This is a genomic window from Poseidonocella sp. HB161398 (genome assembly GCF_005870025.1).
Lineage (GTDB): Bacteria > Pseudomonadota > Alphaproteobacteria > Rhodobacterales > Rhodobacteraceae > Mangrovicoccus.
In genome coordinates this window covers 51,080-104,835 of record NZ_VATA01000020.1, presented here as the reverse complement: position 1 = coordinate 104,835, position 53,756 = coordinate 51,080, and the positions used below count along the sequence as shown (strand labels likewise).

Sequence of the window (53,756 nt, the reverse complement as noted above, 5' to 3'; positions counted from 1 at the left end):
TCATGCCGCGCCAGGTCGCGGGCTGCATCTTCTCGGTATTGCCGACGACGAAATCGACCTCGTCCATCGCCGAGAAGCTGTCCGGGTCGGTCTGCACGGCGCAGCCGGTGACCACGACCTTGGCGGTCGGGTTCTCGCGGCGCAGGCGGCGGATCTCCTGGCGGGACTTGCGCACCGCCTCGGCCGTCACGGCGCAGGTGTTGACCACGACGGTCTCGCCCAGCCCGGCCGCCTGGGCGAGCTCCTTCATCGCCTCGGTCTCGTAGGCGTTGAGGCGGCAGCCCAGCGTCGTGAATTTCGGCACGGAGCGGTCCATCACACGGTCTCCAGGAAGGCGGCGTCGAACTGCGCCGAGAAGACATGGGCGACCGGGCCGGTCAGCCAGACGCCATCCTCGCGCCAGTCGACCGCAAGCCGCCCGCCATCGAGATCGAGCGTCACGGTCTTTCCGGTCAGGCCGCGCAGATGGGCGGCGACCGCGGTGGCGCAGGCGCCCGAGCCGCAGGCCAGCGTGACGCCGGTGCCGCGTTCCCAGACCCGCATGCGCAGATGGTCCGGGCCGGTCAGGCTGGCGTATTCGACATTGGTGCGCTCGGGGAAGAGCGGGTCATGCTCGACGCCGGGCCCCTGCCCCTCGAGATCGACCGCCTCGGCATCCTCGACGAAATGCACCGCATGGGGATTGCCCATGCCGACCGCCACCGGATCGCCCGCCAGGGGCAGCGCGGTGACGTCGGTCTCGCGCGCCAGCGGCACGTCCCGCCAGTCGAGCTGCGGCGGCCCCATATTGACCCAGACCGCGCCGTCGCGCCGCTCGGCCAGCAGGAGCCCGCGCATCGTGCGGATGCTGACCCGGTCGCGGCCGAGCCCGGCCATCACCAGATCGGCGACGCAGCGGGTCGCATTCCCGCAGGCGCCGGCGCGGCTGCCGTCGGAATTCCAGAAATCGAGGCAGATGTCGCTGTCCTCGCCGTCGCGGATCTCGGCCAGCTGGTCGAATCCGACGCCGCGATGGCGGTCGCCGACCGCGCGGGCCAGCGCCTCGGTCACGCGCGCGGACCGGCCCCGACTGTCGATGATGACAAAGTCGTTCCCGGCCCCGTGCATTTTCAGGAAGGGCAATGTGCTATCGGTCGTGTCGCGCATGCGGCGGCATATACGCCTGCTGCGGCAGAATATCCACAGGCCGCGGATGCCGCGCCGCAAAAAACTCGCGGAAAACTGCGATCGGCCACTTGACCCCCCCCGGCGCAATCCGTAGAGAGCCCGGACACACAGTGGGCCGTTAGCTCAGTTGGTAGAGCAACTGACTTTTAATCAGTGGGTCACAGGTTCGAATCCTGTACGGCTCACCACTGACATCCGCCGAAGGGCGGCGCCGCCGAGGCGCCCGGGCAGATGCACATCCTTCCGCAATGAACCAGCGCGAACCCTGCCTCCGGGCGGAGTCCGTTCCGGTCCCGTGCCGCACTGCGGAATGGTTCCGTGCCGCATTGCAAAATGGCTCTAAGGGAAGCTCCCGCCCGCGTTCTAAGGCTTGGCCGGAACCCGGAAACGATTGGAGACCGCCCGTGTCAGACACCCCCCAAGCCCCGACGGACAAGACCCGGCTGCGCCGCTACAACTGGCTGGCAAAATACGACCGCGACACGATCAACGCGATCATCGACGCCGGCATCGTCTGCCAGATCGGCTATGTCATCGACGGCGCCCCCTATGTGACCCCGACCTGCCACTGGCGGATCGGCGACCATGTCTACTGGCACGGCTCCTCGGCCAGCCGCATGCTGAAGGCCCAGCAGAAGGGCATCAAGGTCTGCTTCACCGTCACCCATCTGGACGGGGTGGTGTTCTCGCGCGCCTCCTTCAACCACAATATCCAGTACCGCTCGGTCATCGCCTTCGGCGAAGCGGAGCTGGTCGACGAGGACACCAAGCGCGAGGTGCTCTCGACCTTCACCGACCGCCTGGCGCCGGGGCTGTGGGACTATGCCCGCGTGCCCGCCGACCAGGAGTGGAAGGCCTCGAAGGTGATCCGCATGCGGCTCGACGAGGTCTCCGCCAAGGTGGCCGACGGGCTGCCCGAGGAAGACGACGCGGATCTGGCCACGGACCGCTGGGCCGGGCATGTGCCGCTGCGGCTGGTCCAGGGCGCGCCGGTCGCCGATCCGAAGCTGCGCGCGGGCATCGAGATGCCCGATTTCGTCAAGAACTTCCGCTACTGACCATGGCCGCCTTCCATCGCGAAGAGGTCCTGTCGGTCCGCCACTGGACCGACAGGCTGTTCAGCTTCACCACCACGCGGGCGGCGGGGCTGCGCTTCTCCAACGGCCATTTCACCATGATCGGGCTGATGGCCGAGGGGCGGCCGCTGCTGCGGGCCTATTCCATCGCCTCGGCCAACCATGCCGACCATCTGGAGTTCCTGTCGATCAAGGTGCCCGGCGGGCCCCTGACCTCGCGGCTCCGGCATATCGGCGCGGGCGACGCGATCCTGGTCGGGCGCAAGCCCACCGGGACGCTGGTGACCGACTACCTGCTGCCGGGGCGCAGGCTCTACCTGCTGGCGACGGGGACCGGGCTCGCGCCGTTCCTGTCGGTGATCCGCGATCCCGGGACCTACGAGCGTTTCGAGACGGTCGTGCTGGTCCATGGCGTGCGGCAGATCGCCGAGCTGGCCTATCGCGACGCGCTCTCGGGCGGGCTGGCCCGCGATCCGCTGCTGGGCGAGATGATCGCGCAGGGGCTGGTCTACCTGCCCGCGGTCACGCGCGAGCCCTTCGAGCGCCAGGGCCGGATCCCGGCGCTTCTGGCCTCGGGGCAGATCGCGCGGGATGCCGGGATGCCGCCGCTCTCGGCGGAGACCGACCGGATCATGATCTGCGGCAGTCCCGGGCTGAACCGCGATCTCGCCCGCCTGCTGGAGCCGATGGGCTTCGCCGAGGGCAATACCAGCGTTCCGGGCAGCTATGTCGTCGAACGGGCCTTCGTCGACGGCTGACCCGGAAGAAGGGGGCCCCGGAGCGATCCGGGGCCCCCGCCCTTCTTCAGAGCGCGATGGCCGGGCGGCGCAGATGCAGCGGGCGCGCGATCTCGATCGCCCGGGCGGCCTCGAGCATCACCGCCTCCTGCCCCATGGCGGCGATGATCTGCACCCCGACGGGCAGGCCCTGCCGGGTGAAGCCCACCGGCACCGACAGCGCGGGCTGGCCGGTCATGTTCCAGGGATAGGTATAGGGGCACCAGCTCCAGTCGGTATCGGCGAAGCCCTCGGGCACGTCGCGCCCGGCGGCATAGGCCGGGACCGGCATCACCGGCCCGATCAGCAGGTCATGGCGGGCGAAGAAGGCCTTCGCATCCGCCGCCACCGCCAGCCGCCCGGCAATCGCCTGCTGGTAGGCGGCCAGATCTACATCCCCGGCCAGCGCCGCCACGTCGCGGATCAGCGGATCGAGCAGCCCGCGCTCCGCCGGCGGGGTATTGCGCCAGGTCTCGGCGCAGGCGGCATTCCAGAAGACCTCGAAGGGGGCGAAGGGATCGACCTGCCAGCCGGGATCGTCCTGCACCACCTCTGCCCCCGCGGCGGACACCAGGCCGGCCGCCTCCGCGACCAGGCGGTCGACCTCCGGATCGGCCAGGGGCGCGCGGCAGCCGAGACGGGGCGAGACCGCGATCCGCAGCCCCGAGAGATCGCCGTCGAGCCGCGGCGGCGCGAAGGGCACCGGCCAGGCATGGGGATCGCGCGGCTCGGGGCGGGACATGACCTCCAGCATTGCCGCGGCATCGGCGACGGTGCGGGCCATCGGCCCGACCACCGAATGCGGCATGTCGGTATCGGGCGGGAAGGCCGGCACCCGGCCGAAACCCGGCTTGACGCCGACGACATTGCAGTGGCTCGCCGGGATGCGCAGCGAGCCCGCCCCGTCCGACCCCAGCGCCAGCGGCCCGAAGCCCATCGCCAGCGCCGCCGCCGCCCCGCCGGAGGAGCCCCCGGCGGTGCGCGACAGGTCATGCGGGTTCAGCGTCTCGCCATAGCGCAGCGAGCGCGTCACCACTTTCGATCCGGCCTCGGGCGTGGCGGTGCGGCCGAGAAAGACCGCCCCCGCCTCGCGCAGCCTTGCCACCGCGGGCGTGTCGAAGCCCATCGGCGCGTCATCCGCGATCCGCCCGCCGCGCCAGCGCGGCCAGCCCTGCACGGCGGAGAGATCCTTGATTGTCGCCGGCACCCCGTCGAGCGGCGAGAGCGGCCGCCCCGCGCGCCAGCGCCCGGCCGAGGCCCGCGCCATGGCGAGGGTCAGCTCCGGACGCAGGTCGATCACCGCATTCACCGCCCCGTTCAGCCGCGCGATCCGCGCCAGCAGGCTTTCGGCCACCTCGACCGGGGTGACGTCCCCCGCGGCATAGCCCCCGGCCAGCTCCGCCGCCGAGGCGAAGGCGAAGCGCGCGTCCCCCGCCGCGGCGCCGGGCTCAGTACTGCTCGAAATATGCATCGGTCTCGGCCGCCGGGATCTCGTCGCGCAGGCGCATCGTCTCCTGCCATTTCATCGCCTGGTAGACCTTGACGAACTCCTCGCCGAGCAGCTCGCACAGCGCGGTATCCGCCTCCAGCGCCTCCAGCGCGTCGAGGATCTCGGTGGGCAGCTTGGCATAGGAGGCGTCATCCTCCTTCGGCCCCTGCCCCGCGGGCATCAGCTCGCGCTTCTGCAGCACGCCGAGCAGCCCCGCCGCGATCGTCGAGGCGGCGATCAGGTAGGGATTGCCCATCGCCGAGGGCACGCGCACCTCCATATGGGTCGCCCTGTCCTTCGAGGCCTTCACCCGCACCGAGGCCGAGCGGTCCTGGATCCCCCAGGAGATGTTCGAGGGCGCATAGGTGCGCGGCCGGATCCGGCGGTAGCAGTTCGGCGTCGGCGACCAGATCGCCATCGCGCCGCGGGCATGGTCCAGCACGCCCTGGATGAAGCTCTTGAAGACCGCCGACATGCCGTCGGGATCGGCGAGGTCGAGAAAGGCGTTGGCGCCGGTCTCCTTGTCGAGCAGCGAGATGTGGAAATGCGAGCAGCTGCCCGAGAGCCCCTTGTAGGGCTTGGTCATGAAGGTCGCCAGCAGCCCGTGCTGCGCCAGGTACTCTTTGACCGTGTTCTTGAAGACGAAGCCGGTATCCGAGGCGGCGACCCCGATCTCGGCGGCGTAGTTGATCTCCACCTGGCCGGGCCCGTGCTCGACATTGTAAGTGATGATGTCGATCCCCTGCGCCTTGCAGATGCGGATCAGGTCGTCGATCGCCGGATGCTGGTGGGTGCGCGCGGTGGCGAAGATCGGCTGGCCGGGGAACAGCGGCTCGCGCGTGGCGGCATCGACGACGTAGAATTCGTATTCGTGCCCCATCATCGCCTTGAACCCCAACTGGTCGGCGATCATCAGCATCTTCTTCAGCAGCATCCGCGGCGAGGCGAGCTGCACCTTGCCGTCATACCACATCATGTCGCAGAGAACCCGGCCGGTGCGCTCCAGCCAGGGCACCGGGGTCAGCGTGGAGACATCCGGGATCATGATCCCGTCCTGGTAGTTGACCTCCTCGTTATAGCCCGAGCCGCGCACCGGCACCGAGCCGCAATCGAGCGCGACCGTGCCGCCATAGAGGTTCAGCCCCTTGCGCATGTAGCCCGCGACATGCTCCACCGGGACGGTCTTGCCGCGGCTCATCCCCGCCATGTCGGCCAGCTCGAAGCGCAGGTAGTCGAACCCCGCCTCGCGCAGCCGCGCGGTGAAGGCCTCGGCCTCTTCCGCCGTCGCGGTGCGCAGGGGCGGGACGGCATCGAATTTCGACGGGTCGCTCATCAGTCCCATGTCGGTCTTCCTCTTCTCTTTCGTTGGCGCAGGGGCTCAGGCCGTCTCGGCCGCCATGAGCGCGCAGAAATTGCGGTAGATGGTCTCGCAGGCCGCGCGGAATTCCGGCAGGCGCGGCGCGACCTCGGCGGCTAGCCCCCGGGCACGCGCGGCGCCGAGCGCGGTCTCCAGGCTGGCGGCATAGGCCGGGACCTGCTGCCAGTCCGCCACCGTCGAGGGCGTGATCTCGACATGGAACTGGAAGCCGTAGGCGGCGCGGCCATAGCGGATCGCCTGGGCCGGACAGGCCGGGTTCGCGGCCAGCACCACCGCCTCGCCGGGCAGGGTCTGCGCCTCCGCCCCGTGCCACTGGAAGGTCAGCATTTCCTCCGGCAGCCCCGCGAAGATCGGATCCGCCGCCCCGGCCGCGGTCTTGGCGACCTGCGCCAGCCCGACCTCGGGCGCGTCCATCGGCGCCACCGTGCCGCCGATCGCCTCGGCCAGCAGCTGGTGGCCGAGGCAGATGCCCAGATAGGGCCGCTTCCACTCCACCACCCATTTGCGGATCGCCGCGATCTCGGGGCGCATCCAGGGCAGCTCGTCCTTCTGCCACAGGTCCTGCGGCCCGCCCATGGCGACGAGAAGGTCGAAGCCCTCCATCTCGGGGATCGGCGCCCCCTCCTCCAGTTCGGCCACCTCCCAGACATGGCCGTCGCGGGTCCAGAACTCCCGCAATGTGCCGGGATGTTCGACCGGGAGGTGCTGGAAAACGAGAATTCGCATGAAGATAGCCTCTTTCAGGGTCTTGCGGTCAGAAGTCGTTCGGTGGCGGTATCGAAGGCCAGGAGCGCGGGGCCGTCGAAGACGAGCCCGATCGCGTCGCCCTCGGCATGGGCGGCAAAGCGCTCTGCCGGGCCGGTCAGACGCATCTCGCCGGCCGCGGTCGCGGCGCTGAGCGCGATCAGATGGCCGAGCGGTTCCAGGTCGGTCACGGTGGCGTCGATCATGCCCGTTCCCGCGGGCACGGCCGAGATCGCCTCGGGGCGGATGCCCAGGGTGAACGCCGCCGCGCGCGGCGCGCGGAAGCCCGGACAGGCAAAGCGCTGCCCGGCCAGCTCCAGCCCCTCCGCGGCGAAGCGCGCAGGCACGAGGTTGATCTGCGGCGCGCCGACGAAGCGCGCGGCCTCCATGTCGGCGGGATAGTCGTAGAGCCGCTGCGGCGCGTCGACCTGCACCACGCGCCCGGCGCGCAGCAGCACGACCGTGTCGGCCACCGCCAGCGCCTCGGAGAAATCCGGGGTCGCCAGGAAGAAGCTGTGCCCGGCCTCGCGCTGCAGCCGCCGCAGCTCGGCGCGCAGCTCGATCCGCAGCATCGCGTCGAGGCTGGAGAGCGGCTCGTCGAGCAGGAAGAGCGCCGGGTCCCGCACCAGCGCCCGGCCCAATGCCACGCGCTGGCGTTCGCCGCCGCTCATGGTCTTCGGCAGCCGCTCCAGCACATGGCCGATCTTCAGCACCTGCGCCAGCTGGCGGACCTTGCGGTCGACCACCTCCGGCGCCTGCCGCGCGACCCGCAGCGGATAGGCGATGTTGCCGTAGCCCGTCAGGTTCGGGTAGAGCGCCAGATTGTCGAAGATCATCGCGACATTGCGGTCCTTCGGCTCGGCCTCCGTCAGGTCGAGCCCGGCGATCTCGATCCGCCCGGCATCGGGGGGCTCGAGCCCGGCGATCATCTTCAGGGTCGTCGTCTTGCCCGCCCCGGCCGCGCCGAGCAGCACGGTCATCGAGCCCGCGGGCAGTTCCAGCGACAGGTCCGAGACCGCCTCGGCCGCGCCAAAGCGCTTCTCCAGCCCGTCGAGCCTCAGCACGGCCGGGATCGTCGTCTGCAGGTCCTTCATGCCGGCACTCCCAGGGTGATCCGCGACCCGTGGAGCCGCAGGTTGGTGTCGCCGTCGAAGGCCGTGACCGCGCCGGGCGGCACCGCGAGGCCGATCACCTGCCCCGGCGCGGGCGCGGCGCCGGGCGGCACCACGGCCTTGACCTTGCGGCCGCCGCAATTGACGGTCAGCACCGCCTCGGGCCCGCGCGGCTCGACATGCAGAACGGTCCCCGCCAGCGCCGAGTCCGCCGCGCCGCAGGGCACGAGCCCCTGAGGCCGCAGCCCGAGCGTCAGACGCCCGTCCGGCAGGTCGCTGCGCACCGGCAGGCAGAGCCCGCCGGTCTCGAAGACCCCGCCCGAGAGCCTGCCCGCGAGCAGCGTCATCGGCGGCTCGCCAAGGAAGGAGGCGACGAATGTGTGGGCCGGGCGCGACAGGATCCGCGTCGCCGCCTCCACCTGGCGCAGCCGCCCCGCCTGCATCACCGCGATCCGGTCGGCCAGCGACAGAGCCTCGATCTGGTCATGGGTGACATAGACGATGGTCAGGCCGATCTCCTTCTGCAGGCGGCGCAATTCCCGCCGCATCGCCAGCCGCGCGGCGCTTTCGAGATTCGAGAGCGGCTCGTCGAGCAGCAGGATCGCCGGGCGCGTGACCAGCGTGCGGCCGATCGCGACGCGCTGCATCTGCGAACCGCCCAGATCGCCCGCGCGGGCCTCCAGCCGGTCCGACATGCCCAGCAGTTCGGCCACCTCGCCCACGGCGCGGGCAATCTCGGCCCGGGCCACGCGGCGCACCGAGAGCCCGAAGGCCAGGTTCTGCCGCACGGTCATCGAGGTGAAGACCGCGTAGTCCTGGAAGACCAGCCCGACATTGCGCTTCCCCGCCGGGATGTTGGTGACGTCGCGGCCGTCGATCTCGATCCGGCCGCCGCTGGGATGCTCCAGCCCGACGATCATGTTCAGCGTCGTCGACTTGCCGCAGCCCGAGGGGCCGAGCAGGGCCAGGGTCTCGCCCGCCCCGACCTCCAGGTCGAGCCCCTCCACCGCGGCGACATCCGCGCCGGGATAGCGTTTCGAGACGGATTTCAGCGCCAGTTTCGGGGTCATCGTTTTACCGCTCCGAAGGTCATGCCGCGCGCCAGATGGCCCTGGATGGCGTAGCCCGCGAGGATCAGCGGCAGCATCGCCAGCACGGCCAGCGCCGCCTGCACGCCATAGAGCGTGCCGGCCGTGGCGGTGACGTATTTGGCAAGCTGCACCGGGATGGTCGTCACGCTGGTATAGGACAGGACCAGCGCGAACATGAATTCCGACCAGTTCAGGATGAAGATGAACATGGTCGTGGCAAAGACCCCGCCCTTGATCAGCGGGATGGTCACGAGGAGATGCGCCATGAGCCGCGAGCGGCCGTCGAGCATCGCCGCCTGCTCGATCTCGCGCGGCAGGTCGTCGACGAAGCTCTTGAGCATCCAGGTCGAGAAGGGCAGCGTCACCGCGACATAGATCGCGATCAGCCCGGCATAGCTGTCGATCAGGTTCACCGCCGAGAACATGATGACGAAGGGCACGGCGATCGCCGCGGGCGGGAACATCCGCCCCGAGAGGATGACGAGCGGCGTCCATTTCGACAGTTTCGCGTAGCGCGAGAGGCCGATCGCCGAGGCCAGCCCGATCGCGATCGACAAGAGCGTCGCCAGCACCGCCGCCAGGAGCGAGCCGAGGATCGCGGGCGTGGCGGGCTGGCTGACCCCGCTCAGCCCGTAGGCCTCGAGCGCGGACGGGTCGAAGAGCGTGCGGAAATTGGCCAGGGTCGGCTCGGAGGGCACCCAGATCGCGGGGGCGGCATTCCAGTCGGTCGGCGGCTTCAGCGAGGTCATCACCACCCAGAAGACCGGGAAGAGCGTGACGGCGAGCGCGGCCGCCAGGACCAGCGCGAGAAGCGGCGTGAGGGGGCGGTTCTGCATCATCCCTGCCCTTTCAGGAGCTGGTCGCGCACAGGCAGCAGCATGAGGTTGATGATCGCCAGCGTGCCGACCAGCACGAGGAAGGCCGCGGCCGCGCCATAGGCCAGCTGGAAATCGTTGAAGGCGAGCTTGTAGATGTAGAGGCTGACCGTCTCGGTGGACGAGCCCGGCCCTCCGCGGGTCAGCATGAAGACCTCGTCGAAGAGCTTCGCGATCTCCATCGCGCGGATCACGAAGGCGACGATGATCACCGGCTTCAGCATCGGCAGCACCACGCGGAAGAAGATCTGCCGCGGGCTGGCACCGAGGATCATCGCCGCGCGCACCGGGTTCTCGGGCACCGCATTGAGCCCCGAAAGCAGGATCAGGAAGAACAGCGGCGTCCAGTGCCAGACCTCGGTGACGATCACCGCGATCATCGCCAGCGGCGCCGAGCGGAACCACTCCGGCATCGCCTCCGGCCCGAGGAAAAGCCCGAGGATCTGGTTCACCGGACCGTTCGACTGGAAGAGCATCCAGAAGGTGTAGCCGACCACCACCGGCAGGATCATCATCGGCGTCAGGAAGGCGGAGAAGAGAACGGACTTGCCCTTGAACTCGCGCAGGAAAAGCACGGCTAGCCCCAGCCCCAGCGCGAATTCGAGGCTCAGGCAGGTCACCGCCAGGAACAGCGTGCGGATCACCGCCTCGACGAAGCGGGTGTCGTAGACGAGGAGCTCCTCGTAGTTGAAGAGCCCGGCAAAGCGCGCGTCCCACAGCGAGCCGCGGGTCGGCGACCAGTCGGTGAAGCTCATGTAGAGCGCGACCAGCAGCGGCAGGACCAGCACGACAAGCGAGATGATCTGCCCCGGCAGCACGAGCCAGCGCATTGCGGAGGTCCTCTGGCGCCGCCCGGCGGGACGCGGCGGCGGGTCCGCCAGCGCGGCGGGGTCATGGGTGAAGTCGGTCATCTGTGCTCTTTCGTCCGGAGGCCGGAAGGGGGCCGGGCCGCCCAGGGCGGCACCGGCCGGAGGTCACGCAGCGGTCACAGCCAGGTATCGGCGCCCGAGGCCTTCTTGATCGGCTCCGCGAGGTTGCGCGTCAGCGCCAGCCAGCTCTGCTGCACCTTGTCCTTGCCGATGCGGCGGGTGATCCGCTCGAAGGCGCGGGAGGCGTCGTCGAGCGCCGCCTGCGGGTCCTTCTCGCCGGTCATGCAGGCATGGATCTCCTTGTCGAGCGCGTCCTGGTACTCGAAGCCGCCCGGCACGCAGAAATCCGGCACCGTGTTGACGATGTTGTCGTAGAGCGTGTCGAGATAGGGCTGGGTGTAGGTGTCGAGCATGCGCTGCGACGGCGCCTTCATGTGGGTGACGCGGTAGGGATCGGAATAGCCGCCCAGATAGGGGATCGCGTCCATCGAGATCGTCGGCGAGGTCATCCACTGCGCATAGGCATAGGCGAGCTCGGGATTGGCCGAGTATTTCGACACCGCATAGCCGTAGCCCCAGCAGAACATCCCGGCATGGAGCAGCGTGCCGTCGGCCAGCCGGTCGGCGGGCATCACGGTCGCGGCGATATTGCCCGAGGTGGCCGGGCCGGTGGAAGGCGCCTTCGCGTATTTGAAGCCCGAGGGCCAGGCGATGTTCATGAACCCCTCGCCACGGCCGAAGGCGTTGTAGTTCGACGACCAGGTGAAGGAGAAGGCATCCGGGTGCAGGTACTGGTTCATCTCCAGCATGTCCTCGAGCGCGGCCAGCCCCTCGGGCGAGTTGAAGGTCGGGTTCATGTCCTGGTCGAAATAGAGCCGCCCCTTGGAGATCAGCCGCTGCATGAACATCCACTTCACGTAGTAGCGCGAGCGGTATTCCAGCGAGCCGTAGAAGCCGTTTGCCGGGTCGTGCATGAAGCTGGCGATGTCGCGGTATTCCTGCCAGGTGGCCGGCGTGCCGAGCGCGTAGCCGAACGTGTCGGCGAAGGCCTTCGCCTTGCCGGCATTCTCGATATGGTCCTTGCGGCACAGGAGCGTGATCTGGTCGCCGTCGTTCAGCAGCCCCGCGACCCGGCCGTTATAGAGCTGCGCATGGTGGCTGGCGGGGAAGACCACGCCCCAGTCGGGGTTGAAGATCTCGGGGTCATGGGCCTCGACCCAGTCGGTCAGGTCGTAGATCACGCCCGAGTCGATCCAGTCGGGATAGGACATCGCTGTCGGCATCATCACGTCGTAGTTGCCGGTCTTGGCGACGGCCTCCTGCATGCCCTTGGTGTGGACGACCTCGTCGGGCTCCTCGATGAAGACCAGTTCGATGCCCAGCTCGGTCTTCCACAGATCGGCATAGGGGGTCATGTTGCCGATCGAGCCGGTGGGGATCAGCAGCGTCAGCGTCTTCTTCTCCGCCTTGGCGGCCATCTCCACGGCCAGCGCCCAGGCGCGCTCCTCGGGGCCGGAGATCGCGGCCCAGGCCTTGCGGACCCCCAACGGCGAGAGCGCCACGGCATTGGCGACGCCCGCGGCCACGCCGAGCGAACCCATCTTCCGGATGAAGCTGCGGCGGGTCATGGCGCCGCTGTCCATCTTGGCGACTGTGTCGAGGATCTGGTTGCGGTTCTTGCGCATGTGTCGGTTCCCTGCTGGTCGCGCCCGGCTCCGCGGGCGGCGGTCTGACATGCCGGTCCCGTTCGCGGAAACGGCATTTCCGCGGCCCGGATCCGGGGTTCATCTGGATCGGCTGAGCGCCGGTTTTCTCTTCGTGGACAGACCCTAGGACCGGCCGCCGCGCCGCCGGTAGAACCATTTTGGGATTAAAAGGGGGGGCCACTTGGCCCGCCGGTCCGCTTTGGCTTGAGCTTCGCGGCGCCCGGGATACCGTGTCTGCGGGGAGGGAAGACCGCGCAGGGCCGCCGCGCCGCAAGCCAGGAAGCCAGATGCCCAAGACCATCCATGCCGGATTGCAGCTGCCGGTCGATCTCGACCGCGACGGCGACGTCCCCCTCTACCGCCAGATCCTCGACCAGCTGCGCGACGCGATCCTCAGCGGGCGGCTGGCCAATGGCGCGCGGATGCCTTCGACCCGCATCTTCGCGGCCGAGCTGAACGTCTCGCGCAATACCGTCATCCAGGTCTTCGAGCTGCTCAAGGACGAGGGGCTGCTCGGCGGCCAGACCGGCGCGGGCACCTTCGTCACCGCCGCCGAGATGCCGCCCGCCCGGCTTCCCCTACCGCAGGCGGGGCCCGGCCTGCCCTTCCGCTCGCTCTCGCGGCGCGGCAAGAACCTGGTGGCCTCCGCCACCGCCGCCTTCCCCGAGAAGCCGACCCCCTTCATGCCGGACCAGCCGGATCTGCGCGAATTCCCGATCAAGACCTGGATGCGCATCCTCAACGAGACCTCCGGCCGTCTGACCGGGCAGATCCTGGCCGAGACCTCCTCGGCCGGCTACGGCCCGCTGCGCCAGGCCATCGCCCAGCACCTCAATGCCGCGCGCGGCATGAACTGCGAGGCCGGGCAGGTCATCATCACCACCGGCACCCAGCAGGGGCTGGACCTGGTCTGCCGCATGCTGCTCGATCCCGGCGATCCGGTCTGGCTGGAGGATCCGGGCTATATCGGCGCGCATTCCGCGATCCGCGCCAATGGCGGCCATCTCTACCCGGTGCCGGTCGACAGGAACGGCATCGACGTCACCCGCGTGCTCGACCGCCATCCGGTGCCGCGGATGATCTTCTGCTCGCCCTCCTGCCACTATCCCTGGGGCGCGCCGATGCCGATGGAGCGCCGCCGCGAGCTGGTCGCCGTCGCCGACCGCTGCGGCGCCTGGATCGTCGAGGACGATTACGACTACGAGTTCAACTACGACGGCGAGCAGTGCCCGGCGCTCTTCGCGCTCAATCCCGGCAACCGCACCATCCACATGGGGACCTTCTCGAAGATCCTGCTGCCCTCCTTCCGGCTGGGCTACATCGTGGTGCCGAAGGACTTCGCCGGGGCCTTCGCCCGCGCCCGCGGGGTGGTCGACCGCCATTCCTCGCTGATCGAGCAGATGGTGCTGTCCGAGGTGATGCATCGCGGGCTCTTCGTGTCGCATATCCGCAAGATGAAGAAGCTCTACCGCCACCGCCGGACGCTGCTGCGCGAGGGGCTGGCCGGGCTCTTCGGCTGCGAGCCCTGGGGCAGCTCGGGGCAGAGCGGCACCAACCTTCTCCTGCCCTTCCGCGAGGGCTGCAACGATGTCGCCGTCTCCCGCGAGCTGGCCCGCAAGGGGCTGATGGTGCGGCCGCTCTCGCCCTATTTCGTCTCGAAGGAGCGCGCCTCCGGGCTGATCCTCGGCTTCTCCGCCTTCCGCGACGCCGAGATCGCGCGCGGGCTCGGCCATGTGGAGGACAGCCTGCCGCTCTTCGCGCGCAACCTTGCGGGGGCGGCCGTGCCCGGTCGCGGCGCGGAAGCGTGATGATTCGCCCTCTGGCACCTCCGGCGCGATTGGGCTATCACTTTTCCCCGAGACAGAAGGAGCTGGTTTCTTGGACGGACAGGGCCGCGGGCGTCTGACACGCGACGGTATCAGAATTCACGAACCCGCCGATTTCGCCGGGATGCACAAGGCCGGCCGGCTGGCCGCCGAAATCCTCGACGCGGTCGCGCCGCTGATCGTGCCGGGGGCCACCACCGCAGCGATCGACCAGGCCATCACCGACCATATCGACGCCTCCGAGGGCGTGTCGGCGACGATCGGCTACAAGGGCTACCAGCACGCAAGCTGCATCTCGGTCAATCACGTGGTCTGCCACGGGATCCCGAGCCCGAAGGTCCTGAAGGACGGCGACATCCTGAATATCGACGTCACCGTCATCGTCGACGGCTGGTACGGCGATACCAGCCGGATGTACGTGGCCGGCAAGCTGCCCCGCAAGGCCGAGCGGCTGATCGAGGTCACGCACGACTCGCTGATGAAGGGGATCGAGGTCGTCCGGCCCGGCGCCACGTTCGGCGATATCGGCCATGCCATCCAGAGCTTCGTCGAGAGCCACCGGATGAGCGTCGTGCGCGACTTCTGCGGCCACGGTCTGGGCCGGGTGTTCCACGCCCCGCCGAACGTGCTGCATTACGGCCGCGCGGGCAGCGGCCCGGTGCTGGAGGAAGGCATGTTCTTCACCATCGAGCCGATGGTCAATCTCGGCCGTCCCGAGACCAAGATCCTGCCCGATGACTGGACGGCCGTGACCCGCGACCGCTCGCTCTCGGCGCAGTTCGAGCATTCCATCGGCGTCACCGCGAATGGCTGCGAGATCTTCACCCTGTCGCCCGCGGGCAAGTTCCACCCGACCTACGGCTGATCCCGGCGGCGCAGCAGCGCCAGCCCGGCCCAGGCGGTGCCCAGCAGCACCGCCGGCAGCGGCAGCGGCACTTCGGCGCCGTAGAACACCCCGCCCGCCCCCGAGAGCAGCGTCCGCGCCGCCTCCGACTGCAGCGCGGTCCAGGCGCCGATATCGCCATAGTCCGAATCCGTCAATCCGTCGGTGGCGAGACTGCCGGTCGCCACGCCGCTGACCAGCCAGGATCCCTCGCGCAGCAACAGCAGCGGCCCGCCGCTGTCCCCCGGAGCGATCAGCCCCTCATGCAGCAGCGGATCGGGCTGGCTCGGCAGGCCCAGCGGGTCGAGCAGCGTGTTCGACATCCCCGCCTCGTCGTCGAAATCCGCCAGCAGCAGCTCGAAATCGCCGCTTGGCGAGGCCGTGGCCGCGTCGAGCATGTTGAGCGCGAAGCCGCGATGCCCGCTATCGGGCCCCAGCGCGGCGCCGGTGCTGCCCGTGCCGTAGAGCCCCCAGCCGACCATCGCGAAGGCCTCGGCATAGAGCGGGCCGGAATGCAGCAGCAGCGGGTCGATGCCGGTCACCGGCGAGGAAAGCGTGAAGACCGCCAGGTCGGTGCCGTTGAAATACTCCGCCGGGCTGCCCGGATCCGGCGCCAGGGTGGCGATCGAGGAGACGCCGTAGCCCGTGGAGATCCCGGCCGAGGCGAAGCGCGCCGTCCAGTCGCCCGCCAGCGCCGCATCCGCGCAGTGCCGGGCCGTCAGCACCGACACAGCCGAGATCAGCGTGCCCGAGCAGACGCCGCCCGTGCCGGTCTCCAGCCGCGCGACCGCGTCGAACTCCGCCTGCGCGCCGAGCAGGGCCGAAAGCGCCAGCGGCGTCGCCGATCCGCCGAAACTGTCGCTGACCACCACGGCGCCCGCCGGGGCCGCGGCGACGATGACTGCGGCCGCCAGGCCGGGGAGAACGCGCATCTTCGGGCTCCTTCACCGCAAACGGGCCGGACCCCGGCCCTGTCGATGCGCAATGGCTTTGCCGAAAATTAGTTAACACTGCATGAAAACAATCGCGGCGCGGGGGTCAGGCGCCCTCCAGCGCCTCCAGGAAGGTGACATGGGTGTCGCCGTAGCGGCGCTGCTCCAGCAGCGCGAAGCCCCCGGGCGCGTCCTGCGGGGCGCTCTCTTCCCAGACGACCAGCGCGCCGGGCGCGATCCAGCCCCCGGCCCGCGCCGCCTCCAGCGCCCGCGCCCCCAGATCCCGGCCATAGGGCGGATCGAGAAAGACCAGCCCCGCGGCGATCTCCGCCGGGCCGAGCTTCGTGGCATCGCGCGCCGCCAGCCGTCCCGGCGCGCCGAGCAGCTTCAGGTTGGCGCGGATCAGCTTCTGCCCGGCGCGGCCGCTCTCGACGAAGACCGCCTCGCGCGCCCCGCGGCTGAGCGCCTCGAGCCCCAGCGCCCCGGTCCCGGCAAAGAGGTCGAGCACCGCCGCCCCCTCGACCGGATCGCCGAAGCGGCCGCCCGAGATGACGTTGAACAGGCTTTCGCGCACCCGGTCGGTGGTGGGGCGCAGCTGGTGCGCCGGGTCGCCCTTGCCCACCGGGGTCAGGGCGCGGCCGCGCCAGCGTCCGGCAATGATGCGCATCGAGATCACCTTTCGTCGCGGCGCCCGCAGAGGACTCTGGCGCGGGCGCTGGGAGCCCCTATAACTGTCCGCGGACAGGACGCAAACATGAGAAGGATGCGCACCATGACCATCGAAGCCGGACAGGCCCTGCCCGGGGGCACGCTCGTCAAACTGGGGGAGGCCGGCCCCGAAGCCGTGGATGTCGGCACGCTGACCAAGGGCCGCAAGGTGGTGATCTTCGCCGTGCCGGGCGCCTACACGCCGACCTGCAGCTCGGCGCATGTGCCCTCCTTCATCCGCACCAAGGACGGGTTCGCCGAGAAGGGCGTGGACGAGATCATCTGCGTCTCGGTCAACGACCCGTTCGTGATGAAGGCCTGGGGCGAGGCGACCGGCGCGACCGAAGCCGGGATCTCCATGCTGGGCGATGCCGATGGCAGCTTCACCAAGGCGCTGGGGCTGGACTTCACCGCACCGCCCGCGGGCCTGATCGGCCGCTCGAAGCGCTATGCGATGCTGGTCGAGGACGGGGTCGTCACCACGCTCCATCTCGAGGAAAGCCCCGGCACCTGCGAGATTTCGGCGGGTGAAGGGCTGCTGGCCGCGATGTGAGCCAAAGGGGCGCCCGCGGGCGCCCCGGACAGGGCTGCCCGGCGGCTGACGGACTCGCCGGGCAGCTCCGGAACCGGGCGGGGAAGCACCGGTTCCGGGAAGGCGGCCCGCGCCGGGCCGCAGAGACCGTCACTCCGCCGGGAAGGGAAGGGTCGCAGGGCGGAGCAGCGGTCCTATTTCGCGGTGATGACCGTCATCACCAGGTCCCCGCCGGGCTTGATCGGCCCGTCCTCGGCCGCGCCCAGCGTGTATTCGAAGCCGCCCGCCTGCATGCCGCCGGCCTCGGAATGGACCATCAGCATCAGCATCTCGCCGGGCATCACCGGTTCGGTCAGGATGGCCGCGACATCGTCGGTCTCGCCGCCGCGCAGCGGCGCGTAGCCGACGACCGGACCCGGCTTCATGGCGGCATCCGTGCGGTGGACGACCAGCCATCCGTTTTCCGGCGCGACCACGCTGGCGGCGCTGACCACGCCATTGGCGACGCTCTGGTCCGCGGCCGTGACGCTCGCGGCCATCCCGTGGGTCTCGGCAAAGGCGGCGGGAGCGGCAAGCAGCAGCGCGGCGGCGGCGGCGGTGAATTTCAGCATCGGTGGTCTCCTCGTTTGCAGCGCCGTGGCGCCGTTACGTGCAAAGGTACGGAGAGGCGGATGCAGACGGATGCAGGCTCACGGAGGCGTGATCCGAAATATGCGCATCCGGCACCTTCGGGCCGTCAGGGCCGCAGCAGGTCCAGCAATGCGCCATGCTCCCTCCGCGCGGCCGCCAGATGCCCCTCGAAGTCCCTGTCCGCCCGCTCCTGCAGGCTCAGATCGGGATGCTGGTGCCGTCCGTATCCGCCGAGATACTTCAGCCTGGAGAGGAGACGCCCTCCGGCATCGGCATGATCCAGCATATCGCCTGCCTTCAAAGCGTACGCCCCGCTCGGCACATCCGCGGGCAGACGCTTGCGCCCTGAGGCTTCGATCAGGTTATGGGCAAGCACCTCGTCCCGGTAGAGCGAAACAGCGAGGCCGGACGCCTGCCCGGCCCAAGCCCCGCAGTCACGGCACCAGCACCGATACTCCATCTCGAGGCCTTGCTCGCGCCATCGGTCGAGGCGGCCGCACTTTCTCTTGAACGTTGCCAGCGAAATTGCGTCTCTGGCAGTATCCGTCAGGCGCGCAAGGCAAAGCAGAAGGGACTCCCGGCAGGTCCGGAAAGTATTGCGGATCGAGGAGTATTCCGGCCCGGTCTAATCTGCGCCAAGCAGGTAGGCCCGGCTCCGGAATTCCCGGAGGAAGCCCAGGTCCACCACCAGCGCTTCATAGTCCCGCAACAGCCGGGCAAGGTGCTGGCTGTATGTAGTGCCCTGGCTCATGATCCCCGCTCCCTCTCCGGTTCGAACCTGCCTGTCTCCGGAACGCCGGTTGCCCCCTACATCTCCGTGCTCAGCACATAGACCGCACTGGCCCAGAAGGGCAGGATCACCAGGAAGCACAGATAGGCCAGCCGCGCGAGGCGCAGCTTGGTGCGGGCGATGCAGGCGCTGACATGGCAGGTCCGCGCAAGGTCGCGCAGATAGGCCTCTTCGTCCACCGCCAGCGCCGCTTCGGCATAGGCCTCGCGGTCCTGCGCGGCGATGTCGCCGAAGAACAGCAGCGACCCCGCCCCGGGGCGGAAGCGCGGAAAGACCGCCAGGCCGATCACCGTGAAGAGAAGGATCATCGGCACCAAGTTCAGCTTCAGCAGGAGAACCGAGATGCCGCTGGGATGCGAGGCCCGCAGGAGCGCCGCGAGGACGCCCACCATGGCCGTGGCGGTGGGAACGAGAAAGGCGACCTTCAGATCGGCCGCCCTTATCAGTTCCGATTGCCGCGCGAGGTTCTTTTCCAGGAACTCCGCACGGCTGAAGGACATGTCAGTCGTCCATCTTGAGCGCCGAGATGAAGGCTTCCTGCGGAATCTCCACCTTGCCGAACTGGCGCATCTTCTTCTTGCCGGCCTTCTGCTTCTCCAGAAGCTTCTTCTTCCGGGTGGCGTCGCCGCCATAGCACTTGGCCGTCACGTCCTTGCGCAGCGCCGACAGGGTCTCGCGCGCGATCACCTTGCCGCCGATCGCCGCCTGGATCGGGATCTTGAACATGTGCCGCGGGATCAGGTCCTTGAGCTTCTCGCACATCGCCCGGCCGCGCATCTCCGCCCGGTCGCGGTGGACCATCATGGACAGCGCGTCGACCGGCTCGTCATTGACGAGGATCTGCATCTTCACGAGGTTGTCCTCGCGGTAGCCCTCCATCTGGTAGTCGAAGGAGGCATAGCCCTTGGTCACCGATTTCAGCCGGTCGTAGAAGTCGAAGACCACCTCGTTGAGCGGCAGGTCGTAGACCACCATCGCGCGGGAGCCCGCATAGGTCAGGTCGAGCTGGATGCCGCGGCGGTCCTGGCACAGCTTCAGCACGTCGCCCAGGTACTCGTCCGGCACCATGATCGTCGCCTTGATCCGCGGCTCCTCGATATGGTCGACATAGGTCAGGTCGGGCATGTCGGCGGGGTTGTGCAGGTCCTCCTGCGTCCCGTCCTTCATGAAGAGGTGGTAGACCACCGAGGGCGCGGTCGTGATCAGCTCGATGTCGTATTCGCGCTCCAGCCGGTCGCGGATCACCTCGAGATGCAGCAGCCCGAGGAAGCCGCAGCGGAAGCCGAAGCCGAGCGCCGCCGAGGTCTCCATCTCGTAGGAGAAGGAGGCGTCGTTCAGCGCCAGTTTCTCGATCGCGTCGCGCAGGTCGTCGAATTCGGCCGAGTCGACCGGGAAGAGGCCGCAGAACACGACCGGCACGGACGGCTTGAAGCCCGGCAGCGGCTTGTCCGCGCCCTTCTTCTCATGGGTGATCGTGTCGCCGACGCGGGTGTCGCGCACCTGCTTGATCGAGGCGGTGAAGAAGCCGATCTCGCCCGGGCCCAGCTCGTCCACGGTCTGCATCGCCGGACGGAACACGCCGAGGCGCTCCACCGGGTACTTGCCGCCGGTGCCCATCATGACGATGCGGTCGCCCTTCCTGATCACGCCGTCCATGACGCGGATCAGGACGACCACGCCCAGATAGGCGTCGTACCAGCTGTCGACCAGCATGGCCTTCAGCGGGGCGTTGCGGTCGCCGGTCGGCGCGGGCAGGCGGTGGACGATGGCCTCCAGCGTCTCCTTGATGCCGATGCCGGTCTTGGCCGAGACCTGCAGCGCGTTCGATGCATCGATGCCGATCACGTCCTCGATCTGCTCGGCGACGCGTTCGCAGTCGGCGGCGGGCAGGTCGATCTTGTTCAGCACCGGGACGATCTCGTGATCCGCCTCGATCGCCTGGTAGACATTGGCGAGGGTCTGCGCCTCGACGCCCTGGGTCGAGTCGACGACCAGCAGCGAGCCCTCGACCGCGCGCATCGAGCGCGAGACCTCGTAGGCGAAGTCGACATGCCCGGGCGTGTCGATCAGGTTCAGCACGTAGTGCTCGCCGTCATCCGCCACATACTCGATGCGCACGGTGTTGGCCTTGATGGTGATGCCGCGTTCCCGCTCGATATCCATGGCGTCGAGCAGCTGTTCCTTCATCTCCCGTTCCGACACCGTATTGGTGGACTGGATCAGGCGATCGGCCAGCGTGGACTTGCCGTGGTCGATATGGGCAACGATGGAGAAGTTTCGGATGCGGGAAAGCTCGGTCATGGGCTCGCATATGCAGGGATTCCGGGCGCCGTCAATGGGAATGCGCAGAAGGCCGCCCCTTGGCGGGCCGCGGGGGCGGAAATCGCCGGGTCCGGACCGCTGGCGGCCCCTCTGCGGGGCGGGCGAGCGGCACCCGCGGCGGTTGCCAGGCGGGGCCCGGTATGCAAGACGGAACAAGGTAAAGTGGTAAATGCCGCGAAACACGTCCCGTAGGTCCGCCGCGCCCGGCACCGGGACAGAGCGTCTGGGTGAGCCGCCATGAGCGCCGTGGATCCGATCGAGAAATCCTCCTCCCGCTCCGGGCACCGGAAGCGGGGCCGCCGCAAGTCCCAGGGCCGCATCAGCGGGCCGGGGCGGCTGGCGTGGTTCTCGCTCGGCCTGGCCTGCGGCGCGGGCCTGTCGGTGATGACGCTGCTCCTGCTGGCGGGCAGCACTTCGCCGGAGGGCGCCCGCCAAGCCGCCGCCCCGGCCCCCGCCGCGACTGGCGGCGGAGACACCGCCGCCCGCCAGTTCCTGATGTCGCGCATCGACGCCATCCCCGCCGCGGGCCGCCCCGGCCGGCCGGCCTGGACGCCGAGCGCGCTGGAATTCGGCCGGACCTGGTCCTGGTGCGAGCAGATCTTCGAGCCGGACGGGCAGCGGCGGGAAAGCTGCTACAGCCTCGATCCGCGCGACATCGACTACCAGCGCATCGAGGTGGAGCGCGCCGAGGCCGGGGACAGCGCGCTCTGGGCGATCGTGATGGAATGCGCGCATCGCGACTGCATCAGCCGCGACACCCGCGCGGCCGGCGCCGGAGAGGACATGCCGGACAGCTGGGATCACAGCGAGACCGTCCGGGGATACTTGTATTTCCGCGACAATGACGATGCGCTGCGCTCTCTGGTGGCGGCGCGCAAGCTATTGATTTCGCAGGGCGCGTCGGTCTCATCCTTCTGAGCGCGGCGGCATCCGTTCCGCTGGGGCAACGCTATGCGGCCCACCCGCGCAGCGAGACTTGCCCGGCGTCCGGGTTTTTCCTACGCTTGCGGCATAAGACTCAATAATATCCCGAGGCAGAGCATGTCCCCCGCAAAGACCCGCAAACTGGCCGCCGTCACGGCCAGCGCCGGCTGCATTCTTGCTGCCGCGCTCCTTCTGACCGCCCCCGCCGCCGAGGCCGCCCGCATCGAGCGCGCCTGCCTGAAATCCGACCGGTCCGCCGCCTCGGCGCCGCTGTGCAACTGCATCCAGCGCGTCGCCGACCAGATCCTGACCGGCTCGGACCAGCGGCTGGCGGCGAAGTTCTTCTCCGACCCGCAGCGGGCGCAGGACGTCCGCCAGTCCGACAGCGCCTCGCATTCCGCCTTCTGGCGGCGCTACAAGTCCTTCGGCCAGACCGCGCAGAAGGTCTGCCGCTGAGCCGCGGCGCGGGGTTTGCAGCGATGTAAGCTTCGCGCCAGGACCCGGTAAGCCGGGGCGCCTATCTCCTGTCCGGACAAGGAAGGGAGATCGGCGATGCCACGGCCCGACAGGATCACGGCCCTCGTCTTGCAGGGCGGCGGGGCGCTCGGCGCCTACCAGGCCGGTGCGGCCTGCGCGCTGGAAGAGGCCGGGCATGCCCCCGGATGGGTGGTGGGCATCTCGATCGGCGCGGTCAATGCCGCGCTGGTCTGCGGCAACCCGCCCGCGCGCCGCGCCGCAAGGCTCGCCGCCTTCTGGGAAGAGGTCTCGGCCCGGCTCCCCTCCCCGCCGGGCCCCGGCCTGCCGCTGCCCTGGCGCCTGGCCTACGAGACCGCCGCGGCGGGGCTCGTCGCCGGGGCGGGCGTTCCCGGCTTCTTCACCCCCCGCTGGCCCTGGACCGGCGCCGCCGACAGCCTCTATGACACCGCGCCCCTGCGCGCCACGCTGGAGGAGCTGGTCGATTTCGGCTGGCTGAACGCCCATGGCCCGCGGCTCTCGGTCGGGGCGGTCGACATCGAAACCGGGAATTTCGCCTATTTCGACAGCGCCCGCGAAAAGATCGGCCCGCAGCACATCATGGCCTCGGGCGCGATCCCGCCGGGCTTTCCGCCGGTCGCGGTCGACGGCCGGCTCTGGTGGGATGGCGGGCTGGTCTCGAACACGCCGCTGCAGTACCTGCTCGACAGCCTCGGCGAGACGCCTGCCACGGTGTTCCAGATCGACCTCTTCTCCGCACGCGGCACCGTGCCCGCGACCCTCGCGGAGGTGGAGAGCCGCCGCAAGGACATCCAGTTCTCCAGCCGCACGCGGCTGACCACCGACCGCTACCGCGAGCTCCACCGCCTGGCCGCGGCGGCAAGGCGGCTGCGCGGCCGCCTGCCCGCCGAACTGCAGGACGATCCGGACCTGGCCCGGCTCTGCGGCGCGGCGTCCGAAGCGCCGGTCGACCTGGTGCATCTCATCCACCGCAAGGCCGCCTTCGAGACGGCGGCGAAGGACTACGACTTCTCGCGGCTCTCGATGCGCCAGCACTGGCAGTCGGGCACGGACGATGTCGCCCGCTCGCTGGCCGATCCGCGCTGGACCGGCCGCGGCGGCCACCGCGCCGGGCTCCGGGTCTTCGACCTGACCGCCCCGGCCGCGCACGGGACGGCCGGCGCATGAGCGCGCCCGCACATTTGCTTTACCCGCGCCGCGAGGACGGAACGGGCGCAGGAGGGCGGGCGTTTCCCCGCCAGACCGGATCACCACAGGAGGCCGCGGCCGCGCGCCCGGCCCCGCAACGGAAGGAGACCGACATGACTACCCTCAAGGACAAGGTCTGCATCGTCACCGGCGCCGCCTCGGGCATCGGCAAGGCCATCGCCATGCGCTACGCCGCCGACGGCGCCAAGGTCGTGATCGCCGACCTCAAGATCGACGCCGCCCGCGCCACCGCGCGCGAGATCGAGGCCGCCACCCCGGGCGAGGCCATGGCCGTGGAGATGGACGTCACCGACGAGGACATGGTGAATGCGGGCATCCGCAAGGTCGCCGACAGCTGGGGCCGGATCGACGTGCTGGTCTCCAATGCCGGCATCCAGATCGTCCACCGGCTGGAGGATTTCGCCTATTCCGAGTGGAAGAAGCTGCTGTCGATCCATCTCGACGGCGCCTTCCTGACCTCGAAGGCGGTGATCCCGCACATGAAGCGCCAGGGCGGCGGCACGATCCTGTTCATGGGCTCGGTGCATTCCAAGGAGGCCTCGGCGCTCAAGGCGCCCTATGTCACCGCCAAGCACGGGCTTCTCGGCCTTGCCCGCGTCATCGCCAAGGAGGGCGGCGAGCACGGCATCCGCACCAACGTGATCTGCCCCGGCTTCGTCAAGACGCCGCTGGTGGAGAAGCAGATCCCCGAGCAGGCCGCCGATCTGGGCATTTCCGAGGGCGAGGTGATCTCCAAGGTGATGCTGGGCGAGACCGTCGACACCGAGTTCACCACGGTCGAGGACATCGCGGCGGTGGCGCATTTCTTCGCCGCCTTCCCCAGCAATGCGCTGACCGGCCAGTCGCTGGTCGCGAGCCATGGCTGGTACATGAACTGAGCTGACGGCATCTGGCCGGACGGGGCCGGGAAAGGGGCGGGCGCGCGGGGCGTCCGCCCCTTTCGCATGCCGCCCCATTTCCGCCCCGAAATGGCCCGCAGAACGCCCCGCCGCGTCCCTCCTGCCGCCATGTCCCGGGGCTAGACCAGCCCCGTCGCAACTGAGCGAGCAAAGGTCCCGGGGCCGAGCATTCACAGCCCCCACACCGCGGAGCGCCGGGACCTCAAACCTCTCCCCCAGACATCGCTTCCCATCGCAGACCGGCGCGCGGCCACGCCTGCTTGCGGTCCTGCCCCATTTCCGCCCCGAAATCACCCGTGAAGCGCCGTGCGACCTCCCTGCTGCCGCCACGGGCCGGGGCTAGAACACTCCCATCGCAACTGAGCGAGCAAAGGTCCCGGGGCCGAGCATTCACAGCCCCCACACCGCGGAGCGCCGGGACCTCAAACCTCTCCAGACATCGCCAGGTCAGCCGCCGTCGCGCAACCGGTGCTCCAGCGCGCGCGCCGTGGCGGCGAAGTCGCGCTCCTTTTCCAGCCGTGCCGCGGCCGAGGCCTGTTCCAGCGCCTCCGCCAGGCCGATCAGCGGCGCCACCGCCGCGTCCTGCACCGTGCCGCCGCGCAGGCGCAGGCCGGCCGCCGCCTGGCTCAGCGCGCGGGCGAGCTGGCGCTCGCGGCGGGTCTCGGCCTCGGGCAGATCGGCGCGGGACAGCGCCGAGAGATGCCGGGCAATGCGCAGGAGCGGCTCGCGCGCGCCGTCCTCGCTGCGCCGCGCCAGCTTGCGCAACTCGTCCACGGCCTCGGCGAATTCCGGCACGGCAGGCGGCGGGGCCAGAACGGCCGCACCGGCGGGGGCCGCCGGACCGCGCCATTCCGTCCGCCGCAGCGCATATCCCGCCGCCCCGGCCAGCAGCAGCGCCAGCGCGAAGGTCGCGACCGTCGAAATCACCGCGTGGAGCGCAAGCGCCGCCACCAGAATGGCGGCCGGAAGGGCCGCGCGCCTCGGAAGAACCATGCCCGGCCTCCTGCCCCGTTCCGGATATCCGTCCCCCAGACTAGGGACAGCACGGCCGGATTTCCAGAGACGGAATCGTGAACATCCGACCGGCCGCCGGCATGAAAAAAGCCCCGCGGCGATGCGCGGGGCCAGTCTTGCCACCTGAGAGAGAATGAGGGCGCCGGGTCAGTTGACCGCGGTCGCGGGCTGGGCCGGCTGGCCGGGCAGCGCCTCCTGCATGCCGCCCACGGTACCGGCCGCGGAGGATTGCTGCACCGAGCCGTCGCCCTGGCGCGGGATCGCGTCGATCGTCCAGCCCTGGACCACCACCCCGTCCTCGAGCGCTGCCAGAGAGGTCTCGGCCGAGGCGGTGTCGCCCGTGCCGATCGCCTTCTGCGCGTCGGAGATATGCGCCGCCGTGGCGTCGAGCGGCATCATCGCGGCGATCACCCGCATGTCGAGCTCGGCCATGCGCAGCGTCTCCAGCGCCTTGTCGGGCTCGTTGGCCTGCATCTGCGCCCCGGCCTCGCTGATCGCCTTGTTCGAGGCCTCGTCGGGCACGAAAGTCTCGCCATAGCCGATCTGGACATCGACCGGCAGCAGGACCGGCTCGTCCGAGCCGCTGCTGGTATCGGCCACCAGCATCTGGTGCAGGTCGCCCTTGGCGCTGTCCAGCGCCGTCCCGGCATCGTCCAGCAGCTTGGCCGCCGCGTCGGTCTGGCCGTCATAGAGCTCGGCCCGTGCCTGGTGCACCTTGCTGAGCACCGAGAGCCCCTCGTCGGAGACCTTCAGGAACTCGTCCTGCGTGGCGTAATCCGCATCGGGCTTGGCCGACTGGGACTGGGCCGGCTGGGCCTGGGACTGGTCGGCCGTTTTCGCATTCTCGGCCGCCACGGCGATGGTCGCCATCGGCGAAGCCAGGATCGCGGTGGACGCCACGAGGATGGCGACTTTCCGGCCGAATTTCGAACGCTGTGCCATGCTGTCCTCCATGGGTTGTCTTGGTCACAGGGAGGAGATGGGGCGCGGCCCTTACCGCCGAATGCGCCGGAGTTTACATGTCTGCAAGCTTTGCCGGAAAGATCACCTCGACCCTGAGGCCGGGCCCGTTGCCGCCGAGGCGCAGCTCCGCGCCATGGCGCTCGGCGGCAGCGCGCACGAAGGTCAGGCCCAGCCCGGTGCCCTCGCCCGCCCCCTCCAGCCGCACGAAGGGGTCGAGCACGCGGGCCCGCTCCGCCTCGGGGATGCCCGGACCGTCATCGGCGCAGGCGAGGACCGCGCGGCCGTCGCGCATCGCCGCAGACAGCCGGATGGAGGCGCCCGGCCCGGCATGGGCGACGGCATTGGCCGCCAGATTGGCCGCAAGCTGGGTCAGCAGCACCGGATCCCCGGCGGTCCAGGCATGGCCCTCGGCGCAGAGGCTCTGCCCCGCCGCCTCGGCCGCCGCACCGTAGAGATCGGCCACCTCGGCGGCCACCTCGCCCAGATCGACCGGCGCGGCGGGCAGCGCCTCGCGCGCGCCCTCGAGCCGGGCGATCCGCAGGATGGCGTCGAAGATCCGCGCCAGCCCGTCGAGCTCGCCCGCCAGATCCGCCGCCGCCCCGGCGCCCGGCCCCTCGCCCACCTCGGCCAGCAGCCGCTCGGCGGTCAGCATCGCCCGCGCCAGGGGCGTGCGCAGGTCATGGGCAATGGAGGCGGCGCGGCTGCGGGCCTCTTCCATCAGGATCTCCAGCCGGTCGAGATGCAGGTTGATCTTCGCCGCCACCCGGTCGATCTGGTCCGGGTCGGCCGCCTCGGGCGCACGGGCGCCGAATTCACCGCGCGACACCCGGTCGAGCACCGCCTCGATCCGCCCCAGCGCCCGCTCGGACCGCGCCGAGAGCACCCAGCCGATGGCGATCAGCGCCGCCACCACCGCCGCGCCGACCAGCGCCAGCACCCCGGCAATGGCATGGCTGACCCGCGCCACCCCGGCGAGATCACGGCCCAGCACCACCGTATAGGGCCCTGCCCGCCCGGTCAGCAGCAGCACCCGGTCGAGCCGCTCGCCATAGACCGTGGCGACATCCTCGACGATCTTCCAGGTGGCCGTGCCGGGCGGCAGCGCGGCATTGGCGGCCACCACGCCCTCGGCATCATAGACCGCCACGACCATGTTGGCGGCGGCAAAGCGGCGCGCGAGGTCGCTGACCGTCTCGCCGAAGGCCGCGGGCTCGTTCGCGGCGGCCATTTCCTGGACGAAGGCCAGCTGCGCGGCGAGCCCGGCCTGGATATCGGACATCACCGCATGGCGCGCGGTCATCAGCACCGCGATCCCCGACAGGAACAGCACCCCGCAGAAGGCGGCGATGCCGTAGAGCGCGCCGCGGAAGGCCGCGCCCGAGGTCAGGCCGGAGGTCAGCCTAGCGCGGGCCATGCATCACGTATCCGAAATTCCGCACCGTGTGGATCAGCGGGCAGTCGAAGGGCTTGTCGATCTTGGCGCGCAGCCGGCTGACATGGGTCTCGACCACTGTCGTGCCCGGCTCGAAATTGATGTTCCACACCCGGTCGAGCAGCATCGAGCGGGTCACCACCCGCCCGGCATTGCGCATCAGCAGCTCCAGCAGCTGGTATTCGCGGGCATGCAGCTCGATCTCCTGCCCCGCGCGGGTGGCGCTATGGGCCATCAGGTCCAGCGACAGGTCATGCACCTTCAGCACCGTCTCGGGCGCGGTGCCGCCCTGGCGGCGGCCAAGCGCCTCGACCCGGGCCAGAAGCTCGGCGAAATGGAAGGGCTTGCCCAGGTAGTCATCCGCCCCGGCCCTGAACCCCTCGACCCGCTGGTCGACCTGGTCGAGCGCGGTCAGGAACAGCACCGGCATCGCCTTGCCCGCCGCGCGCAGCGCCCGGACCAGCGACAGCCCGTCGAGCCCCGGCAGCATCCGGTCGATGATCGCCACGTCGGGATCGGCGTCGAGGCAATGGGCCAGCGCCGCCTTGCCGTCGCCGAAGCGCTCTACCGCATGGCCCTCCTGCGCCAGCCCCTCGGCCACGAATTGCGCGATCTTGGCGTCGTCCTCGACCAGCAGTATCTTCATCGTCTTCCCTTCCGGCTGCCTCCCCAATCTAGGCAGTGCCCCGGCAAAGGCCAGACGCGGCCCGGCCGGAACCGCGCACGGCAGCGGCCTGCGCAAATCCGGGGCAGATGCCCATGGAGCAGGCGCAGCCCCCGCGCCGCACCGATTTAGAAGCATTCCAAACTAGGCGCGGCGGCGGGACTCGCCTAGGCTCGGCGGGGACAGCCATCCGGGGCAAGCCCCGATCATGAGCGACAGGAGACATGATTCAGGACACCCCGTCGATCGACGACTACCTGCGGCTCTTCGGCCAGTATGGCGAGGGGGTGGAGACCCTCTACATGGAGCCGGCCGACGACCGCTACGAGCTGCTCTTCGAACGCATCCTGCGGCTGCTGGCGAAGCCCTCGCAGTTCAACCTGGGCCTGCCCGAGCCGTTCCGCCGCACCGCCCACCGCTATCTGGCGGGCGATGCCGCGACCCTGCGCCAGCTCGAGGACCGCGACACCCGGCATTTCATGCTCTGCGAGGTGCATGACTACGTGATGCTCAATGGCGGGCTGGCGCGGCGGCGGCAGCTGGCCGCGGGCGGCTAAGGGGGCGGCGGGCGGACCGCCGGCCCCGTCAGCGAATGGCGCTCAGGGGCGCGTGATGCACTTGGTCTCGAGGAAGTCCTCGATCCCCATCTCGCCGCCCTCGCGGCCGTTGCCGGACATCTTGTAGCCGCCGAAGGGCGAGCCCCAGGTCAGGTCCGAGCCGTTCAGCCGCACCATGCCCGCGCGCAGGCGGCGGCCCACGGCCATCGCCCGTTCCGGATCGCCCGACTGCACATAGGCCGCGAGGCCGTAGGGCGTGTCATTGGCGATGCGCACCGCGTCGTCCTCGTCGGTATAGGGGATCATCGACAGCACCGGGCCGAAGATCTCCTCCTGCGCGATGACCATGTCATTGGTGACATCGGCGAAGACCGTCGGCCGGACATAGTAGCCGTGGTTCAGCCCGTTCGGCCGCCCCGTGCCGCCGGCCAGCAGCGTCGCGCCCTCGTCGATCCCCTGCTGGATCAGCGCCTGCACCTTCTCGAACTGGATGTCGGAGGCCAGCGGGCCGATATGGCGGCCGTCGACGGCCGGATCGCCCACCTCGGTCGCCTCGGCCGTCGCCTTGGCGACCTCCTTGGCCTGCTCGTAGATCGCGGCCGGGACCAGCATCCGGGTCGGCGCGTTGCAGCTCTGCCCGGTATTCCAGAACACCGCGCGGGCGCCCTGCTTGACCGCCGCCTCGACGTCGCAGTCGTCCAGAAGGATGTTCGGCGACTTGCCGCCCAGCTCCAGCGCGACGCGCTTGATGTTCTCCGCGGCGTCGATGCTGATCTGCCGCCCGGCGCGGGTCGAGCCGGTGAAGCTCATCATGGTGATGTCGGGATGCTTCGACAGCGCGGCGCCGACCTCGGGCCCGGTGCCGTTGACCAGGTTGAACACCCCCGGCGGCACGCCCGCCTCGTCGAGGATCTCGGCATAGAGCAGCCCCGAAAGCGGCGTCAGCTCGGAGGGTTTCAGCACCATGGTGCAGCCCGCGGCCAGCGCGGCCAGCACCTTCAGCGCGATCTGGTTGATCGGCCAGTTCCAGGGCGTGATCAGCCCGCAGACGCCGATCGGCTCCTTCACGATCAGGTCGCCGGCCAGGTTGGTGTATTCGAACTCCATGTGCTCGAGCGCCTGGAGGAAGCCGTCCATATGTCCGCGGCCGACCAGCGCCTGGGCGTTCTTCGACAGCCAGATCGGCGCGCCCATCTCCGAGGTGATGACATGGGCCATCTCGTCATAGCGCTTCTCGTAGACCGCGCGGACGGACCGCAGCAGCTCCAGCCGCTCCGCCCTGGTCGTGCGCGAGAAGCTCTCGAAGGCCGAGACCGCCGAAGCCACCGCGCGGTTCACGTCCTCTTCGGTGCCCAGCGCGATCTCGGCGATCTGCTCCTCGGTGGCGGGGTTGATCACGCCCAGGCGGTCCTGCCCCACGGGCGCCATCCAGCTCCCCGCATAATAGAACTTTCCGGTCTGAAGCTCGGTCATCCGTCTACTCCTTACAAACGGTCGCGGAGGGCGTACCAGGTCATTGCGGCCGCCAGCAGCGGTTCGCGCAGCAGCACGCCTCCGGGAAATTTCGCGGCCGGAAGCCCGGCCATCAGGTCGAAGCGGCCGCGCGCGCCGCCGGCCGCCTCCGCCATCATCTTGCCTGCCAGCGTGCCCATGGCGACGCCGTGCCCCGAGAAGCCGCTGGCGCTGAACACGCCCGGCGACACTTCGGCGAAATGCGGCAGGCGCTGCATGGTGATCCCCAGCGTGCCGCCCCAGGCATGGGTGATCTTTGCATCGGCGAGCTGCGGGAACACCTCCAGCATCGGCTTGCGGACCTTGGCGGCGATGTCGGCGGGGAAGCGGTAGCCATAGCTCTCGCCGCCGCCGAAAAGCAGCCTGCCATCCTCGCTGAGGCGGAAGTAGTTGATCACGAAGCGCGAGTCGCCCACCGCATGGCCGCTGCGGATGATCTCCGTGGCGCGCGCGCCCAGGGGCTCGGTCGCGGCGATGAAGTTGTTGATCGGCATCACCCGCCGCGCGAGCCCCGGCAGCAGGTTGTTGTGATAGCCGTTCAGCCCCAGCAGGACCGTCTCCGCGCGGACGCGGGCGCGCTCGGTGACAACCGTGGTTCCCTCGATCGCGGTCATCCGGCTGCCTTCGTGCAGCGCCACCCCCGCCGCGAGGCAGAGCCGCGCGAGGCCGAAGGCATAGCGCAGCGGATGCAGATGCGCGCCGCCCATGTCGAGCGTCCCGGCATGGTAGCCCGGCGAGCCGACCTCGTGGCGGATCGCGTCGCGGTCGAGATAGCTGAGCTTGTCGTAGCCGTAATGCACTGCCATGTGCGCGACATGGGCGCGGCTATGCGCGGCGTAGCGGGCGCGGTGGTCGGCATGCAGGATCCCCTGCCCCCAGCCCGCATCGCCCCCGGCCTCCTCCGCCAGCGCCTTCGTCAGCGCCACCGATTCCAGCCCGATCTCCCAGAGCTTGCGCGCATCCTCGCGGCCGACGAGTTTCTCCAGCTCCGGCTGCTCGACCCGCTGGCCGGTGCCGACCTGGCCGCCATTGCGCCCCGAGGCGCCCGAGCCGATCCGGTTCGCCTCGATCAACACCACGCTCAGCCCGGCCCGCGCCGCATGCAGCGCCGCCGAAAGCCCGGTGAAGCCGCCGCCGACCACGCAGACATCCGCCCGGATCTCGCCCTCCGCCGGATCGAAGCGCCCGGGCGGCGCGGCGGTCGCGGCATACCACGACCGCGGCAGCTCGCCCGCGGGATCGTTGATCCGCAGGATGTCCATCAGCGCGGCGCCGCCACCGAAGCGGCGCCGGCGGCCGGGCCCGGGCCTGCCGAGCGGGGAGGCGCGGCCAGAGGTCTGCCTGCGGCTGGTGGCGCCACGGCCGGGGACCGGGTCATTCCGCGGCCTGCCAGAGGCCCTTCGCCTTGACCTCCTCGAAGGCCTCGTCCAGCGCCTTGCGCGCCCGTCCGATCAGCAGGTCGATCTCGGCATGCGAGATCACCAAGGGCGGCGAGATGATCATCCGGTCGCCGACATGGCGCATCACCAGGTTGTTGGCGAAGCAGCGCTCGCGGCAGAGATAGCCGACCGTGCCGCCCTCGGCGGCGAATTTCGCCCGGCCCGCCTTGTCCGGCGTCAGCGCCAGCGAGCCCATCAGACCGGCGATCTTCGTCTCGCCCACCATCGGATGGTCGCCGAGCGAGGCCCAGGCCTCCGCCAGATAGGGCGCGGTCTCGCTGCCGGCACGCTCGACGATGCCCTCCTCGTCGAGGATGCGCAGGTTCTCCAGCGCCACCGCCGCGGCCACCGGATGGCCGGAATAGGTGTAGCCATGGGCGAATTCGCCGGCCGCGTTGATCGTGGCCGCCACCTCGTCGGAGACCACCGAGGCGCCGATCGGGATGTAGCCCGAGCTCAGCCCCTTCGCCAGCGTCATGATGTCGGGGCGGATCCCCATGGTCTGCGAGCCGAACCAGCTGCCGGTGCGGCCGAAGCCGGTGATGACCTCGTCGGCGATCAGCAGGATCTCGTACTTGTCGCAGATCCGCTGGATCTCGGGCCAGTAGGTCGTGGGCGGCACGATCACGCCCCCGGCGCCCTGCACCGGCTCGGCGATGAAGGCCGCGACGCGGTCCTCGCCCAGCTCCAGGATCTTCTGCTCCAGCTCCTGCGCGCGCTGCAGCCCGAAGGCCTCCGGCGTCAGGTCCCCGCCCTCGGACCACCAGTCGGGCTGGTTGATATGGGCGATGTCCGGGATCGGCAGGCCGCCCTGGGCATGGATGCCCTTCATCCCGCCGAGGCTGCCGCCGCCCATGGTCGAGCCGTGATAGCCGTTCCAGCGCGCGATCACGACCGTCTTCGAGGGCTTGCCCTTCGCGGCCCAGTAATGCCGCACCATGCGCAGGTTGGTGTCGTTCGAATCCGAGCCCGAGCCGTTGAAGAAGGCGTGGTTCAGATCGCCCGGGCACAGCTCCGCCAGGCGCTGCGCCAGCTCGATCGCGGGCACGTGGCTGGTCTGGAAGAAGGTGTTGTAGAAGGGCAGCTCCAGCATCTGGCGCTGCGCGGCCTCGGCCAGCTCGCGGCGGCCGTAGCCGATATTGACGCACCAGAGCCCGGCCATCCCGTCGAGGATCACCTCGCCCTCGCTGTCGGTCAGGAACACGCCGTCGGCCTTGGTGATGATCCGCGCGCCCTTGGCGTTCAGCTGGTCGCCATCGGTGAAGGGATGCAGGTGATGGGCCGCGTCGATGGCCTGCAATTCGGCCGTGGGCAGATGGTTCAGGGGCATGGTCCGTCTTCTTATACGTTCAGCATCAGATGTTGCCGTTCCCAGGGAGAGATCTCCTGCCGGAACTCGTTGACTTCGGCGCTCTTGATCGCGGCGTAGAGCGCGCAGAACTCCTCGGAGAGCACCTCCCGCACGGCCCCGGCCTCCTCGAAGGCGGCCAGCGCCTCGTAGGCGCCTTCGGGGATGGTCTCGCCGATCTCGGTCCAGACCTCGCCCACCGCGGGCGCCCTCGGGTCGATCTTCTCCACCAGCCCCATGTAGCCCGCCGCCAGCGATCCGGCTATGGCCAGATAGGGATTGGAGTCGATGCCAATCACCCGGTTCTCCACCCGCCGGTGCTGCGCGGGCGACGAGGGAATGCGCAGCCCGGTGGTGCGGTTGTCGGCGCCCCATTCCAGGTTGGTCGGCGCCGAGAGCCCGCCCGAGAGGCGGCGGTAGCTGTTGATATAGGGCGCGAAGAGCGGCATCAGCTTCTGCACGTAGACCTGCGAGCCGCCGATGAAATGGTAGAATTCCGGCGTCTCGCGCCCGTCCTCGGCGGTGAAGATGTTCCGCCCGGTCTCGGCATCGAGGATCGACTGGTGGATATGCATCGCCGAGCCCGGCTCGTCGCGCATCGGCTTGGCCATGAAGGTCGCGAACATCCCGTTCTTCAGCGCCGCCTCGCGGATCGTGCGCTTGAAATAGAAGACCTGGTCGGCCAGCCACAGCGGGTCGCCATGCAAAAGGTTGATCTCGATCTGCCCGGCGCCGCCTTCCTGGATCAGCGTGTCGATCGCCAGCCCCTGGGCCTCGGCATATTCGTAGATCGTGTCTATGACCGGGCCGTATTCATCCACCGCCGACATCGAATAGGCCTGCCGCCCGGTGCCGCGCCGCCCGGTCCGGCCCACCGGCGGCTCGATCGGCTCGTTCGGGTCGACATTGGGCTTGGTCAGGTAGAATTCCAGCTCGGGCGCCACGACCGGCGTCCAGCCGCGGTCGGCATAGCGCTCGATCACCCGGCGCAGCACGTTTCTCGGCGCGACTTCCAGCACCTCGCCCTGGCGGGTCTCCAGGTCGCAGATCACCTGCAACGTCACGTCCTCCTCCGCCCAGGGGGCGGCGGTGGCGGTGCTCATGTCCGGGACCAGGATGATGTCGGTCTCGGTCCATTGCTGGTCGATCTCCTCGATATCGACCCATTCGCCGGTGATCGTCTGGTAGAACAGCGAGATCGGCAGATGGAAGCGGCTCTCGGGATTGAACTTGTGGAATGGCATCGCCTTGCCGCGGGACTGGCCGACGAGGTCGGGGATCACGCATTCGACTTCTTCGATTCGGCGGTCGGCACGGTAGGCCTGGAAGGCCACCGGAAGCTTGTCCCGCCAGTCGGCGGCAGTCTCGGAGGGCACGGATGTCACCTGTATGGATCACGTCGGAAAGGCCGTCCGCAGGGCGCGGGCAGCGGCGTGTCCACACCGTGCGTAGGAACGCGGCAGCTGTCAATCTTGACGCTCGGCAAATCCGTCGCGGCCGCACGGGCACTCTTGCGGCGGCAGATAATTCTTCACACAGTGAGCCGGGAATGCATGAGTTCAACGGGGAAACCATGATGAAGAAGGCACTGCTGCCGCTGGCTGCCGGACTGCTCTGCGGGACGGCCGCCCTGGCTGCCGAGGGCACCGTCCATGTCTACAACTGGTCGGATTACATTGACGAGTCGCTGCTGGAGAAGTTCGAGCAGGAGACCGGGCTGGAGCTGGTCTACGACGTATACGACTCCAACGAGGTTCTCGAAACCAAGCTGCTGGCAGGCGGCACCGGCTATGATGTCGTGGTGCCGACCGGCACGTTCCTTGCCCGCCAGATCCAGGCAGGCGTCTACCAGAAGCTCGACTATTCCCAACTGCCGAACGCGGAGAACCTCTGGGACATCGTCAAGGAGCGGACTGCCAAATACGATCCGGACAACGCCTATTCCGTCAACTACATGTGGGGCACCACAGGCATCGGCATCAATGTCGAAAAGGTGAAAGAAGTTCTCGGCGAGGACGCTCCGGTCGACAGCCTCGATCTGGTCTTCGATCCCGCGAACATGGAAAAGCTCGCTGAATGCGGCGTGCATTTCCTCGACGCCCCGACCGAGATCATTCCCGCCGCTCTGACCTATATCGGCGAAGACCCGGACAGCCACGACCCGGATGTGATCGCGAAGGTTGAAGCGGTCCTCATGGCCGTGCGTCCCTATATCACGAAGTTCCACAGCTCGGAGTACCTCAACGCGCTTGCCAATGGCGAGATCTGCGTTGCCTTCGGCTGGTCGGGTGACGTGCTGATCGCGCGCGACCGCGCCGCCGAAGCGGATAACGGCGTCGAGATCGCCTACAATCCGCCGAAGGAAGGCGCGCTGATGTGGTTCGACAACATGGCGATCCCGGCGGACGCGCCGAACCCCGAAGGCGCCCTGGCCTTCCTGAACTTCATGATGGACGCCCAGAACATGGCGACCGCCTCGAACTACGTCTACTATGCCAACGGCAACAAGGCGTCGCAGGAATACCTCAACGAGGACGTGATCGGCGATCCGGCGATCTACCCATCTGAAGAGACCATGGAAAACCTCTACACGGTGACGGCCTACGATCCCAAGGTGCAGCGGGTCGTGACCCGGCTCTGGACCAAGATCAAGTCGGGCACCTGATCCGGCTGGGGACCGCGCCGCACTGGCCGGTCCCCTTTTTCTTTTCAGACGTAGAGCGTTCCAGGTTTCATATGGATAACAAGCCCGCCCCCGCCCCGTTTGCCCCCTGGAACGATCCGGCAGCGGTGCCGCTGATCCGTTTCGAGGGCGTGACCAAGCGCTTCGGCGATTTCACCGCGCTGCAATCGATCGACCTGCAGATCTACCCGAAGGAATTCTTCGCGCTTCTCGGCCCGTCGGGCTGCGGCAAGACCACGCTGATGCGCATGCTCGCGGGCTTCGAGTCGCCGACCGAGGGCACGATCTGGCTCGAGGGCAAGAACATCGCCCCGGTGCCGCCGAACAAGCGCCCGGTGAACATGATGTTCCAGAGCTACGCGCTGTTTCCGCATCTGACCGTCTGGGACAACATCGCCTTCGGCCTGCGCCGCGCGGGCCAGGACAAGAACACGATCAAGGCGCGGGTCGAGGAGATGCTGCGCCTGACGCGGCTCGAACAGTTCGCCCGCAGGAAGCCGCACCAGATCTCGGGCGGCCAGCGCCAGCGCGTGGCCCTCGCCCGCTCGCTCGCCCTGGGCCCGAAGCTCCTGCTGCTCGACGAGCCGCTGGGCGCGCTCGACAAGAAGCTGCGCCAGGACACCCAGTTCGAGCTGATGGACATCCAGGAGAAGACCGGCACCACCTTCGTCATCGTCACCCATGACCAGGAGGAGGCGATGACCGTCGCCAGCCGCGTGGCGGTGATGGATGCCGGCAGGCTCTGCCAGGTGGACACGCCGCAGAATATCTACGAGACGCCCAATTCGCGCTATGTCGCGGATTTCATCGGCGAGGTCTCGATCCTCGAGGGCCGGGTGGCGGCGGTCGGCGAGGAGATCGCCATCGCCTATGCCGAGGGCGCGAAGCCGGTCATGACCCGCTGCGCGGAAACCGTCGCCCCGGGCCAGAGCGTCTTCTACGCGATCCGCCCCGAGAAGATCTGGGTCGGCGCCGAGCCGCATCCCGACCGCATCAACTCGGTCGAGGGCACGATCGTCGATATCGGCTATCTCGGCGATGTCAGCACCTATCACGTCCGGCTCGACAGCGGGCAGATGATCAAGGCGCTGATGACCAATGCCGAACGCTACGCCGCCAGCCGCTTCACCTGGAACGACCGGGTCTGGCTGAGCTGGAGCCGCCATGCCGGGGTGGTGCTGGCCTCATGAACTTCCGCCGCCTGTTCCTGATCGCCACGCCCTATGGCTGGCTGCTGGCCCTGTTCATGGTGCCCTTCCTGATCGTGCTGAAGATCTCGCTCTCGGACACGGCCGTCGCGATCCCGCCCTATGCCCCGACATTCGACCTCTCGGCGGGCTGGGCGGGCCTGAAGGAGCTCTTCTCCGGGCTCGATTTCGAGAATTTCGTCTGGCTGACCGAGGATGACCTCTACTGGAAATCCTATGTCTCCTCGCTGAAAATCGCGGCGGTCGCGACCTTCTTCACGCTCCTGATCGGCTATCCGGTCGCCTATGCGATGTCGCGGGCGCGCAGCGAATGGCGCCCGACGCTGATGATGCTGATCATCCTGCCCTTCTGGTCCTCGGCGCTGATCCGCGTCTATGCCTGGATCGGCATCCTCTCCAGCGAGGGCTACCTGAACCAGGTGCTGCTGTGGCTCGGGGTGGTCGACCAGCCGCTGACGATCCTCAACACCCAGATCGCCGTCTATATCGGCATCGTCTACACCTACCTGCCCTTCATGATCCTGCCGGTCTATGCCAGCCTCGAGAAGCTCGACGAGAGCCTGCTGGAAGCGGCCGAGGATCTGGGCTGCTCGCGCGTCTCGGCCTTCTGGCGGGTGACCTTCCCGCTGTCGAAGCCCGGGATCATCGCCGGCTGCTTCCTGGTCTTCATCCCCTCGCTCGGCGAATTCGTGATCCCCTCGATCCTCGGCGGCTCGAGGACGCTGATGATCGGCAAGGTGCTGTGGGAGGAGTTCTTCAACAACCGCGACTGGCCGGTGGCCTCGGCGGTGGCGGTCGTGCTGCTCCTGATCCTGGTGATCCCGATCGTGCTCTTCCAGCGCAACGAGGAGAAGAACGCATGAAGCGCAACATGTCCTTCTTCAACGCCACCTCGCTGTCGCTGGGGCTGGCCTTCCTCTACCTGCCGATGCTGCTGCTGATGATCTACAGCTTCAACGAGTCCCGGCTGGTGACCGTCTGGGCGGGCTTCTCGACCAAGTGGTACGGCGAATTGCTGCGCAACCAGCAGTTCCTCGACGCCGCCTGGGTGACGCTGCGCGTGGCCGTGGTGTCCTCGACCATCGCCACGGTGCTGGGCACGATGGCCGCCTGGGTGCTGGTGCGCGAGCGCCGCTTCCTCGGGCGGACGCTGTTCTCGGGGATGATCTACGCGCCGCTCGTCATGCCCGAGGTCATCACCGGCCTGTCGCTGCTGCTGCTCTTCATCGCGATCGGGCTCGACCGCGGGATCCTGACGATCATCCTGGCGCATACCACCTTCTCGATGTGCTACGTCTCGGTGGTGGTCTCCTCGCGGCTCGTCACCTTCGACCGCTCGCTGGAAGAGGCGGCGCTCGATCTCGGCTGTTCGCCGATGCAGGCCTTCGGCTTCGTCACCCTGCCGATCATCGCCCCCGCGGTGGTCTCGGGCTGGCTTCTGGCCTTCACCCTGTCGCTCGACGACCTGGTGATCGCCTCCTTCACCTCGGGTCCCTCTTCCACAACGCTGCCGATCAAGATATTCTCGTCGATGCGCCTGGGCGTCTCGCCCGAGATTAATGCGCTGTCTACCATCCTGATCTCCATCGTAGCCGTCGGAGTCGTGGTCGCGGCTCTCGTCTCGAAACGCCAGATCGCGCGGCGGGAGACCGAGGAACGGGAAGGCCAGAAGTGACATTCGAAGAAGAGTACAAAGCCTATTGCGCCGAATACGGGGAACCGGAGCGCATCGAGCTTCTCCTGTGCGACCTCAACGGCATCTTCCGCGGCAAGTGGATGCCCGGCGACCAGTGGAAGAAGATCGCCAAGGGCAAGGTGCGGATCCCCTATTCCACCTGCGCCGTGTCGATCCGCGGCCATGAGGTGACCGAGACCGGGCTGGGCATCGTCGTCGGCGATCCCGACGGCGTGCTGGTGCCGGTGCCCGGAACGCTGGTGCCGGTGCCCTGGGCCGACCGCCCCACCGCCCAGGTCCTGGTCGACCTGGAGGAAGAGCTGGGCGTGCCCTCGGATCTCAGCCCGCGGACGCTCCTGAAGCGGGTGCTGGCGCGCTATGCCGAAAAGGGCTGGACCCCGGTCGTGGCGCCCGAGCTGGAATTCTACGCGCTCGAGCACCGCGAAAGCGTCGACCACCCGCCGCAGCCGCCCGAGCGGACGCCCCCCGCCCAGAACTACGACATGGAGGTCATGCACCGCGCCTCCGCCTGGCTGGACGAGATCGGCGACATCTGCGCCGCGCAGAACATCCCGACCGACACGGTCACCGCGGAATACGGCCCCGGCCAGTTCGAGGTGAATTTCCATCACGGTCCCGCGCTCGACTCCGGCGACCGGGCCGTGCTGTTCCGCCGCGCGGTGCGCGGGGTGCTGGGCCGCCACGGGCTCGAGGGCACCTTCATGGCCAAGCCCTATGGCGACGAGCCGGGCTCGGGCATGCATGTCCATGTCTCGGTGCTGGACAGCGAGGGAAGGAACATCTTCGACCAGCCGGGCGAGCCCGGGCCGCTGCTGTCCTCGGCCGTCGCGGGCACGCTGGCGACGATGCGCGACCTGCATGCGATCTTCGCCCCGCACATGAACAGCTTCCGCCGCTTCGGCGCGATGAGCTTCGCGCCGAACGCGCCGGAATGGGGGCTGGACCACCGCGGCGTCGCGGTGCGCGTCGCCGAAAGCTCCGGCGTCGCCGCGCGGCTGGAGCACCGCATCGCGGGCGCCGATTCCAACCCCTACATGGTGATCGCCGCGATCCTCGGCGGCATGCTCTACGGCATCGAGCGGGGACTGGAGCCCGGCCCGATGATCGACGAGGAGCACGAGCCGAAAGAGCCCCTGACCGCGCATTGGGAGCTGGCCGTCGACCGCTTCGCGACCTCCGAAATCGCCGCCGAGATCTTCGGCGAGGCCTTCCGCGACGTCTTCGTGGCGGTGAAGCGCAAGGAGATCGAGGAGCTGACCACGATCATCCCGCCCTTGGAATACGAAACCTACCTGACGCGGTTCTGATCCGCGCCGGGACGGCGGAAGTCCGACAAATCCTGTCGGGTTTCCGCCAATCGCCACCTCCCCCCTGCCGCCGCCGCCTCTTGGCACGCCGCCTGCTCGGATCTCCCCAGAGCTTCAAAAGAGGGGACATCTCATGGCCAGGATCGGCATCTTCTTCGGCACGGATACCGGTAATACCCGCAAGATCGCCAAGCAGATCAAGCGCAAGTTCGACGACGACACGATGGCGAAGCCGCTCAACGTCAACCGCGCCACGGTCGAGGACTTCATGTCCTACGACTTCCTCATCCTCGGCACGCCGACGCTGGGCGAAGGCGAGCTGCCCGGCCTGGCCTCCGAGGCCCAGGAGGAAAGCTGGCTGGAATTCCTGCCGCAGCTCGAGGACCAGGACTTCTCCGGCAAGACCATCGCGCTCTACGGGCTGGGCGACCAGATCACCTACCCGACCGAGTTCGTGAACGGCATCTTCCACCTGCACGAGTTCTTCACCGAGCGCGGCGCCACCTGCATCGGCAACTTCCCGACCGAGGGCTTCGGCCATGAATTCTCGATGGCCGAGGTGGATGGCGAGTTCCTCGGGCTGGCGCTGGATCTCGACAACGAATCCGCGCTGACCGACGAGCGGCTGGCCAAGTGGCTGGACCTGATCGCCGCCGATATGGGCCTGCCGGCGCTCGCCGCCTGATCCCGCCTGCGGGGAGCGGGCGGTTCAGCGCCCCTTCCCGCTGCCAGGCCGCCCGGAGCCGCTCCGGGCCTCTCCCAGCAGACAAGGAAACGCCATGGGCATCGTGAAACTGATCGACAAGCAGGGCACGCAGCACGAGCTGCAGGCCCTCGAAGGCTGGCGCGTGATGGAGATCCTGCGCGACTGGGGCATGTTCGTGCCGCCCCGCTGCGGCGGCTCCGGCCAGTGCGGCATGTGCCACGTCAAGGTCGCCGAGGACTGGACCGGCAAGGTGCTCCCGCCCGAGGAGCTGGAGGCGAAGGTGATCCCGCTGCTGCCCGAGCGCGGCGCGACCTCGCGGCTCTCCTGCCAGATACTCTGGACCGAGGCGCTGGACGGGCTGACCGTCTCGCTGCCCTGATCCCGGCTTGCGGCGGCGGGACCCCTTGCACGGGGGCGGCCGCCGCCTATCCTGATCCCAGCGGAAGGAGCGGGCAGGATGGCCGATGTGGTGACGCCGGAGGTGCGGTCGCGGATGATGGCCGCGATCCGGCGCAAGAATACCCGCCCGGAGCTGGCCGTGCGCCGGGCGCTGCACGCCGCCGGGTTCCGCTTCCGCATCGATGTCCGCAAGCTGCCCGGCCGCCCCGATCTGGTGCTGCGCAAATGGAACACCGTGGTCTTCGTGCATGGCTGCTTCTGGCACCGCCATGCGGGCTGCGCCAAGGCCTCGGAGCCGAAGAGCCGCACGGAATACTGGAGCGCCAAGTTCGCCGCCAATACCGCGCGCGACGCCCGCAACGAGGCGGCGCTGCTCGAAGCGGGCTGGCGCGTGGCGACGGTCTGGGAATGCGGGCTCGACGCGCCCTTCCGCGAAGAGACCCTGGCGGCGCTTGCCGCCTTCATCACCGCTGCAGAAGGCAGGCAGGCGGAGATTCCCGCCGCCCCGCTGGTGCCCGCCCGCCAGGCCCCTGCCCTGCCGCCGGCGGACTGAGCGCGGCGCTCAGGCGCTTCGGCCCGCCAGCACCGCCGCGAGCGTGTTGATCCCCCAGTGCTCGGCATAGCGGCCGCGGGCGACGCGCACGATGTCGATGACCTCGATCCGGATCGGCCTGCCATCCGCCGGGACGCCGAGAAGCGGGCCGGTCAGGGTGCCGGTGATCGCCTTGCGCGTCGTGACCTTGTCGCCCTCGGCGATCTGCTCCGCGATCTCGACGCGGAGCCCGGAGATCGCCGGGCGCAGCACCGTCTCGAAGGTCGCCCACATCCCTTCGGCCCCGGACGGCGCCCCCGGCGGGGCCGAGTGGTTGACGAAATCCTCCGCCATCAGCGCCAGGAAGGCCGCGCGGCTGCCGCCCTCGATGACCTCGCGGTTGAAACGCTGGACAACATCCTTCGGATCCGGTTCTGCCATGTCTCGCTCCGTCGAATCTATACAGTTATACTGTATAGTTCTCCGTTCGATTTCTTGCAATGACCGGCGCACTGCCTGTATCCCTGAAGAGGATGCAAAGGCGGGAGGCGGAGATGGCCGATCCGGAGGACCTGGAACTGGCAGAGCGGATGCGGGCGGCGACCGGCGCCTTCGTGCGCCGCACGCGGCAGGCGGCGGGCACGCCCTCGGATGCCCGCATCGACACGCTCGGCCATCTCGACCGTTCGCCGCGGCTGCTCAGCGCCGCCATGCTGGCGCGGCTGCGGGGGGTCGCGCATCAGAGCATGCGCACGCTTCTGGCCGAGATGGCGGAGAGCGGGCTGGTCGCGGGGACGCGCGACCCTGGCGATGCGCGGGCGGTGCTCTTCGCCGTGACGGCCGCGGGACGGGCGCTGCTCGCCCAGTCCCGCGCAGCGCGCAGCGCCTGGCTGGCAGAGCGCTGGATCGCCGGGATGAGCGCAGAGGAGAAAGCCGCGCTCCGCCAGGTGATCGACGCGATGGCGCGGCTCGGCGACCCGGGCTGAAACGGCGCCGCACGCGGTCGCTGCGAAGGGCCGTCCTGCCGGAGCGGCGTCCGTGCCCCAAGACAGCCAGCACGCCGCGGACAAGGGCAAGACAAGCGTCGCCGCGCGTCCGCAGGGACATCGCGAAGCGATGCAAAACCACCAATCCTGAGAGGGAGTTAAGTGGTGCCCGGGGGCGGAATCGAACCACCGACACGAGGATTTTCAATCCACTGCTCTACCCCTGAGCTACCCGGGCACGGGCTGAGCGGTGAAGTTCTCCGCTCGGGTTTGGGCGTTCTAGTTAAGGTCGCGGGGACTGTCCAGAGCCAATTTCGAAAAAAATTCAGTGACGCTGCGGAGGGTCCTGAGGGAGGTCGTCATCGGGATCCGCCTCGGCCGGAATCGCGTAGGATCCGCGGAGCCAGCGGCCCAGATCCACATCCGCGCAGCGCCTCGAACAGAACGGGCGGTAGCGCGCATCGGCGGGCTTGTCGCAGATCGGGCAGCTCATGCCGGCACCTCGTGGAGCGGCAGCCGCTCGCGCTTGCGCTGCAGCTCGGCATGGCCCAGCGGCGTCCAGCCGACGAAGCTCGTCTCCACCGGATCGTCGCGCAGCGCCGCCTTCAGCACCTGCTCCCAGCGGGTGCGGTCCTTCTTCGGCATCGGCGCGAGATCCAGAACGATCTGCCCGGACAGCCCCTTCAGCCGCAGAAGACGCGGCAGCGCGCGGGCGGCGGCGATATTCGCCTTCAGCCCGGCTGCAGGCGAGGTGTCCGCGCCGGTATTGACGTCGACCGCCACCAGCGCGCGGGTCGGCTCGACATAGAGCGACCCCCCGCCCTCGAGCTCCGCGCGCGGGGCGAGCACCTCGGCGATCAGCTCCTCGATGCCGAAATGCGCGAAGGCAGCCGGATCCTCCAGGACCTCGTCGGGCTCGGGCCAGTCGCGCCAGGCCAGATCGGCCGGGGCCGGGCCGTCGACCAGCAGTTCCGGCTCGCCTTCGGTGTCGGCGCAGACCTGCGCCGCCAGCTCGGCCATGGAGGCCAGGTCGTCGGCCAGCTCCTCGGCCCCCGCCTCGCCCGAGACCGAGCGCAGGATGGCGCCATGGCCGGGCTCCAGCGCGATGTCATGCGCGACGGCCGCGATCTTCTCGCGCAGCTCCTCGTCGCGGATCTGGCGGGAGATGTTCACCCCCGGCGCATCCGGCGTGACGATGGCGTAGCGGCTCTTGAACAGCAGCCGCGGGGTCACCGGCACGGCCTTGCCGCGCTCGGCATAGCCGGTCACCTGGACCAGCATCCGCTCGCCCGGGTGCAGCCCCTTGGCCTGGCGGAAATAGCCCTTCTGCCCGCCGCCGAGCGTCAGGATCACCCCGCCCTGCCCCTTCAGCGGACGGTCGACCACGGCGCGGTAGATCGCGCCGATCGCCGGGCGGTCCTCTTCGGGCGCGACGAGCACGTCCTCGAGCACGCCGTCCCGGAGCAGCACGGCGGTGTCGCGGCCCCGCCAGAGGCCGGTCAGGATCTGGTATCCGTTCATGCGGGAACTCCCATCACAGGGTAGCCGAAGGAGCGCAGCAGCGCCGAGGTTTCGGCAAGGGGAAGGCCGACGATGCCGGTGAAGGAGCCCTCGATCCAGGCGACGAAGGCGGCGGCGCGGCCCTGGATGGCATAGCCCCCGGCCTTGCCCTGCCACTCGCCGCTGTCGATATAGGCCTCGATCTCGGCCTCGGTCAGGCGCTTCATGCGGATCTGGCTCTGCACCACGCGGTCGCGGACGGCGCCGTCGCGGCTGACGGCCACGGCGGTGATCGCCCGGTGGCGGCGGCCCGACAAGAGCCGCAGGAAGGCGCGCGCCTCCTCGGCATCGGCGGGCTTGCCGAGAATGCGGCGGCCGAGCGCGACGGTGGTATCGGCGCAGAGCACCAGATCCCCCGGCTTGGCGGGCACGGCGGCGACCTTCTCGGTCACGATTCTATGGCAATAGACCCGCGGCAGTTCTCCTGCGCGCGGGTCCTCGTCGATTTCGGGGGGAAGGATCGCATCCGGAACGATGTCGAGCTGAGACAACAGCTCCCGCCGCCGGGGCGAGCCCGATCCCAGAATCAGTCGCAAGGGCTGACCTTACTTGAAGCGGTAGTTGATCCGACCCTTGGTCAGATCGTAGGGGGTCATTTCCACCTGGACTTTGTCGCCGGCAAGAACACGAATCCGGTTCTTGCGCATCTTTCCTGCCGTGTGTGCGATGATCTCATGGCCGTTTTCCAGCTCGACCCTGAACGTCGCATTCGGCAGGAGTTCCTTCACGACACCAGGAAATTCGAGCATTTCTTCCTTGGCCATGGTCACTCCGTAATTGATTTCGAACACATTCCGGGCCTGAGTCCGGAATGAGCGTGTAGATGCGCCGAAACCCGGTGCAAATCAAGGGCACGAATCGCATAGCCGCCAGTTGTTACCGCGAATCGCCGCAAAAATGCACCGACGCGCCCCGTCCGCCCGCCGGGCTAGAGCGACAGCGGCGTGGCCACGACCTCGTATGTCCCGTCATCCCAGTCGCTGCGCAGCGTCGCCTCGCCATCGCTGCGGCGCGCCTTCACCAGGCCCAGCGGCGCGTCGGCAATCACCCAGCCGGGCCGGTTCAGGACGCCCTGGGCCAGAACGCCGTCGGCCGGCAGACCGCGGTCGGGCGGCGTGTAGATGCCCGCCTGGCCGGTATTGGTGTCGACATAGGGGCAGTAGGTCTGGCCCAGCAGCGGCGCATGGACGGTGACGCACTGGTTCTCCAGCGCGCGGGCCTGCGCGGCGATCCGCAGCCGCCCCTGCCCCGAGAGCCCCTCGGTGCAGGCCGGGACCAGCAGCACGTCGCAGCCGAGCGCGCGCACCAGCCGGGGGAATTCGCTGTCATAGCAGATGACGATGCCGATCCGGCCCCAGGGCGTGTCGAAGGCGGCCAGGCTGTCGCCGGGCTCCATCGCGGTATTCGCCCGCTCCCACGGCGTCAGGACGCGCTTGTCGACCGGCGACATCGTGCCGTCGGGCAGGCAGAACCAGGCGCGGTTGCGCAGCGCGCCGCCGACCCGTTCGGGGCAGGAGCCGGTGAGGATGGCGATCTCGTGCGCGCGGGCGAGCCCGGCCAGGTGGTCGCGATAGGCCGGCACGAGCCCGGCCGCGGCCTCCAGCCAGTCCTCCGGCGTGGTGCCGCCGACCAGCGCGGGCTCCATCCCGGCATATTCGGGGAAGACCGCGATCTCGGCCCCGGCCTCCGCCGCCTCCCGCACCCAGGCGTCGAGCTTGGCGCAAAGCGCCGCCATCGTCTTCAGCGATTCGATCGGATAGGCCGCCGCGGCCAGCCGGATCACAGCTTTTTCAGCCAAACCTGAAGCTCCTTCTTGGTCTCGGCGCTGTCGCCGACATCTTTCCAGGTGAAGCGCTCGATCGCGCCGGGCAGCGGGTCGTAGCCGCGCGCGCGCCAGAACGGGTCGAGCGGACGGTAGGCGGCGGGCTTCATCGGGTGGTCCGCTGGCCGGATCACCCCGGCAAAGCAGGACCAGGCGAATCCCGCCTCGCGCGCCTGCGCCTCGCGGTAGTCGAAGAAGCGGTGGCCGATCCCCTGCCCGCGGTACTCCGGCAGGAGCACGCTTTCGGCGCAGTAGAAGATGTCGCCGACCGGCGGCGCGCCCTCGGGCCAGCTGCCCCCGGCCTCGGCGGCGCGATGCGCCGCGAGCGGCAGGCCGGTGGAGGCGCCGACCACCCGGCCGCCATCGAGCGCAGCAACGAGAATCGCGTTCGGCGTCTCGCCGTAGCCCGCCAGGTAGCGCGCCTCGTAATCGGGATCGCCGTCATAGAGATAGGGCCAGGCGCGGAACACCTCGATCCGCAGCCGGGCGAGATCGCCGAGCGCGGCGGCCAGCTCTGCCCCGGTCAGCGGGCGGATCTCGACGGCCAAGCTCAGACCTCCGCGAGCAGCACGCAGACCAGGGTGAAGAGCCGCCGCGCGGTCTCGGCATCGACTGCCGCCTTGCCCTCCAGCCGCTCGCGCAGCTCGCGCGCGCCTTCGCGGTGGATGCCGCGGCGGGCGTCGTCCAGCGTCTCGATCTCGCTGGCCCGGGCGGTCTTCACCGCCTCGTAGTAGCTGGCGCAGATCTGGCCGTAATCCTTGACGATCTGGCGCAGCGGCCCGAGCGACAGCTCGAACTGCGCCGCCGGTGCGCCGCCCGAGGCCAAGTCGAAGCCCAGCCGCGATCCCGTGCGCGACAGGGTCAGCACATAGGGGCCCCGGGGCGCGTCCGGCAGCGCGAAGCTGTTCTCCTCGATCAGGTCGAAGATCGCCACCTGCTGCTCCTGCAGCATCTCCGGCGAGGGCGGGGCCGCTTCGCCGAGATCGAGTTCGATATGCGACAGCCGGTCGGTCATCATGCGTCCTCGTTCAGCTTGTCCAGGCGCGCCCGGACCGACAGCCCGTGCGCTTCGAGGCTTTCCGACTGCGCCAGGGTCTCGGCCGCCGGGCCGATCGCGGCCAGCGCGCCCGGGGTCATCCGCGCCAGCGTGGTGCGCTTGACGAAATCCATCACCGAGAGGCCGGAGGAGAACCGCGCCGAGCGCGCCGTCGGCAGCACGTGGTTCGGCCCGCCGACATAGTCGCCGATGGCTTCGGGCGTCCAGGCGCCGAGGAAAATCGCGCCGGCATGGCGGATCTTCCGCGACAGCGCCTCGGGATCGGCAACGCAAAGCTCCAGGTGCTCGGGCGCCACCCGGTCGGACAGACGCGCCGCCTCGTCGAGATCGCGCACGGTGATGACCGCGCCGAAATCGCGCCAGCTCGCGGCGGCGATCTCGCGCCGCTCCAGCGTTTCCAGCCGCTTGTCGACCGCAGCCGCGACCGCCTTGCCGAACTCCGCGTCGTCGGTGATCAGGATCGACTGGGCGCTCTGGTCATGCTCGGCCTGGCTCAGCAGATCGATGGCCAGCCAGTCGGGATCGTTGTCCCTGTCGGCGATCACCAGGATCTCGGAGGGACCGGCGATCATGTCGATCCCCACCTTGCCGAAGACCCGCCGCTTGGCCGCGGCGACGAAGGCGTTGCCCGGTCCGGTGATCTTGTCGACCGGCCGGATCGTCTCGGTGCCGTAGGCCATCGCCGCCACCGCTTGGGCGCCGCCGATGCGGTAGACCGTGTCCACGCCCGAGAGCCGCGCCGCCAAGAGGACCAGCGGATTGACCTGGCCGTCCGGCGTGGGCGCGCAGATCGCCAGCCGCTCCACCCCGGCGACCGCAGCGGGGATCGCGTTCATCAGCACCGAAGAGGGATAGCTTGCCAGCCCGCCCGGCACATAGAGCCCGGCCGCCTCGACCGGCGTCCAGCGCCAGCCGAGTTCGGCCCCCGACGGGTCGGTCCAGCGCGCATCCTCGGGCAGCTGGCGCTCGTGATAGGCGCGGATGCGGGCGGCGGCCAGCTCCAGCGCCTCGCGCTCTGCTGCAGGCACGGTGGCGCAGGCAGCGTCGATCTCGTCCTGCGAGAAGGCCAGGGTCGCGGGCGTCAGCTCCAGCCGGTCGAATTTCGCGGTCAGCTCGATGACGGCGGCATCGCCGCGGGCGCGCACATCTGCGATGATCCCGGCCACGACGGCGTCGACATCCGGACTGTCCTCCCGCTTCGCCGAAAGGAGCGCCGAAAATGCGGCCTCGAAATCCCCGGAGTCTGTAGACAGGTACTGTACCATGGCGCCCTCGCTTGGCGTTTGTCTCTACCCGCCCCGGGCCAAGGCCACAAGTCCGGGGCGCCTCGTCCATTCGGACTATGCGGGGTGCTGCGGCACCTTGCCCGACGGCGCGGCATAGGGCCGGGTCACGTCGCTGAGCAGCACGTCGATGCATTCCGCCTCGAAGCGCAGCGCCCCGTCCCCGGCGAAGGTCAGGATCACGGCGCCCTGCCCGTCCTCGCCCGGCTCGAACTCCACGGACAGCAGCGACAGGACCAGATCGGCGTCACTGCGGTCGATGCCCTGGCTCGAGACCTTGCGGACATCGCCGACGGTCAGGACGCTCCGCACCCGCTCGACCGCGCGCCCGGCGCGCTCGGCCGCGGCGCGGTCCTCCCAGCGGAAGCGGTTCAGCAGGAGCGAGAACCGCCGCGCCTTCGGCTCCCAGGTCATTTCCGTCACCGGCAGGACCGCGTCCTGCACCAGCGTGGAGACGACGCCCAGATCCTCGGCATCGGCGGCCAGCAGGCGGAGCGGATGCTCCGCCCCGTCCTCGAAGCGCGCGTCGCTCATGCCGCCACCCTCTCGATCAGGGCGCCGCAGCCGCCCAGCTTCTCCTCGACCCGCTCGTAGCCGCGGTCGAGATGGTAGACCCGGCTGACCAACGTCTCGCCCTCGGCGGCCAGCGCCGCGAGAATCAGCGAGACCGAGGCCCGCAGGTCGGTCGCCATCACGGGCGCGCCCTTGAGCCGCTCGACGCCGGTGACGGTGGCGGTATTGCCGTGGACATCGATCCGCGCGCCCATCCGCGTCAGCTCCGGCGCGTGCATGAAGCGGTTCTCGAAGATCGTCTCCTCCAGTGTGCAGCTGCCCTCGGCGGTGCACATCAGCGCCATCATCTGCGCCTGCAGGTCGGTCGGGAAGCCCGGGAAGACCTCGGTGCGGACATCGACGGCGCGGATCCGGTCGGCGCCGCGCTTGACGCGGATGCCCTCATTGGTGGGCGTGACCTCGACCCCGGCCTCGTGCAGCTTCTCCACGAAACTGCCCAGGAGCTCGATCGAGCCGCCGACCAGCTCCACCTCGCCATGGGTGATGACCGGCGCCAGCATGTAGGTGCCCATCTCGATCCGGTCGGCGACGACCCGGTGGGTGGTGCCGTGCAGACGGTCGACGCCCTCGATGGTCAGGGTGTCCGTCCCCTCGCCCGAGATATGCGCGCCCATCGCGCGCAGGCATTTCACCAGATCGACGATCTCGGGCTCGCGCGCGGCGTTCTCGAGGACCGTGGTGCCGCGGGCCAGCGTGGCCGCCATCAGGATGTTCTCGGTCGCCCCCACCGAGGCGAAGGGCAGGCGGTGCCGCGCCCCGGTCAGCCCCTTCGGCGCCGCGGCATGGACATAGCCGTCCCGCAGTTCCATCTCGGCGCCGAGCGCCTGCAGCCCTTCGAGGTGGAAATTCACCGGCCGCGCGCCGATCGCGCAGCCGCCCGGCAGCGAGACCACCGCATGGCCGTGCCGCGCCAGAAGCGGGCCCAGCACGTGGAAGGAGGCGCGCATCTTGCGCACGATGTCGTAATCGGCCCGGTCGTTCGAGATCTCGTGCGAGGAGGTGACGATCACCCGCCCCTCGTCCATCGACGCAACCTCGGTGCCCAGCGATTCGAGCAGGTGCGACATGGTGGAGATGTCCGACAGCCGCGGGACATTCGTTAGCGTGAGCGGCTCGTCGCTCAGCAGCGTGGCGGGCATCAGCCCGAGGCAGGCGTTCTTGGCCCCGGCAATCGGGATGCGCCCGTGCAGCGGGCCGTTGCCCTTGACCAGTATGGCGTCCATTGCTCAGTCCTCGTTTTCTTCCGGCGCCTGACGGGCCTTTGCCTGTGCCTTGCGCCGCTGCAAGTTGGCCTTGAGCGCCGCCTTCAGCCGGTCCTCCTTGGAGGGGGGCACCGGCTTCTCCGTCTCGGGGTCGGTTTTCCTTGTCATGAAGGCGCTCTTAAAGGAGTTGCAAAAAAGCGTCCAGATTGCGCTTGCATCCCGTCGCGGTTCTGCATAGAAGCCGCTCCACACCGCCCGGGCAGCCCCGGACGATGCACCGGCGCCGCAGTAGCTCAGTGGTAGAGCGCACCCTTGGTAAGGGTGAGGTCGGGAGTTCAATCCTCCCCTGCGGCACCAGACACCTCCAGAAGATCGAAGCATATCAAGCAGATAGCCAAGCTGTGCCGCCGCAGATGCGCGCCCTTGCGGGTCGGCTGGTCACGGCTTGGACGCCTGCGGGCGCTCCCCGGCAGGACCGGCCCGCATACGGGACATGCCGCCGCAAAAGGCGGCACAGACCACCGCCGGCAAGCGGCGGATCGCCCAGCCACGGCCCTTTCCCGGTCCTGAAAAAGCGCCGCCCGTGCCGCAGAGCGGCAAGCTCTGCCCAAAGCGAGGGCCTCCTCTGCGCCGAATGCCCGCCCGCGGCCGGGCCCGGCCGCGAATCTGCCAGCCTGCGCACCGGTGGCCCCGCCGGCCCTGCGTCAGGCCCGGAACCGGAACCGCCCCGCATCCTGCCGCACCGCCCCGGCGATATGGTCGGCCACCAGCCGCACCTTCTGCCAGTCGCGGATCTCCTCGGGAATCAGCAGCCAGTAGCTGCGGGTGAAGGCCACCCGGTCTGTCAGCACCGGCATCAGCCCGCTGCCCGCCGCCATGTAGCAGGGCAGCACCCCCAGCCCCGCCCCCGCCCGCACCGCGTCGAGCTGCGCCTGGACCGTCGCCGCGCGGTAGGGCACCCGCAGCCCCGGCGCGATCTGGGCGTTGAAATTCAGCTCGCCGGTATAGAGCAGGTCGGGAATGTAGCCGACGAAGTCATAGGCGGCGAGATCGGCGATGTCCTGCGGCGCGCCTTCGGCCAGCAGCTCCGGCGCGCCGTAGAGGCGCAAGTCGTAATCGGCGAGCTTGCGCATCACCAACCGCCCGGTTTCGGGCCGCTCCAGGCTGACCGCGATATCGACATCCCGCCGCCAGAGCTTGTGTGTGACCGGCACCGGCACCAGCTCCAGCTCGATGCCGGGATGGGCGCGGCGCAGCCCGGGCAGCAGAGAGGACAGGACCGCATTGCCGAATCCGTCCGGCGCGCCGACCCGCACCGTGCCGGTCACCGCCGTGCCCTTCGCCGCCATCCGGTCGCCGATCGAGGTGCCCGCATCCTCCATCTCGCGCGCCAGCCCGAGCAGGTCGAATCCCGCCTGGGTCAGCCGGAACCCGTCCTCGCCCTTCTCCGCCAGCTCGACATCCAGATCGCGCTCCAGCCGCGCCAGGTGGCGCGCGACGGTGGTATGGCTGACCTTCAGCCGCCTCGCGGCCGCGCTGAGCGAGCCCGCCCGGTGGAGTTCGAGGAAGAAGCGGATGTCGTCCCAGTGGTAGAGCATCGATCGTTTCCGCACAAAGGCCGTTCACATTCGTTCATGTACATGCACCGGGGCCGGGAGGAAAGTGCCCGCCGAGGAGACATGCGAGGGAGGACCGCAATGACGGATCAGTTCGACTACGTGATCGTGGGCGGCGGCACGGCCGGGCTGGTGCTGGCCAACCGGCTGAGCGCCGACGGGAAGACCCGCGTCGCGGTGCTCGAGGCCGGGGGGCGCGACAGCTATCCCTGGATCCACATCCCCGTGGGCTATCTCTACTGCATCGGCAATCCGCGCACCGACTGGTGCTACCAGACCGAACCCGAGCCCGGCCTCGGCGGCCGCGCCATCGGCTATCCGCGCGGCCGCGTGCTGGGCGGCTGCACCTCGATCAACGGCATGCTCTACCAGCGCGGCCATGCCGAGGATTACGACCAGTGGCGGCAGATGGGCAATTCCGGCTGGGGCTGGGACGACGTGCTGCCCTATTTCCTGAAATCCGAGGACCATTTCGGCGGCGCCTCCGAGCTGCACGGCGCGGGCGGCGAATGGCGGGTGGAGCACCAGCGGCTGAGCTGGGACATCCTCGACGCCTTCGCCGAGGCCTGCGCGCTGACCGGCATCCCCAAGGTCGACGACCTCAATACCGGCAGCGTCGAGGGGGTCAGCTACTTCCAGGTGAACCAGCGCCGCGGCTGGCGCTGGAACACGGCCAAGGGCTTCCTGCGCCCGGCCAAGGGGCGGCAGAACCTGGCGGTGATCACCGGCGCCGAGGTCGAGGAGGTGCTCTTCGACGGCGACCGCGCCTCGGGCGTGGCGATCCGGCAGAACGGCGCGCGGCGCGAGATCCGCGCGGCCGCGGAGGTGATCCTCTCGGCCGGGGCGATCAACTCGCCCAAGATCCTGATGCTCTCGGGGATCGGCCCGGCGGCGCATCTGGCCGAGACCGGCATCGCGCCGCGCCGTGCGGCCGAAGGCGTCGGCGGCAACCTGCAGGACCATCTGCAGCTGCGCTGCTCCTACCGGGTCAGCGGCGTCGACACGCTCAATGCCCGCGCGGCGACGCTGCTGGGCAAGGCGAAGATCGGGCTGGAATATGCGCTGAAGCGTTCGGGGCCGATGTCGATGGCGCCCTCGCAGCTCGGCGCCTTCGCCCGCTCCGGCCCCGACGTGGCAACGCCCGATCTGGAATACCATGTGCAGCCGCTCTCGCTGCCGAAATTCGGCGAGGATCTGGACCCGTTCCCGGCCTTCACCGCCTCGGTCTGCCATCTGCGCCCGGAAAGCCGCGGCACGGTGCGGCTGCGCTCGGGCCGCGCCGGGGACAAGCCGCGGATCGCGCCGAACTACCTCTCCACCGAAGGCGACCGGCAGATCGCGGCGCGCGCCATCGCGCTGACCCGCCGGATCGTGGCGCAGAAGCCGCTGGCCGCCTTCGCTCCCGTAGAGATCCGGCCGGGCCCCGACTATGCCGACGAGGCCTCCCTGGCCGAGGCCGCCTCTGCCGTCGGCACGACGATCTTCCACCCGGTGGGCACGGCGAGAATGGGACGCGATCCGCTCTCCGTCGTGGATGACCGGCTGCGCGTCCATGGCGTGGCCGGGCTGCGCGTGGTCGATGCCTCTGTCATGCCGACGATCACCAGCGGCAATACCGCCTCGCCAGTTGTGATGATCGCGGAAAAGGCCGCGGAGATGATCCGCGCCGACGCCCGGGGCTGAGCGCGGGGAGAGGGGTGCGGGGGGGGGGGGGGGGCCCCCCCCCCCCCCCCCCCCCCCCCCCCCCCCCCCCCCCCCCCCCCC

Annotated in this window: 58 protein-coding genes and 3 tRNA genes (1 of these 61 cut by a window edge); 22 read left to right on the top strand and 39 right to left on the bottom strand. The window is 69.3% G+C overall.

Translation table 11 applies throughout. The features are described 5' to 3' along the window. On the bottom strand, positions 1 to 316 hold the start of the coding sequence (gene mtaB, locus FGX59_RS17125; RefSeq protein ID WP_138468357.1) for a tRNA (N(6)-L-threonylcarbamoyladenosine(37)-C(2))-methylthiotransferase MtaB. The gene continues 944 nt to the left of window position 1, outside the view; only the first 316 of its 1,260 coding nucleotides appear in the window; its start codon is at positions 314 to 316; the stop codon falls past the left edge of the window. After that, positions 316 to 1,146, bottom strand: a complete 831-nt coding sequence (gene dapF, locus FGX59_RS17120; RefSeq protein WP_138468356.1) for a diaminopimelate epimerase — start codon at positions 1,144 to 1,146, stop codon at positions 316 to 318. Before dapF ends, mtaB begins: the two co-directional genes overlap by 1 nt. 133 nt (positions 1,147 to 1,279) lie before the next feature. On the opposite strand from dapF, the gene FGX59_RS17115 reads away from it, so the two are divergent. From FGX59_RS17115 to FGX59_RS17105, 3 genes are all read left to right on the top strand, one after another. Then, positions 1,280 to 1,355, top strand: a tRNA-Lys gene (locus FGX59_RS17115). Positions 1,356 to 1,571: 216 nt separating this feature from the next. Further along, positions 1,572 to 2,225: a pyridoxamine 5'-phosphate oxidase family protein gene (locus tag FGX59_RS17110; RefSeq protein WP_206078375.1), complete on the top strand. Its 654-nt coding sequence runs from the start codon at positions 1,572 to 1,574 to the stop codon at positions 2,223 to 2,225. 2 nt (positions 2,226 to 2,227) lie between these two features. Beyond that, positions 2,228 to 3,001 (top strand): ferredoxin--NADP reductase, encoded by a 774-nt coding sequence (locus FGX59_RS17105; protein ID WP_138468354.1) that lies wholly within the window; start codon positions 2,228 to 2,230, stop codon positions 2,999 to 3,001. A gap of 46 nt (positions 3,002 to 3,047) precedes the next feature. On the opposite strand, the gene FGX59_RS17100 is transcribed toward FGX59_RS17105, so the two are convergent. The 8 genes from FGX59_RS17100 to FGX59_RS17065 form a co-directional block, all read right to left on the bottom strand. Continuing rightward, positions 3,048 to 4,490 carry an amidase family protein gene (locus FGX59_RS17100; protein WP_138468353.1) on the bottom strand — a complete coding sequence of 481 codons (1,443 nt, stop codon included), beginning with the start codon at positions 4,488 to 4,490 and terminating at the stop codon, positions 3,048 to 3,050. After that, positions 4,468 to 5,850, bottom strand: a complete 1,383-nt coding sequence (locus tag FGX59_RS17095) for a glutamine synthetase family protein (protein WP_138468352.1) — start codon at positions 5,848 to 5,850, stop codon at positions 4,468 to 4,470. The genes FGX59_RS17100 and FGX59_RS17095 overlap by 23 nt, the downstream gene beginning before the upstream one ends. A 36-nt stretch (positions 5,851 to 5,886) precedes the next feature. Further along, positions 5,887 to 6,612, bottom strand: a complete 726-nt coding sequence (locus FGX59_RS17090; protein ID WP_138468351.1) for a type 1 glutamine amidotransferase — start codon at positions 6,610 to 6,612, stop codon at positions 5,887 to 5,889. A gap of 14 nt (positions 6,613 to 6,626) precedes the next feature. Next, complete coding sequence (locus FGX59_RS17085; protein WP_171060682.1) at positions 6,627 to 7,724, bottom strand: ABC transporter ATP-binding protein; 1,098 nt, start codon at positions 7,722 to 7,724, stop codon at positions 6,627 to 6,629. Further along, positions 7,721 to 8,812: an ABC transporter ATP-binding protein gene (locus tag FGX59_RS17080; RefSeq protein ID WP_138468350.1), complete on the bottom strand. Its 1,092-nt coding sequence runs from the start codon at positions 8,810 to 8,812 to the stop codon at positions 7,721 to 7,723. Before FGX59_RS17080 ends, FGX59_RS17085 begins: the two co-directional genes overlap by 4 nt. Then, entirely contained in the window at positions 8,809 to 9,669 is an 861-nt protein-coding gene (locus FGX59_RS17075) for a carbohydrate ABC transporter permease (RefSeq protein ID WP_138468349.1), read from the bottom strand. The genes FGX59_RS17080 and FGX59_RS17075 overlap by 4 nt, the downstream gene beginning before the upstream one ends. Continuing rightward, a complete protein-coding gene (locus FGX59_RS17070; RefSeq protein WP_138468348.1) occupies positions 9,669 to 10,619 on the bottom strand; it encodes a carbohydrate ABC transporter permease in 951 nt (316 codons plus the stop codon). Before FGX59_RS17070 ends, FGX59_RS17075 begins: the two co-directional genes overlap by 1 nt. A 74-nt stretch (positions 10,620 to 10,693) precedes the next feature. Further along, positions 10,694 to 12,262, bottom strand: coding sequence for an extracellular solute-binding protein (locus FGX59_RS17065; RefSeq protein WP_138468347.1), 1,569 nt, complete (start codon positions 12,260 to 12,262; stop codon positions 10,694 to 10,696). Between the two features lie 308 nt (positions 12,263 to 12,570). Between FGX59_RS17065 and FGX59_RS17060 the strand changes: the two genes are divergently transcribed. Next, positions 12,571 to 14,091, top strand: a complete 1,521-nt coding sequence (locus FGX59_RS17060) for a PLP-dependent aminotransferase family protein (protein WP_138468346.1) — start codon at positions 12,571 to 12,573, stop codon at positions 14,089 to 14,091. Between the two features lie 70 nt (positions 14,092 to 14,161). After that, positions 14,162 to 14,974: a type I methionyl aminopeptidase gene (gene map / locus FGX59_RS17055; RefSeq protein ID WP_138468345.1), complete on the top strand. Its 813-nt coding sequence runs from the start codon at positions 14,162 to 14,164 to the stop codon at positions 14,972 to 14,974. On the opposite strand, the gene FGX59_RS17050 is transcribed toward map, so the two are convergent. Together FGX59_RS17050 and rsmD are read right to left on the bottom strand one after the other, a co-directional pair. After that, positions 14,965 to 15,924, bottom strand: coding sequence for a trypsin-like serine protease (locus tag FGX59_RS17050; protein ID WP_138468344.1), 960 nt, complete (start codon positions 15,922 to 15,924; stop codon positions 14,965 to 14,967). The genes map and FGX59_RS17050 overlap by 10 nt on opposite strands. Positions 15,925 to 16,030: 106 nt before the next feature. Further along, a complete protein-coding gene (gene rsmD, locus FGX59_RS17045; protein ID WP_255471596.1) occupies positions 16,031 to 16,621 on the bottom strand; it encodes a 16S rRNA (guanine(966)-N(2))-methyltransferase RsmD in 591 nt (196 codons plus the stop codon). 75 nt (positions 16,622 to 16,696) lie between these two features. Here rsmD and FGX59_RS17040 point away from each other — a divergent pair, with 75 nt between their 5' ends. Continuing rightward, entirely contained in the window at positions 16,697 to 17,185 is a 489-nt protein-coding gene (locus FGX59_RS17040) for a peroxiredoxin (protein WP_138468342.1), read from the top strand. Between the two features lie 173 nt (positions 17,186 to 17,358). Here FGX59_RS17040 and FGX59_RS17035 read toward each other — a convergent pair whose 3' ends face one another. The 5 genes from FGX59_RS17035 to lepA all read right to left on the bottom strand — a co-directional run bounded on the left by FGX59_RS17035 (position 17,359) and on the right by lepA (position 20,885). Next, positions 17,359 to 17,775, bottom strand: coding sequence for a hypothetical protein (locus FGX59_RS17035; RefSeq protein WP_138468341.1), 417 nt, complete (start codon positions 17,773 to 17,775; stop codon positions 17,359 to 17,361). 125 nt (positions 17,776 to 17,900) lie between these two features. After that, on the bottom strand, positions 17,901 to 18,254 hold the full coding sequence (locus FGX59_RS17030) for a hypothetical protein (protein WP_138468340.1): 354 nt from the start codon (positions 18,252 to 18,254) through the stop codon (positions 17,901 to 17,903). A gap of 165 nt (positions 18,255 to 18,419) precedes the next feature. Next, complete coding sequence (locus FGX59_RS39320) at positions 18,420 to 18,545, bottom strand: hypothetical protein (protein WP_255471592.1); 126 nt, start codon at positions 18,543 to 18,545, stop codon at positions 18,420 to 18,422. 56 nt (positions 18,546 to 18,601) lie between these two features. Then, positions 18,602 to 19,084: a Pycsar system effector family protein gene (locus tag FGX59_RS17025; RefSeq protein WP_138468339.1), complete on the bottom strand. Its 483-nt coding sequence runs from the start codon at positions 19,082 to 19,084 to the stop codon at positions 18,602 to 18,604. A 1-nt stretch (position 19,085) separates the two neighbouring features. Next, entirely contained in the window at positions 19,086 to 20,885 is a 1,800-nt protein-coding gene (gene lepA / locus FGX59_RS17020; RefSeq protein ID WP_138468338.1) for a translation elongation factor 4, read from the bottom strand. A gap of 258 nt (positions 20,886 to 21,143) precedes the next feature. On the opposite strand from lepA, the gene FGX59_RS17015 reads away from it, so the two are divergent. The 4 genes from FGX59_RS17015 (at position 21,144) to FGX59_RS17000 (ending at position 24,412) form a co-directional block, all read left to right on the top strand. Next, positions 21,144 to 21,824 carry a hypothetical protein gene (locus tag FGX59_RS17015; protein ID WP_138468337.1) on the top strand — a complete coding sequence of 227 codons (681 nt, stop codon included), beginning with the start codon at positions 21,144 to 21,146 and terminating at the stop codon, positions 21,822 to 21,824. A gap of 123 nt (positions 21,825 to 21,947) precedes the next feature. After that, positions 21,948 to 22,286: a hypothetical protein gene (locus tag FGX59_RS17010; protein ID WP_240722520.1), complete on the top strand. Its 339-nt coding sequence runs from the start codon at positions 21,948 to 21,950 to the stop codon at positions 22,284 to 22,286. Between the two features lie 96 nt (positions 22,287 to 22,382). After that, a complete protein-coding gene (locus tag FGX59_RS17005; RefSeq protein WP_138468336.1) occupies positions 22,383 to 23,492 on the top strand; it encodes a patatin-like phospholipase family protein in 1,110 nt (369 codons plus the stop codon). Positions 23,493 to 23,626: 134 nt separating this feature from the next. Further along, positions 23,627 to 24,412: a 3-hydroxybutyrate dehydrogenase gene (locus tag FGX59_RS17000; RefSeq protein ID WP_138468335.1), complete on the top strand. Its 786-nt coding sequence runs from the start codon at positions 23,627 to 23,629 to the stop codon at positions 24,410 to 24,412. Positions 24,413 to 24,880: 468 nt separating this feature from the next. Here FGX59_RS17000 and FGX59_RS16995 read toward each other — a convergent pair whose 3' ends face one another. From FGX59_RS16995 to FGX59_RS16980, 4 genes are all read right to left on the bottom strand, one after another. Then, positions 24,881 to 25,426, bottom strand: coding sequence for a hypothetical protein (locus FGX59_RS16995; RefSeq protein WP_138468334.1), 546 nt, complete (start codon positions 25,424 to 25,426; stop codon positions 24,881 to 24,883). Positions 25,427 to 25,594: 168 nt separating this feature from the next. Further along, positions 25,595 to 26,389 (bottom strand): YfdX family protein, encoded by a 795-nt coding sequence (locus FGX59_RS16990; protein WP_171060680.1) that lies wholly within the window; start codon positions 26,387 to 26,389, stop codon positions 25,595 to 25,597. 73 nt (positions 26,390 to 26,462) lie between these two features. Then, entirely contained in the window at positions 26,463 to 27,824 is a 1,362-nt protein-coding gene (locus FGX59_RS16985) for a HAMP domain-containing sensor histidine kinase (RefSeq protein WP_138468332.1), read from the bottom strand. Further along, positions 27,811 to 28,488: a response regulator transcription factor gene (locus FGX59_RS16980; protein WP_138468331.1), complete on the bottom strand. Its 678-nt coding sequence runs from the start codon at positions 28,486 to 28,488 to the stop codon at positions 27,811 to 27,813. Before FGX59_RS16980 ends, FGX59_RS16985 begins: the two co-directional genes overlap by 14 nt. Positions 28,489 to 28,730: 242 nt before the next feature. Here FGX59_RS16980 and FGX59_RS16975 point away from each other — a divergent pair, with 242 nt between their 5' ends. After that, on the top strand, positions 28,731 to 29,063 hold the full coding sequence (locus tag FGX59_RS16975) for a hypothetical protein (RefSeq protein WP_138468330.1): 333 nt from the start codon (positions 28,731 to 28,733) through the stop codon (positions 29,061 to 29,063). 42 nt (positions 29,064 to 29,105) lie between these two features. Here the strand turns inward: FGX59_RS16975 and FGX59_RS16970 are convergent, their stop codons facing one another. The 4 genes from FGX59_RS16970 to FGX59_RS16955 form a co-directional block, all read right to left on the bottom strand. Beyond that, positions 29,106 to 30,536, bottom strand: a complete 1,431-nt coding sequence (locus FGX59_RS16970) for an aldehyde dehydrogenase family protein (RefSeq protein WP_138468329.1) — start codon at positions 30,534 to 30,536, stop codon at positions 29,106 to 29,108. An 11-nt stretch (positions 30,537 to 30,547) separates the two neighbouring features. Then, positions 30,548 to 31,837 carry an FAD-binding oxidoreductase gene (locus FGX59_RS16965; RefSeq protein ID WP_138468328.1) on the bottom strand — a complete coding sequence of 430 codons (1,290 nt, stop codon included), beginning with the start codon at positions 31,835 to 31,837 and terminating at the stop codon, positions 30,548 to 30,550. A 112-nt stretch (positions 31,838 to 31,949) separates the two neighbouring features. Beyond that, positions 31,950 to 33,344, bottom strand: a complete 1,395-nt coding sequence (locus FGX59_RS16960) for an aspartate aminotransferase family protein (protein ID WP_138468327.1) — start codon at positions 33,342 to 33,344, stop codon at positions 31,950 to 31,952. A gap of 11 nt (positions 33,345 to 33,355) precedes the next feature. Then, the gene (locus FGX59_RS16955) at positions 33,356 to 34,738 is read right to left on the bottom strand and encodes a glutamine synthetase family protein (protein WP_138468326.1); all 1,383 of its coding nucleotides are present in this window, start codon (positions 34,736 to 34,738) and stop codon (positions 33,356 to 33,358) included. A gap of 200 nt (positions 34,739 to 34,938) precedes the next feature. On the opposite strand from FGX59_RS16955, the gene FGX59_RS16950 reads away from it, so the two are divergent. The 8 genes from FGX59_RS16950 (at position 34,939) to FGX59_RS16915 (ending at position 41,914) form a co-directional block, all read left to right on the top strand. Next, positions 34,939 to 36,027 carry a polyamine ABC transporter substrate-binding protein gene (locus FGX59_RS16950; RefSeq protein WP_171060679.1) on the top strand — a complete coding sequence of 363 codons (1,089 nt, stop codon included), beginning with the start codon at positions 34,939 to 34,941 and terminating at the stop codon, positions 36,025 to 36,027. A 71-nt stretch (positions 36,028 to 36,098) separates the two neighbouring features. After that, positions 36,099 to 37,235, top strand: coding sequence for an ABC transporter ATP-binding protein (locus FGX59_RS16945; RefSeq protein ID WP_138468325.1), 1,137 nt, complete (start codon positions 36,099 to 36,101; stop codon positions 37,233 to 37,235). Continuing rightward, positions 37,232 to 38,116 carry an ABC transporter permease subunit gene (locus FGX59_RS16940; RefSeq protein WP_138468324.1) on the top strand — a complete coding sequence of 295 codons (885 nt, stop codon included), beginning with the start codon at positions 37,232 to 37,234 and terminating at the stop codon, positions 38,114 to 38,116. Before FGX59_RS16945 ends, FGX59_RS16940 begins: the two co-directional genes overlap by 4 nt. Then, positions 38,113 to 38,928: an ABC transporter permease gene (locus tag FGX59_RS16935; protein WP_138468323.1), complete on the top strand. Its 816-nt coding sequence runs from the start codon at positions 38,113 to 38,115 to the stop codon at positions 38,926 to 38,928. Before FGX59_RS16940 ends, FGX59_RS16935 begins: the two co-directional genes overlap by 4 nt. Continuing rightward, positions 38,925 to 40,256 (top strand): glutamine synthetase family protein, encoded by a 1,332-nt coding sequence (locus tag FGX59_RS16930; protein ID WP_240722518.1) that lies wholly within the window; start codon positions 38,925 to 38,927, stop codon positions 40,254 to 40,256. Before FGX59_RS16935 ends, FGX59_RS16930 begins: the two co-directional genes overlap by 4 nt. A gap of 133 nt (positions 40,257 to 40,389) precedes the next feature. After that, positions 40,390 to 40,941: a flavodoxin gene (locus FGX59_RS16925; protein ID WP_138468322.1), complete on the top strand. Its 552-nt coding sequence runs from the start codon at positions 40,390 to 40,392 to the stop codon at positions 40,939 to 40,941. Between the two features lie 94 nt (positions 40,942 to 41,035). Beyond that, positions 41,036 to 41,341 (top strand): 2Fe-2S iron-sulfur cluster-binding protein, encoded by a 306-nt coding sequence (locus FGX59_RS16920; protein ID WP_138468321.1) that lies wholly within the window; start codon positions 41,036 to 41,038, stop codon positions 41,339 to 41,341. Positions 41,342 to 41,419: 78 nt separating this feature from the next. Further along, a complete protein-coding gene (locus FGX59_RS16915; protein WP_138468320.1) occupies positions 41,420 to 41,914 on the top strand; it encodes a very short patch repair endonuclease in 495 nt (164 codons plus the stop codon). Positions 41,915 to 41,923: 9 nt separating this feature from the next. On the opposite strand, the gene FGX59_RS16910 is transcribed toward FGX59_RS16915, so the two are convergent. Next, a complete protein-coding gene (locus FGX59_RS16910) occupies positions 41,924 to 42,334 on the bottom strand; it encodes an ester cyclase (protein WP_138468319.1) in 411 nt (136 codons plus the stop codon). Positions 42,335 to 42,447: 113 nt separating this feature from the next. Here FGX59_RS16910 and FGX59_RS16905 point away from each other — a divergent pair, with 113 nt between their 5' ends. Continuing rightward, entirely contained in the window at positions 42,448 to 42,879 is a 432-nt protein-coding gene (locus FGX59_RS16905; RefSeq protein WP_138468318.1) for a MarR family winged helix-turn-helix transcriptional regulator, read from the top strand. Between the two features lie 163 nt (positions 42,880 to 43,042). Here the strand turns inward: FGX59_RS16905 and FGX59_RS16900 are convergent. From FGX59_RS16900 to FGX59_RS37595, 12 genes are all read right to left on the bottom strand, one after another. Beyond that, a tRNA-Phe gene (locus FGX59_RS16900) sits at positions 43,043 to 43,117 on the bottom strand. Positions 43,118 to 43,204: 87 nt separating this feature from the next. Further along, positions 43,205 to 43,372: a DNA gyrase inhibitor YacG gene (locus FGX59_RS16895; RefSeq protein ID WP_138468317.1), complete on the bottom strand. Its 168-nt coding sequence runs from the start codon at positions 43,370 to 43,372 to the stop codon at positions 43,205 to 43,207. Further along, positions 43,369 to 44,400 carry a ribonuclease E/G gene (locus tag FGX59_RS16890; protein ID WP_138468316.1) on the bottom strand — a complete coding sequence of 344 codons (1,032 nt, stop codon included), beginning with the start codon at positions 44,398 to 44,400 and terminating at the stop codon, positions 43,369 to 43,371. Before FGX59_RS16890 ends, FGX59_RS16895 begins: the two co-directional genes overlap by 4 nt. Further along, positions 44,397 to 44,975: a nucleoside triphosphate pyrophosphatase gene (locus FGX59_RS16885; protein ID WP_138468315.1), complete on the bottom strand. Its 579-nt coding sequence runs from the start codon at positions 44,973 to 44,975 to the stop codon at positions 44,397 to 44,399. Before FGX59_RS16885 ends, FGX59_RS16890 begins: the two co-directional genes overlap by 4 nt. A gap of 9 nt (positions 44,976 to 44,984) precedes the next feature. Then, positions 44,985 to 45,203, bottom strand: a complete 219-nt coding sequence (infA, locus tag FGX59_RS16880; RefSeq protein WP_011455993.1) for a translation initiation factor IF-1 — start codon at positions 45,201 to 45,203, stop codon at positions 44,985 to 44,987. A 164-nt stretch (positions 45,204 to 45,367) separates the two neighbouring features. Then, positions 45,368 to 46,237: a nitrilase-related carbon-nitrogen hydrolase gene (locus FGX59_RS16875; RefSeq protein WP_138468314.1), complete on the bottom strand. Its 870-nt coding sequence runs from the start codon at positions 46,235 to 46,237 to the stop codon at positions 45,368 to 45,370. Continuing rightward, the gene (locus tag FGX59_RS16870; protein ID WP_138468313.1) at positions 46,219 to 46,809 is read right to left on the bottom strand and encodes a GNAT family N-acetyltransferase; all 591 of its coding nucleotides are present in this window, start codon (positions 46,807 to 46,809) and stop codon (positions 46,219 to 46,221) included. The genes FGX59_RS16875 and FGX59_RS16870 overlap by 19 nt, the downstream gene beginning before the upstream one ends. Positions 46,810 to 46,811: 2 nt before the next feature. Continuing rightward, positions 46,812 to 47,279, bottom strand: coding sequence for a UPF0262 family protein (locus tag FGX59_RS16865; RefSeq protein WP_370296077.1), 468 nt, complete (start codon positions 47,277 to 47,279; stop codon positions 46,812 to 46,814). Further along, a complete protein-coding gene (gene hisD, locus FGX59_RS16860) occupies positions 47,276 to 48,583 on the bottom strand; it encodes a histidinol dehydrogenase (RefSeq protein ID WP_138468311.1) in 1,308 nt (435 codons plus the stop codon). The genes FGX59_RS16865 and hisD overlap by 4 nt, the downstream gene beginning before the upstream one ends. A 75-nt stretch (positions 48,584 to 48,658) precedes the next feature. Next, on the bottom strand, positions 48,659 to 49,135 hold the full coding sequence (locus FGX59_RS16855; RefSeq protein ID WP_138468310.1) for a DUF2948 family protein: 477 nt from the start codon (positions 49,133 to 49,135) through the stop codon (positions 48,659 to 48,661). After that, positions 49,132 to 50,397 carry a UDP-N-acetylglucosamine 1-carboxyvinyltransferase gene (gene murA / locus FGX59_RS16850; RefSeq protein ID WP_138468309.1) on the bottom strand — a complete coding sequence of 422 codons (1,266 nt, stop codon included), beginning with the start codon at positions 50,395 to 50,397 and terminating at the stop codon, positions 49,132 to 49,134. Before murA ends, FGX59_RS16855 begins: the two co-directional genes overlap by 4 nt. Before the next feature lie 3 nt (positions 50,398 to 50,400). Beyond that, positions 50,401 to 50,544 carry a hypothetical protein gene (locus FGX59_RS37595; protein WP_171060678.1) on the bottom strand — a complete coding sequence of 48 codons (144 nt, stop codon included), beginning with the start codon at positions 50,542 to 50,544 and terminating at the stop codon, positions 50,401 to 50,403. Positions 50,545 to 50,658: 114 nt separating this feature from the next. Between FGX59_RS37595 and FGX59_RS16845 the strand changes: the two genes are divergently transcribed. Further along, a tRNA-Thr gene (locus tag FGX59_RS16845) sits at positions 50,659 to 50,733 on the top strand. A 347-nt stretch (positions 50,734 to 51,080) separates the two neighbouring features. On the opposite strand, the gene FGX59_RS16840 is transcribed toward FGX59_RS16845, so the two are convergent. Then, on the bottom strand, positions 51,081 to 51,974 hold the full coding sequence (locus FGX59_RS16840) for a LysR family transcriptional regulator (RefSeq protein ID WP_138468308.1): 894 nt from the start codon (positions 51,972 to 51,974) through the stop codon (positions 51,081 to 51,083). A gap of 99 nt (positions 51,975 to 52,073) precedes the next feature. Here FGX59_RS16840 and FGX59_RS16835 point away from each other — a divergent pair, with 99 nt between their 5' ends. Further along, positions 52,074 to 53,675, top strand: a complete 1,602-nt coding sequence (locus FGX59_RS16835) for a GMC family oxidoreductase (RefSeq protein ID WP_138468307.1) — start codon at positions 52,074 to 52,076, stop codon at positions 53,673 to 53,675. The last annotated feature ends 81 nt before the right edge of the window (positions 53,676 to 53,756 follow it).

Excerpts from the sequence above, each read along its gene's own strand:
- lepA (WP_138468338.1), bottom strand. The coding sequence starts at position 20,885 with ATGACCGAGCTTTCCCGCATCCGAAACTTCTCCATCGTTGCCCATATC.
- FGX59_RS16975 (WP_138468330.1), top strand. The coding sequence starts at position 28,731 with ATGATTCAGGACACCCCGTCGATCGACGACTACCTGCGGCTCTTCGGC.
- FGX59_RS17085 (WP_171060682.1), bottom strand. The coding sequence starts at position 7,724 with ATGAAGGACCTGCAGACGACGATCCCGGCCGTGCTGAGGCTCGACGGG.
- FGX59_RS17030 (WP_138468340.1), bottom strand. The coding sequence starts at position 18,254 with ATGGAGTATCGGTGCTGGTGCCGTGACTGCGGGGCTTGGGCCGGGCAG.
- FGX59_RS16985 (WP_138468332.1), bottom strand. The coding sequence starts at position 27,824 with ATGGCCCGCGCTAGGCTGACCTCCGGCCTGACCTCGGGCGCGGCCTTC.
- FGX59_RS16855 (WP_138468310.1), bottom strand. The coding sequence starts at position 49,135 with ATGAGCGACGCGCGCTTCGAGGACGGGGCGGAGCATCCGCTCCGCCTG.
- FGX59_RS16910 (WP_138468319.1), bottom strand. The coding sequence starts at position 42,334 with ATGGCAGAACCGGATCCGAAGGATGTTGTCCAGCGTTTCAACCGCGAG.
- FGX59_RS16970 (WP_138468329.1), bottom strand. The coding sequence starts at position 30,536 with ATGACCGAGCTTCAGACCGGAAAGTTCTATTATGCGGGGAGCTGGATG.
- FGX59_RS17005 (WP_138468336.1), top strand. The coding sequence starts at position 22,383 with ATGCCACGGCCCGACAGGATCACGGCCCTCGTCTTGCAGGGCGGCGGG.
- FGX59_RS17000 (WP_138468335.1), top strand. The coding sequence starts at position 23,627 with ATGACTACCCTCAAGGACAAGGTCTGCATCGTCACCGGCGCCGCCTCG.
- FGX59_RS39320 (WP_255471592.1), bottom strand. The coding sequence starts at position 18,545 with ATGAGCCAGGGCACTACATACAGCCAGCACCTTGCCCGGCTGTTGCGG.
- FGX59_RS17090 (WP_138468351.1), bottom strand. The coding sequence starts at position 6,612 with ATGCGAATTCTCGTTTTCCAGCACCTCCCGGTCGAACATCCCGGCACA.
- FGX59_RS16945 (WP_138468325.1), top strand. The coding sequence starts at position 36,099 with ATGGATAACAAGCCCGCCCCCGCCCCGTTTGCCCCCTGGAACGATCCG.
- dapF (WP_138468356.1), bottom strand. The coding sequence starts at position 1,146 with ATGCGCGACACGACCGATAGCACATTGCCCTTCCTGAAAATGCACGGG.
- FGX59_RS16840 (WP_138468308.1), bottom strand. The coding sequence starts at position 51,974 with ATGCTCTACCACTGGGACGACATCCGCTTCTTCCTCGAACTCCACCGG.
- FGX59_RS17050 (WP_138468344.1), bottom strand. The coding sequence starts at position 15,924 with ATGCGCGTTCTCCCCGGCCTGGCGGCCGCAGTCATCGTCGCCGCGGCC.
- hisD (WP_138468311.1), bottom strand. The coding sequence starts at position 48,583 with ATGGTACAGTACCTGTCTACAGACTCCGGGGATTTCGAGGCCGCATTT.
- FGX59_RS16965 (WP_138468328.1), bottom strand. The coding sequence starts at position 31,837 with ATGGACATCCTGCGGATCAACGATCCCGCGGGCGAGCTGCCGCGGTCG.
- infA (WP_011455993.1), bottom strand. The coding sequence starts at position 45,203 with ATGGCCAAGGAAGAAATGCTCGAATTTCCTGGTGTCGTGAAGGAACTC.
- FGX59_RS17080 (WP_138468350.1), bottom strand. The coding sequence starts at position 8,812 with ATGACCCCGAAACTGGCGCTGAAATCCGTCTCGAAACGCTATCCCGGC.
- FGX59_RS17065 (WP_138468347.1), bottom strand. The coding sequence starts at position 12,262 with ATGCGCAAGAACCGCAACCAGATCCTCGACACAGTCGCCAAGATGGAC.
- FGX59_RS17075 (WP_138468349.1), bottom strand. The coding sequence starts at position 9,669 with ATGCAGAACCGCCCCCTCACGCCGCTTCTCGCGCTGGTCCTGGCGGCC.
- FGX59_RS37595 (WP_171060678.1), bottom strand. The coding sequence starts at position 50,544 with ATGACAAGGAAAACCGACCCCGAGACGGAGAAGCCGGTGCCCCCCTCC.
- FGX59_RS17040 (WP_138468342.1), top strand. The coding sequence starts at position 16,697 with ATGACCATCGAAGCCGGACAGGCCCTGCCCGGGGGCACGCTCGTCAAA.
- FGX59_RS16895 (WP_138468317.1), bottom strand. The coding sequence starts at position 43,372 with ATGAGCTGCCCGATCTGCGACAAGCCCGCCGATGCGCGCTACCGCCCG.
- FGX59_RS17095 (WP_138468352.1), bottom strand. The coding sequence starts at position 5,850 with ATGGGACTGATGAGCGACCCGTCGAAATTCGATGCCGTCCCGCCCCTG.
- FGX59_RS16890 (WP_138468316.1), bottom strand. The coding sequence starts at position 44,400 with ATGAACGGATACCAGATCCTGACCGGCCTCTGGCGGGGCCGCGACACC.
- FGX59_RS16915 (WP_138468320.1), top strand. The coding sequence starts at position 41,420 with ATGGCCGATGTGGTGACGCCGGAGGTGCGGTCGCGGATGATGGCCGCG.
- FGX59_RS16920 (WP_138468321.1), top strand. The coding sequence starts at position 41,036 with ATGGGCATCGTGAAACTGATCGACAAGCAGGGCACGCAGCACGAGCTG.
- FGX59_RS16980 (WP_138468331.1), bottom strand. The coding sequence starts at position 28,488 with ATGAAGATACTGCTGGTCGAGGACGACGCCAAGATCGCGCAATTCGTG.
- FGX59_RS16990 (WP_171060680.1), bottom strand. The coding sequence starts at position 26,389 with ATGGCACAGCGTTCGAAATTCGGCCGGAAAGTCGCCATCCTCGTGGCG.
- FGX59_RS17035 (WP_138468341.1), bottom strand. The coding sequence starts at position 17,775 with ATGCTGAAATTCACCGCCGCCGCCGCCGCGCTGCTGCTTGCCGCTCCC.
- FGX59_RS16865 (WP_370296077.1), bottom strand. The coding sequence starts at position 47,279 with ATGATGACCGACCGGCTGTCGCATATCGAACTCGATCTCGGCGAAGCG.
- FGX59_RS17100 (WP_138468353.1), bottom strand. The coding sequence starts at position 4,490 with ATGCATATTTCGAGCAGTACTGAGCCCGGCGCCGCGGCGGGGGACGCG.
- FGX59_RS17015 (WP_138468337.1), top strand. The coding sequence starts at position 21,144 with ATGAGCGCCGTGGATCCGATCGAGAAATCCTCCTCCCGCTCCGGGCAC.
- murA (WP_138468309.1), bottom strand. The coding sequence starts at position 50,397 with ATGGACGCCATACTGGTCAAGGGCAACGGCCCGCTGCACGGGCGCATC.
- FGX59_RS16835 (WP_138468307.1), top strand. The coding sequence starts at position 52,074 with ATGACGGATCAGTTCGACTACGTGATCGTGGGCGGCGGCACGGCCGGG.
- FGX59_RS17010 (WP_240722520.1), top strand. The coding sequence starts at position 21,948 with ATGTCCCCCGCAAAGACCCGCAAACTGGCCGCCGTCACGGCCAGCGCC.
- FGX59_RS16950 (WP_171060679.1), top strand. The coding sequence starts at position 34,939 with ATGAAGAAGGCACTGCTGCCGCTGGCTGCCGGACTGCTCTGCGGGACG.
- FGX59_RS16960 (WP_138468327.1), bottom strand. The coding sequence starts at position 33,344 with ATGCCCCTGAACCATCTGCCCACGGCCGAATTGCAGGCCATCGACGCG.
- FGX59_RS16925 (WP_138468322.1), top strand. The coding sequence starts at position 40,390 with ATGGCCAGGATCGGCATCTTCTTCGGCACGGATACCGGTAATACCCGC.
- FGX59_RS17070 (WP_138468348.1), bottom strand. The coding sequence starts at position 10,619 with ATGACCGACTTCACCCATGACCCCGCCGCGCTGGCGGACCCGCCGCCG.
- FGX59_RS17060 (WP_138468346.1), top strand. The coding sequence starts at position 12,571 with ATGCCCAAGACCATCCATGCCGGATTGCAGCTGCCGGTCGATCTCGAC.
- FGX59_RS16940 (WP_138468324.1), top strand. The coding sequence starts at position 37,232 with ATGAACTTCCGCCGCCTGTTCCTGATCGCCACGCCCTATGGCTGGCTG.
- FGX59_RS17105 (WP_138468354.1), top strand. The coding sequence starts at position 2,228 with ATGGCCGCCTTCCATCGCGAAGAGGTCCTGTCGGTCCGCCACTGGACC.
- FGX59_RS16935 (WP_138468323.1), top strand. The coding sequence starts at position 38,113 with ATGAAGCGCAACATGTCCTTCTTCAACGCCACCTCGCTGTCGCTGGGG.
- FGX59_RS16995 (WP_138468334.1), bottom strand. The coding sequence starts at position 25,426 with ATGGTTCTTCCGAGGCGCGCGGCCCTTCCGGCCGCCATTCTGGTGGCG.
- FGX59_RS17025 (WP_138468339.1), bottom strand. The coding sequence starts at position 19,084 with ATGTCCTTCAGCCGTGCGGAGTTCCTGGAAAAGAACCTCGCGCGGCAA.
- FGX59_RS16905 (WP_138468318.1), top strand. The coding sequence starts at position 42,448 with ATGGCCGATCCGGAGGACCTGGAACTGGCAGAGCGGATGCGGGCGGCG.